46 protein-coding genes and 3 pseudogenes (1 of these 49 running past the window's edge) are annotated in these 57,671 nt (G+C 35.6%); 17 read left to right on the top strand and 32 right to left on the bottom strand.

The features are described from left to right. The 6 genes from BKP57_RS12025 to BKP57_RS11995 all read right to left on the bottom strand — a co-directional run. Positions 1–83, bottom strand: the 5' end (the start) of a protein-coding gene (locus tag BKP57_RS12025) for an AAA family ATPase (protein WP_050349555.1). It extends 793 nt beyond the left edge of the window; the window shows 83 of its 876 coding nt (coding positions 1–83); the start codon lies at positions 81–83; its stop codon lies off the left edge, out of view. 232 nt (positions 84–315) lie between these two features. After that, on the bottom strand, positions 316–1,329 hold the full coding sequence (locus BKP57_RS12020) for an NADP-dependent oxidoreductase (RefSeq protein ID WP_050349556.1): 1,014 nt from the start codon (positions 1,327–1,329) through the stop codon (positions 316–318). A 666-nt stretch (positions 1,330–1,995) separates the two neighbouring features. Next, a complete protein-coding gene (locus BKP57_RS12015) occupies positions 1,996–2,673 on the bottom strand; it encodes an L-fuculose-phosphate aldolase (RefSeq protein WP_198034992.1) in 678 nt (225 codons plus the stop codon). 299 nt (positions 2,674–2,972) lie between these two features. Further along, complete coding sequence (locus BKP57_RS12010) at positions 2,973–4,025, bottom strand: s-methyl-5-thioribose-1-phosphate isomerase (protein WP_050349558.1); 1,053 nt, start codon at positions 4,023–4,025, stop codon at positions 2,973–2,975. A gap of 25 nt (positions 4,026–4,050) precedes the next feature. Beyond that, the gene (gene mtnK / locus BKP57_RS12005) at positions 4,051–5,253 is read right to left on the bottom strand and encodes an S-methyl-5-thioribose kinase (RefSeq protein ID WP_072741577.1); all 1,203 of its coding nucleotides are present in this window, start codon (positions 5,251–5,253) and stop codon (positions 4,051–4,053) included. Positions 5,254–5,603: 350 nt separating this feature from the next. After that, positions 5,604–6,932: a Na+/H+ antiporter NhaC family protein gene (locus tag BKP57_RS11995; protein ID WP_050349561.1), complete on the bottom strand. Its 1,329-nt coding sequence runs from the start codon at positions 6,930–6,932 to the stop codon at positions 5,604–5,606. Between the two features lie 144 nt (positions 6,933–7,076). On the opposite strand from BKP57_RS11995, the gene BKP57_RS11990 reads away from it, so the two are divergent. Continuing rightward, positions 7,077–7,988, top strand: a complete 912-nt coding sequence (locus BKP57_RS11990) for a DeoR/GlpR family DNA-binding transcription regulator (protein ID WP_082240817.1) — start codon at positions 7,077–7,079, stop codon at positions 7,986–7,988. Positions 7,989–8,058: 70 nt separating this feature from the next. Next, complete coding sequence (locus BKP57_RS11985; RefSeq protein ID WP_072741576.1) at positions 8,059–9,228, top strand: iron-containing alcohol dehydrogenase; 1,170 nt, start codon at positions 8,059–8,061, stop codon at positions 9,226–9,228. A gap of 265 nt (positions 9,229–9,493) precedes the next feature. On the opposite strand, the gene BKP57_RS11980 is transcribed toward BKP57_RS11985, so the two are convergent. The 8 genes from BKP57_RS11980 to BKP57_RS11950 all read right to left on the bottom strand — a co-directional run bounded on the left by BKP57_RS11980 (position 9,494) and on the right by BKP57_RS11950 (position 17,615). After that, positions 9,494–9,691, bottom strand: a complete 198-nt coding sequence (locus BKP57_RS11980; RefSeq protein WP_050349563.1) for a hypothetical protein — start codon at positions 9,689–9,691, stop codon at positions 9,494–9,496. Between the two features lie 31 nt (positions 9,692–9,722). Further along, entirely contained in the window at positions 9,723–9,995 is a 273-nt protein-coding gene (locus BKP57_RS11975; RefSeq protein ID WP_128743213.1) for a hypothetical protein, read from the bottom strand. Between the two features lie 220 nt (positions 9,996–10,215). Further along, positions 10,216–10,674: a hypothetical protein gene (locus BKP57_RS11970; protein ID WP_128743216.1), complete on the bottom strand. Its 459-nt coding sequence runs from the start codon at positions 10,672–10,674 to the stop codon at positions 10,216–10,218. A 287-nt stretch (positions 10,675–10,961) separates the two neighbouring features. After that, the gene (locus tag BKP57_RS23135; protein WP_257786682.1) at positions 10,962–11,096 is read right to left on the bottom strand and encodes a hypothetical protein; all 135 of its coding nucleotides are present in this window, start codon (positions 11,094–11,096) and stop codon (positions 10,962–10,964) included. Between the two features lie 1,403 nt (positions 11,097–12,499). Beyond that, the gene (locus BKP57_RS11965; protein WP_072741575.1) at positions 12,500–13,429 is read right to left on the bottom strand and encodes a bile acid:sodium symporter family protein; all 930 of its coding nucleotides are present in this window, start codon (positions 13,427–13,429) and stop codon (positions 12,500–12,502) included. 191 nt (positions 13,430–13,620) lie between these two features. Beyond that, positions 13,621–14,670 carry a DUF2332 domain-containing protein gene (locus BKP57_RS11960; RefSeq protein WP_072741574.1) on the bottom strand — a complete coding sequence of 350 codons (1,050 nt, stop codon included), beginning with the start codon at positions 14,668–14,670 and terminating at the stop codon, positions 13,621–13,623. A gap of 534 nt (positions 14,671–15,204) precedes the next feature. Further along, positions 15,205–15,942 carry a glucosamine-6-phosphate deaminase gene (locus tag BKP57_RS11955; protein ID WP_232231151.1) on the bottom strand — a complete coding sequence of 246 codons (738 nt, stop codon included), beginning with the start codon at positions 15,940–15,942 and terminating at the stop codon, positions 15,205–15,207. A gap of 113 nt (positions 15,943–16,055) precedes the next feature. Next, positions 16,056–17,615, bottom strand: coding sequence for a PTS transporter subunit EIIC (locus tag BKP57_RS11950; RefSeq protein ID WP_072741573.1), 1,560 nt, complete (start codon positions 17,613–17,615; stop codon positions 16,056–16,058). 735 nt (positions 17,616–18,350) lie between these two features. On the opposite strand from BKP57_RS11950, the gene BKP57_RS11945 reads away from it, so the two are divergent. Together BKP57_RS11945 and BKP57_RS11940 are read left to right on the top strand one after the other, a co-directional pair. Continuing rightward, positions 18,351–19,607 (top strand): M20 family metallo-hydrolase, encoded by a 1,257-nt coding sequence (locus BKP57_RS11945; protein WP_050349569.1) that lies wholly within the window; start codon positions 18,351–18,353, stop codon positions 19,605–19,607. A gap of 402 nt (positions 19,608–20,009) precedes the next feature. Next, positions 20,010–20,492 carry a PTS sugar transporter subunit IIA gene (locus BKP57_RS11940; RefSeq protein WP_072741572.1) on the top strand — a complete coding sequence of 161 codons (483 nt, stop codon included), beginning with the start codon at positions 20,010–20,012 and terminating at the stop codon, positions 20,490–20,492. 302 nt (positions 20,493–20,794) lie between these two features. Here BKP57_RS11940 and BKP57_RS11935 read toward each other — a convergent pair whose 3' ends face one another. Next, a complete protein-coding gene (locus BKP57_RS11935; RefSeq protein WP_050349570.1) occupies positions 20,795–21,568 on the bottom strand; it encodes a MurR/RpiR family transcriptional regulator in 774 nt (257 codons plus the stop codon). A 909-nt stretch (positions 21,569–22,477) separates the two neighbouring features. Here BKP57_RS11935 and BKP57_RS11930 point away from each other — a divergent pair. Together BKP57_RS11930 and glpT are read left to right on the top strand one after the other, a co-directional pair. Then, on the top strand, positions 22,478–23,104 hold the full coding sequence (locus BKP57_RS11930; protein WP_072741571.1) for a DUF3885 domain-containing protein: 627 nt from the start codon (positions 22,478–22,480) through the stop codon (positions 23,102–23,104). Between the two features lie 511 nt (positions 23,105–23,615). After that, a complete protein-coding gene (gene glpT, locus BKP57_RS11925; protein WP_050349572.1) occupies positions 23,616–24,980 on the top strand; it encodes a glycerol-3-phosphate transporter in 1,365 nt (454 codons plus the stop codon). Positions 24,981–25,488: 508 nt separating this feature from the next. Here glpT and BKP57_RS11920 read toward each other — a convergent pair. The 7 genes and pseudogenes from BKP57_RS11920 to BKP57_RS11890 all read right to left on the bottom strand — a co-directional run. Then, a pseudogene (locus BKP57_RS11920) lies at positions 25,489–26,195 on the bottom strand (IS4 family transposase); the annotation flags it as partial. A 309-nt stretch (positions 26,196–26,504) separates the two neighbouring features. Beyond that, the gene (locus tag BKP57_RS11915) at positions 26,505–27,902 is read right to left on the bottom strand and encodes an MFS transporter (protein WP_050349573.1); all 1,398 of its coding nucleotides are present in this window, start codon (positions 27,900–27,902) and stop codon (positions 26,505–26,507) included. Positions 27,903–28,491: 589 nt separating this feature from the next. Continuing rightward, positions 28,492–28,914 (bottom strand): L-fucose mutarotase, encoded by a 423-nt coding sequence (fucU, locus tag BKP57_RS11910; RefSeq protein WP_050349574.1) that lies wholly within the window; start codon positions 28,912–28,914, stop codon positions 28,492–28,494. 15 nt (positions 28,915–28,929) lie between these two features. Continuing rightward, positions 28,930–30,408 (bottom strand): rhamnulokinase, encoded by a 1,479-nt coding sequence (locus BKP57_RS11905; protein ID WP_072741570.1) that lies wholly within the window; start codon positions 30,406–30,408, stop codon positions 28,930–28,932. A gap of 631 nt (positions 30,409–31,039) precedes the next feature. Continuing rightward, positions 31,040–31,693: an L-fuculose-phosphate aldolase gene (locus tag BKP57_RS11900; protein ID WP_050349576.1), complete on the bottom strand. Its 654-nt coding sequence runs from the start codon at positions 31,691–31,693 to the stop codon at positions 31,040–31,042. Between the two features lie 162 nt (positions 31,694–31,855). Then, positions 31,856–33,643, bottom strand: coding sequence for an L-fucose isomerase (locus BKP57_RS11895; RefSeq protein WP_072741569.1), 1,788 nt, complete (start codon positions 33,641–33,643; stop codon positions 31,856–31,858). Between the two features lie 504 nt (positions 33,644–34,147). Then, a complete protein-coding gene (locus tag BKP57_RS11890; RefSeq protein ID WP_050349578.1) occupies positions 34,148–34,909 on the bottom strand; it encodes a DeoR/GlpR family DNA-binding transcription regulator in 762 nt (253 codons plus the stop codon). Positions 34,910–35,775: 866 nt separating this feature from the next. Between BKP57_RS11890 and BKP57_RS22865 the strand changes: the two are divergent. Continuing rightward, positions 35,776–35,912, top strand: a pseudogene (locus tag BKP57_RS22865) (transposase); the annotation flags it as partial. A 573-nt stretch (positions 35,913–36,485) separates the two neighbouring features. Here BKP57_RS22865 and BKP57_RS11880 read toward each other — a convergent pair. The 4 genes from BKP57_RS11880 to BKP57_RS11865 form a co-directional block, all read right to left on the bottom strand. Beyond that, positions 36,486–36,839, bottom strand: a complete 354-nt coding sequence (locus tag BKP57_RS11880) for a VOC family protein (protein ID WP_072741568.1) — start codon at positions 36,837–36,839, stop codon at positions 36,486–36,488. Positions 36,840–36,875: 36 nt separating this feature from the next. Further along, positions 36,876–37,976 carry a class II histone deacetylase gene (locus tag BKP57_RS11875; RefSeq protein WP_050349581.1) on the bottom strand — a complete coding sequence of 367 codons (1,101 nt, stop codon included), beginning with the start codon at positions 37,974–37,976 and terminating at the stop codon, positions 36,876–36,878. Between the two features lie 403 nt (positions 37,977–38,379). Continuing rightward, complete coding sequence (locus BKP57_RS11870) at positions 38,380–39,144, bottom strand: 3-oxoacyl-ACP reductase (RefSeq protein ID WP_050349582.1); 765 nt, start codon at positions 39,142–39,144, stop codon at positions 38,380–38,382. Positions 39,145–39,691: 547 nt separating this feature from the next. After that, positions 39,692–40,750 (bottom strand): NAD(P)/FAD-dependent oxidoreductase, encoded by a 1,059-nt coding sequence (locus BKP57_RS11865; RefSeq protein ID WP_050349583.1) that lies wholly within the window; start codon positions 40,748–40,750, stop codon positions 39,692–39,694. 393 nt (positions 40,751–41,143) lie between these two features. Here BKP57_RS11865 and BKP57_RS11860 point away from each other — a divergent pair, with 393 nt between their 5' ends. From BKP57_RS11860 to BKP57_RS11840, 5 genes are all read left to right on the top strand, one after another. Continuing rightward, complete coding sequence (locus BKP57_RS11860; RefSeq protein WP_072741567.1) at positions 41,144–41,974, top strand: ABC transporter ATP-binding protein; 831 nt, start codon at positions 41,144–41,146, stop codon at positions 41,972–41,974. After that, positions 41,946–42,866 carry an iron-hydroxamate ABC transporter substrate-binding protein gene (locus BKP57_RS11855; RefSeq protein WP_050349585.1) on the top strand — a complete coding sequence of 307 codons (921 nt, stop codon included), beginning with the start codon at positions 41,946–41,948 and terminating at the stop codon, positions 42,864–42,866. The genes BKP57_RS11860 and BKP57_RS11855 overlap by 29 nt, the downstream gene beginning before the upstream one ends. 4 nt (positions 42,867–42,870) lie before the next feature. Next, a complete protein-coding gene (locus tag BKP57_RS11850) occupies positions 42,871–43,887 on the top strand; it encodes a FecCD family ABC transporter permease (RefSeq protein ID WP_156875318.1) in 1,017 nt (338 codons plus the stop codon). Continuing rightward, complete coding sequence (locus BKP57_RS11845) at positions 43,884–44,894, top strand: FecCD family ABC transporter permease (RefSeq protein ID WP_050349586.1); 1,011 nt, start codon at positions 43,884–43,886, stop codon at positions 44,892–44,894. Before BKP57_RS11850 ends, BKP57_RS11845 begins: the two co-directional genes overlap by 4 nt. Positions 44,895–45,269: 375 nt before the next feature. Then, a complete protein-coding gene (locus BKP57_RS11840) occupies positions 45,270–45,605 on the top strand; it encodes a hypothetical protein (protein WP_050349587.1) in 336 nt (111 codons plus the stop codon). A gap of 932 nt (positions 45,606–46,537) precedes the next feature. On the opposite strand, the gene BKP57_RS11835 is transcribed toward BKP57_RS11840, so the two are convergent. Then, positions 46,538–46,816: a hypothetical protein gene (locus tag BKP57_RS11835; RefSeq protein ID WP_156875317.1), complete on the bottom strand. Its 279-nt coding sequence runs from the start codon at positions 46,814–46,816 to the stop codon at positions 46,538–46,540. Between the two features lie 793 nt (positions 46,817–47,609). Between BKP57_RS11835 and BKP57_RS11830 the strand changes: the two genes are divergently transcribed. The 5 genes and pseudogenes from BKP57_RS11830 to BKP57_RS11815 form a co-directional block, all read left to right on the top strand. Beyond that, the gene (locus tag BKP57_RS11830; RefSeq protein ID WP_050349590.1) at positions 47,610–47,939 is read left to right on the top strand and encodes a hypothetical protein; all 330 of its coding nucleotides are present in this window, start codon (positions 47,610–47,612) and stop codon (positions 47,937–47,939) included. A 127-nt stretch (positions 47,940–48,066) separates the two neighbouring features. Beyond that, a complete protein-coding gene (gene cutA / locus BKP57_RS11825) occupies positions 48,067–48,387 on the top strand; it encodes a divalent cation tolerance protein CutA (RefSeq protein ID WP_072741565.1) in 321 nt (106 codons plus the stop codon). A 181-nt stretch (positions 48,388–48,568) separates the two neighbouring features. Beyond that, a complete protein-coding gene (locus tag BKP57_RS22085; RefSeq protein WP_156875316.1) occupies positions 48,569–48,721 on the top strand; it encodes a hypothetical protein in 153 nt (50 codons plus the stop codon). Positions 48,722–48,880: 159 nt separating this feature from the next. Then, entirely contained in the window at positions 48,881–49,087 is a 207-nt protein-coding gene (locus tag BKP57_RS22080; protein WP_050349592.1) for a hypothetical protein, read from the top strand. Then, a pseudogene (locus tag BKP57_RS11815) lies at positions 49,081–49,524 on the top strand (cbb3-type cytochrome c oxidase subunit I); the annotation flags it as partial. The gene BKP57_RS22080 and the pseudogene BKP57_RS11815, both read left to right, overlap by 7 nt. 662 nt (positions 49,525–50,186) lie before the next feature. Here the strand turns inward: BKP57_RS11815 and BKP57_RS11810 are convergent. The 5 genes from BKP57_RS11810 to BKP57_RS11790 all read right to left on the bottom strand — a co-directional run bounded on the left by BKP57_RS11810 (position 50,187) and on the right by BKP57_RS11790 (position 57,646). After that, a complete protein-coding gene (locus BKP57_RS11810; RefSeq protein WP_050349594.1) occupies positions 50,187–50,798 on the bottom strand; it encodes an NDxxF motif lipoprotein in 612 nt (203 codons plus the stop codon). Continuing rightward, complete coding sequence (locus tag BKP57_RS11805; RefSeq protein WP_072741564.1) at positions 50,795–51,376, bottom strand: HAAS signaling domain-containing protein; 582 nt, start codon at positions 51,374–51,376, stop codon at positions 50,795–50,797. Before BKP57_RS11805 ends, BKP57_RS11810 begins: the two co-directional genes overlap by 4 nt. 1,870 nt (positions 51,377–53,246) lie before the next feature. After that, positions 53,247–55,145, bottom strand: a complete 1,899-nt coding sequence (locus tag BKP57_RS11800) for a beta-glucoside-specific PTS transporter subunit IIABC (RefSeq protein WP_050349598.1) — start codon at positions 55,143–55,145, stop codon at positions 53,247–53,249. Positions 55,146–55,164: 19 nt separating this feature from the next. Beyond that, positions 55,165–56,616, bottom strand: a complete 1,452-nt coding sequence (locus BKP57_RS11795; protein WP_128743224.1) for a glycoside hydrolase family 1 protein — start codon at positions 56,614–56,616, stop codon at positions 55,165–55,167. Between the two features lie 181 nt (positions 56,617–56,797). Then, complete coding sequence (locus tag BKP57_RS11790; RefSeq protein ID WP_082240821.1) at positions 56,798–57,646, bottom strand: PRD domain-containing protein; 849 nt, start codon at positions 57,644–57,646, stop codon at positions 56,798–56,800. Positions 57,647–57,671 lie beyond the last annotated feature (25 nt).

Genomic DNA, 57,671 nt, shown 5'->3' with positions numbered 1-57,671 from the left:
AATGCTGTATAAGTTGTGGTATTTGTTTGGTAATGTTGTAATTGCTCTTTTATGCTTTCTGGTAGTTCGTCTTTGATTTGCATACGTATAAATGCTCCTTTCAGGGTTATTGTACCCTGTTTGAATGATTTACAAAAGTTAGCTGTTTCATATGGCAAGGCAATTTCTTTAAAATGGATTAGGATAAAAATCGATAACATGGAAGTTTGCACATATTTTTAACAAGCTGAATAATATAAAGGAACAGCCATCACACCAAAACAGAGCACAATCTACTTTATTAAGATTGTGCTCGGATTATATAAATTCTAATTTTTACTCTTGTTCTGCTACTTTCACCAGTTGCTTCCCGATGTTCTCACCTGTAAATAAGCCGATAAACGCATCAGGAATTGATTCAAACCCTTCTCTTATAGTCTCTTCATATTTTAACTCTCCACTGGCTATTGCTTCTCCTAATTCTTCATATGCTTCCTTAAAGTGATCCGCATAATCCCCTACTAAAAAACCTTGCATTTTGGCCCTAGCTTTAATCAAATATGTCTGTACTCGAATGCCGATATCATATTCTCCTGCTTCTAAATTATAAGAAGAAATGGCACCACATACTGGTACACGTGCAAATGTATTTAATAACGGCCATACAGCGTCGGAAATTTCTCCACCAACGTTTTCAAAGTATATATCGATCCCATTTGGACAAGCTTCCTTCAATTGCCGGGGCACATCTCCATGCTTGTATTCAATCGCATGATCATAGCCTAATGTTTTAGTAATATAGTTCGCTTTTTCCTTGGAACCAACAATCCCTATTACGTGAGCGCCTGCTCTCTTAGCCAGCTGCCCTGCCACTTGACCGACTGCCCCCGCTGCGCCTGAAATGACTACTGTTTCCCCTTGTTTTGGTTCGCCAATATGCATCATGCCAAAGTAAGCTGTCAACCCCGGCATTCCTAAAGGTCCAAGAGCAACACTTGGACGTAAGCCAAATGTATTTACCTTCCGTACTTGATTGGCCTCAACCACATGATACTCTTGAAAGTTCAGCATTCCAGTGACAATATCACCTTGTTGGAATTGCTCACTTTTTGAAGTGACAACTTGAGCCACGACACCACCGCTTAGCGGCTCTCCGATTTGGAACGGCTCTATATACGAAGGACCATCTGCCATTCTCCCGCGCATATATGGATCAACGGAAATATATAGTGTTTTTAGCAATAACTGCTCATGACCAGGATTCTCTACGTTAATCTCTTTAAATGCAAACGTATCAGCATTCGGCAATCCATTAGGGCGTTCGTTTAAAACTAGCTGTTGTTGTTTCATTATATTCCTCCTCTGCAATTTTTTAGAAAAACTTGGCTTGTCGCCAAGTCTTATGGCGGAAGCCTGTGTTTTTCTTATACTATAAACCAAAAAAATCTTATACTTTCTTATCTTTTTAGAAAATACATAATTTAGTTTTATGCTGTAACAAATCATTAAAAGATGATTTGCTTTCAAGCATGGACGTGTTTCTTATGCATTACCCGTTTTAAACAATGCTAACACGGCGAATTTATTTGTGCTACTATAAAGTGAATCTTTAATCAGTGACGAGGGTTTTCTTTCATGCCCCGCTGATTGTTAGTACCTCAAGGGTATGACCTAAAGACCTCTAAACAAATCGGGCATTTAGGTGCTGTTATCTCCCTCTTAGTCCTGTTGAAGTACAGATTATCCAACTCCTGGAGTGGGGGTCTTACAGCACATTATGCGGGATATAATTTTCGAGATAATAAAATAAACCCCTTGCTGCGTACACCAACAAGGAGTTTATTTGTTTGCATAATGGATTATTTTTACTAGAAATGCATGTTTAAAAAACACCGAAATCAGCTAAGAGTTTTTGAACATCCTTTGGCCACCAAACTAATCATTTATAAAAGGAAGCACCTTCACCCCGCTTCTCCAACCTATTGTCTGATACTTTACCCAGAGAAATATTTTAACTTAATCTTGACCGTATGTCCTTAATTGCCCGTACGTATCAAATTTTTCAACAACCTCTTCAAGTGCTTCATCTGATAAAAGGACTGGCTTACCTATACTACGTGCACGGTAGTACAGCTTTGCAATAAATTCAATATCTTTCGCAACTGAAAAAGACGCAGGTAAATCTTCGCCAACTGCAATAACACCGTGATTGCCAAGAAGCAAACCTTTATCATTTCCTATCGTTTGAAAAACTTCTTCCGCTAATTCATACGTGCCGAACGTTTTATAATCACAGCAGCGAATTTTATTGCCCACTGATCCAATGATATAATGTAGCGGCAAGATCTCCTCATGTAAACAAGCAAATACGGTCGCATACTCCGAATGGGTGTGCACCACCGAGTTCACATGGGCTGTCCGTTGATAAAAAATGCGGTGCATATCGTACTCACTGGAAGGCTTACGATTGCCTTCCAACACCTCACCTTCAAGATTTAGTAGTACGATATCTTCTTCTTTAATATCAGGATAAGGAATACCGCTTGGTGAAATCAGCATCACTTGATCTTCGCGAATAAATATACTAATATTTCCGCCGGTTCCAGTCGTTAGCTTCTCTTCTAATAGTTTCTTTCCATATTCCACAATCTGTTTCCGTTTTTCAACATATTTCATTGTATTATCCTCACTCATTATAGTTTTCTCACATGATCACATAGTGAATCTTCCATCAGTGGGGGTTTTACTTCCGCAACTGATTAGTATAGTACGCAAGAGTATGACCTAAAGACCTGAACAGAATTTGGCAATCGACTTGCCAGTTAGATCCTCCACTTCTAATGCTTTAGCTTTACGCGTAGAATAAAATCAGATGTCTTACTGCCAGTTATTTGCGGGAAAACTCATCCTGTGATCCTGGTCATCCATCCTTTCCAAAGATGATTATGGCAAAAGATATGACTCATTATTCTTATTCTTATATGGATTGCTTTTTAATAAAAACGGGTCTGCTCCTCAGAAAAATATGTAGCTAAATCATAAGGAGAATAGACACCTTTATCTGTCACAATTCCGCTTATTCGCGATGGGCTAGTAATATCAAAAGACGGATAGATAGCTTGAACTCCTGTTAATGTATTGGGGATTCCCCGATACGCTAACACTTGTTTTGGATCGCGTTCTTCAATCACAATATCTTCCTTCGTCTGCTTATCTGTATCTGGAATCCCTGTAACATAGTAAGGAACTTCATAATGTTGACCGACAATAGCAATTTGATTGGTACCAATTTTATTGGCTATATGACCATCCCTTGCGATCGAATCAGCTGCTGACGTAAACACATCAATATGTTTATATTCCATTACATAGGCTACCATGTTATCAGTAATAACCGTTGTTGGAAAGCCTAAATCAATTGCACAGCTGGAAGTTAAACGTGCACCTTGCAAATAGGGACGTGTTTCTGCACAAAAAATCTCCAAATCTTTATTTTCTGATCTCGCAGCTCGCAGGAAGGTGCCGACTATAGTTTCTCCGAAGCATTGTGTTAAGACCTTTCCGTTATGAGGCATCAACTTGATTAAATGCTTACCCACTTGATCCATAATCGAATACCGGCGATTCAAAGAATCTACCGTTGATAGAAAAATAGCTTCAATCGGGTCCTCACCCTTTGCTAATGCCGCTTTTCCTACCTCGAAGCAGCCCTTTGTGATTTTTCCCATTCGATTGGCAGTGGTTGGTCGAGCACAAGCAAGCGTGTGAGCTGCTTTTTCCAAAAAAGCTACTTGCTCTGCTTCTTTTTTCCCACGCGTTTCGTAAGCTGCTAACGCCATGCCCATACCAGCTGCAGTATATGGTCCGGCGCTTTGCGTCACCATATCTGTAATCGCCTGGGCAACCTCTTGGTGAGTCGTGCATTCGACAAACCGCACTTCTGTTGGATAAATCCGGCGATCTAATATTCTTACTTTGCCATTCTCATACCAAGCTACATTCTCATATGTTAATAAAAATGGCAAATCATAATCAGCACGTTGCATCTTCAACAACCTCCTAAAGTCGTAGTTAAGCCATTATCATATTAAAACGGCGGACTAATTCCGTACCTGTTACTATCTCTTTCCGTTGTGTAATTAATTCTATTCCCATCTTAAGCAGTGCACGTTCCATAGCAATACGCTCCTCTCCAATCGGCGCTTCTGACACTTCTTTTACTTTGGAATCACCGATGACACGACGAATGATTTCTGTTCCTGCATATCCTAAAGAATCAGCCATCACTTCAGCTAGGTAAGACGCCTTAAATGTTGCATTTGTATAGATTGGCAACGTTACTCGCTCATTATAAACAGCTGTAAGTTTATCCTTTACCTGATCATAAACCTCAGCAATGGTAAGTTCTAACCATGCTTGAAACTGCTTATCTCCATTGTAATAATGAGCACGCGCTAATGGAAAGAATAAATTTCCAATGACGTTTCCGATATCGTAGCCCATTGGTCCATAGAAAGCAAACTCCGGATCAATGACTTTTATACCCTCTTGATTAATAAAAATCGAGCCAGAATGTAAATCTCCGTGTACTAAAGCTTGGGCATTGTTCATATACTTGTGTCGCAGTGTTGCCACATGACTGACTAATGCATCATTCTGATAAATATGTTCTTCTACAAACTGCTGGTTAGCTTCAATAATAATATTTTGGTCTTTGTAGTTATAATACGGCTCTGTAAACACAAGGTCTTCACTAATATCGCACATATCTACATTGGTAAAATTCTTAACCAGTTCTTTTTTCTCATGACGATCCCAGCATAAATCAGTTGTTGGCAATAGCGCCTTTGCTAAAAAGGTACTTATTTCTTCTGCGAAATTCGGAAAGATTTGTTCATTCATTAATTCATAACGTAAATTCTTAAACGCAGAGATATCCTCCATCGTTAGTGCGCTCATCGTTTCATGATAATTATAAATTTCCGGGATAAATTCCGGCACTAAGTCGTACTGTATTTTTAAAATATCTGCTTCAATTTTGTTTCGTGAAATATCCAGCGGACGACCAGAAGATCGCAGTAATACGTCCGCTTGTTTCACGACGACACTCTTTCCTGATTTTTCATCGACTACTTGAAACACATAATTAATATTACCATCGCCAATTTCACTTACCGTAAGTTTTGCATGATTAGAAAATAGCTCCAGCTCCTCCGTCACAAATTCTTTTACATCTTTATGGGACATTAAAAAATGCTGTGTAAATTTAGACATCGTACTCTCCTCCTGTTAACTTTTTTGATTGGCATATATATTTTTGAAAGCTTTAACGTACTCGTAAAATGGAATAACATTTCGTTCAAAGCCTCTAAGCTCTTTGACATGTCTTTTTCCCTAACACATGTTACTATTATTATATAAGCCGTTCTTTTATAACTGAATATAAAAGGTTTCATGGAGAAATACTCCTCATACCTTCCATGTGTAAAATATTCAAGGTACGAAAGAATATTCATTTTCGCTTTCGCTAACGAGGAACTTCCCGAAGCTAGGATAAGACGAGTCGGGCAACCGTCTTAGAAGAGAAGTTCCTGCGTATATCGATTGTTAAGCAATTCACATAACTAGTTAACCTTTACATCTTTCCCTTTTGGAAAACCTATTGCAATAGAAATTAACCCAACTACAATCATTAAAATAGAGTACCAATTGTACGGCATAATACTAACAGGTGATACTCCTGCCATTCCACCAATTACTAATAATTGCCCCGCATAAGGTAACAAACCATTAAAAGCAGAAGAGAATACATCTAACAAACTTGCTGTACGTGAACGCGAGATACCGAATTCATCAGATATATCTTTTGCTAATGGTCCTGCAGCTATAATCGAAATCGTGTTATTCGTAGTTGAAATATCCATTAGGCTAACAAGAGCTGCAATAGATAACTCTCCACCACGTGCTGTTTTCGTTTTTCTAGTAAGTGTATGAAGAAGCCAATCAATTCCTCCGAGATATTTCATCAATGCGACGAGTCCACCAACCAAAATAGCAATAATAGCCATATCTTCCATGCCCCTCATGCCATCATGAGCAATCTTCATGAACTCAATAATCGTAAAATCTCCATGGTATAAACCAATGAACATACCTGCAAAAATTCCTGTAACCATCACTGTAATTACTTGAATACCTATTAATGACAAAACAATAACTAGCAGATACGGAATAATGTTTATCAAGTTGTATTCATAAGAACCAGAGATTGAAACAGTATCAATAGGAACAAAAACCAATAATATTAAATTAATTACTACCGCCGGCAAAACCATTAAAACATTTGCTTTGAATTTATCTTTCATAGATATTTCTTGCGTACGGGTTGCAGCAATAGTTGTATCAGAAATAAAAGACAAGTTATCGCCAAACATGGCAGCCCCTACAACAATCCCACATACCAGCGCTATATTACATCCGGTTTTATCAGCTATATCAATCGCTAGTGGTGCCAAAGCCGCTACCGTTCCCATGGACGTTCCCATGGAGAAGCTGAGTACACAACCGATTATAAACAAACCTGGTAAAATTAAATTAGATGGCAAAACACTTAAACCTAAATTTGTAACTGAATCAACAGCATTCATTCCACTTGCTACACCATGAAATGCCCCAGCTAAAATAAAGATAATAACCATTAAGATCAATGTGTGATCGCCGCCACCTTTACAAAACATCGTCACACGCTCTTCAAGCTTTGTTGGGTTGTCTTTATTCGACATCATTAATGCAATGCCTGAGGCAATTAATATTCCAATCATTAATGGCATATTTTCGAAATTACCTGAGACCAAACCAGTTAACATATATAAAGCCAAAAAGATGATTAGCGGAACAAGCCCCATAAATTTCCCTTTATTGGAAGTTTTGTTTTTTTCTTCGTTTTTCTGCATTAGGATTCTCCTCTTATCTAAGATAGTTAGAAAACACGACTCCCCCCAACCTTAAATAAACCTTTACTCCTTTCCGTTATATTTATTTATGAAACTTTATGTATACGCTCCCAACGGAATTAATCATAAGCGAGATAAAACAGATTGTCAATACTTTTCAAAGAAGTTCAAAATAATTTAGTTTGGTTTATTTGGAATTTGTTTGCAAAAAGTTTGAAATTATGCTTTGTTTTATTTACTTTTAACTTATTTTGTGATAAGGTGCAAGTAGTAAATCGTAAAGGAAAGATTCTTTTGATGAAATATGACAGATTACAAGAAATTTTAAAACAACTCAATAATACTGGTAGCGTAAAAGTGACAGATTTGAGCAAACGGTTAAATGTAACAGAAGAAACGATCCGCAAAGATTTAGCAACTTTAGAGAAAGAAAAAAAATTAAAGCGCGTTCGTGGTGGAGCCTACCAACCCAAAACGCTTGATAAAGAAGTACCTGTGTTATTAAGAGAAACGATGTTTAAAGAAGAAAAGCAAATTATGGCTAATAAATGTTTGAAATTTATTGAAGATGGAGATTCCATTGCTTTAGACAGTTCTACAACATCATTATCGATCGCAGCATTATTAAACAGGACCACATTAAAAATTACAGTGATTTCCAATTCATTAGATATTGCAAACGTCTTAAAAGATCATAAGTCCATTAAATTAATTATTATTGGCGGTAACTTTAGAAATGTAACCCATTCTTTTATTGGCGTAAATGCCCAGGCTGTTATATCCAGATACTTAATTGACAAAGCATTCATAAGTAGTTCAGGCATTAGTCTACACATTGGTCCAACGGATTACAGCGAAGAAGAATCACTGATTAGAAAACAGTTTCTACAGCAATCAGAGCAAAACTTTTTAGTTGTGGACCACACAAAATTTGATTTTAGAACCATTCATTTAATTGATGACTTTTCTCATATTTCTACAATTATTACCGATCAAAAGCCATCTAAGGAATGGATTGAATTCTTTCAAAGTAATAATATGCAATTAATTTATTAATCTCATTGATTCCTTTAATGATATACGTCTCCCAACAAATACTTATATGTTAAAGGAGTTTAAATTAATCATGCAAAATTTTAACTACTATAATCCAGCAAATATCTATTTTGGAAAAGGTGAGGAAAGTCGTATTGGAGATCTAATTGATGCAGAGAGTCATTCCAAAAATGTATTAGTGCTCTATAGCGGCGACTATATCTTTGACTTGGGGATTTATGACAAAATCGAAGCAAAGCTGCATGCGAAAAATATAAAGATTTTCAAAAATGGAGATGTCGTTCCCAACCCAGAAATCACTTTAATTCGTCACTTGGTAACAATTGTAAAAGAAAATCAAATTGACTTCATTTTAGCTGTAGGTGGTGGCAGCGTGATCGATACAGCTAAATCCGTAGCCTTTGGTGCATTGCACGACGGGGATGCTTGGGATTTCTTTATTGGCAAAGCAGAAGTAGAAAAAGCATTACCTATTGGTGTAATATCTACTGTGGCATCTTCTGGATCCGAAATGTCAAACGCGACCATTGTTTCTAACGCTGAGCACAAACTAGGTGTAGAAACAAACTTAATTATTCCGGTATTTTCGATTCTGAACCCGGAATTTACAGTAAAACTCCCAAGCTATCACACTGGCGTAGGCGTATCCGATATTTTAACGCATCTTTTAGAGCGCTATTTCACCAGCATCGAAAATGTCAATTTAACTGATTTTCTTCTCGAAGGCGCAATTCAATCACTTTTAATCAGCGGGCAAAAATTGATGACTCAATTAGAAAATTACGATTTAAGAGCTGAAGTAATGTGGACTGCCGTCATGGCACATAACAATAGTTTAGAATTAGGACGTGAACCGGATTGGGCGTCACATCGAATTGAGCATGAAATTAGCGGGCAATATGGAATTGTCCATGGTGAAGGGATGGCAGTTGTATTCCCAGCTTGGATGCAATATGTAAGCCAATTTCATCCAGATATTTTTGTTAAGTATGGAGTCCGTGTATTCCAAATTGATCCTTTTGCTTATTCTAAAGAAGAAATCATTCAACGGAGTATAGAAAAAACGCGTGATTTCTTTAACAGTATGGGCATGAAGTCTCGTTTGAGTGAATTCGGAATGGACGACACACATTTTGTCGAAATGGCAAATCGAGCAACAAAAAATAACACCCAACCTGTTGGACATTTGAAAAAGTTGTATGCTGCAGATATTGTCGAGATTTTAAAATTAGCTTTGTAATAGCTTATCATCCTGTCCTTAGATATTGGTTCATAGAAGCCGATAGACACCTTCGTGGGTTATTAGTACCCGAGTGGCCCTGCCCTAAAGGCCTTTTGAACATAGTTTACAGGACTTGCAGTTAGTTCTCCAAACTTACCCTTATGGATTTATGGATTACCACCCTAGTATGGAAGGAGAGTTTTTGCTGGCTATTATACGTGGAATAAAAAGCATCCCAGGAGTTCGAGTATTAAACGAACTCCTGGGATGCACTTCCATAAAGTTATTCAAGCAAGAACAGCTGTCGTAATAAATCTATATTAATATCCCATTCAAATTTACGTATATAGCTTATCCAATGCGTACCTGTCAATTCTCCACTTATTGCAATTGTCCCTAAAAATGCACCTAAAATGATAAGAATAACCAAATAACACACGAATGCTTCTTTCCATTCTGCTTTTCCTTGTGACTGCTTCAATTTCTATTCTCCTTTCATGCTTTCATAAACGTTATGAAGCATGAACAGAGAGATAATTAGAATGGTACTTCATCGATTCCACCATTCGACTCGTATCCGTAACATAGAGTTCCCTATTGTTAAAATAATCTTTCATCAAATTCGAAAATACGACTTGCTTCATAGGAGGCATTCTTGTTGGCAATGACACATCGTTTGGTGTAGGAATAATAAGTGAAGTAACTTGTATCGCTTCGTCCTGAGAAGCTTGTACAACAGAAGTGATCGTTGTATCTTCTGCTTTCATACTAGGTAGTTGATTCATTTTCTGTACTGCTTGACTCGACAGTAAGCATACAAATAACACCAGTATTATGAACGACCGAAAGAATCTGTGATTCAACTCCTCCACCTCCTTATGTATTACTATACCATGTTTAGAAAAATGGTTTCAGTTTTTATACTAAAACAATCCGTTACGATATTCATATTTAAGTATGATAGATGGACTATTCCCTTTTCGCACTATTAACCTCTCAGGCTACTTAGACTCCAATAAATATCCGTTTCATCATTGAATAAAACCCTTCTAAATGAGAACTTGCTCGCACTGCTTCACTGGTCTCTTTTGTCGAACAGAGCATGGAATAATGGCTATCCCAATACGTCGTTACGAGCAGTTCATTATGATGCATAAAAAAGTTGGTATAATCATCTGATATATTGCTAGAGTTGGCCAACTCAGATATACTTTCTAATTTGCGTTCAGTTCCAAATTCATCACCACACCATATCCAATCATGACCAACTTTTTGAATACCTTTCAAAAGAGGATAGATTAAGATATCCGGTAGTCTACCCTCTCCAGGCTGCCACAAGCCTTGCTCCTTACAAACCTGTTCGATGGTCACAACAGTTGCTTCATCCATTTTAGCCCCAGTTAAAGCGGAAATACTCGTTCGCAGACCTATATCAAGCTGGTTTATATCAGCTATACCAGACAAGCGAACAAAGGCGCAAGCGCCCGTTTAGCAACGTAGCGAATGGAACGAATCAACTAAAGATAAAGGAACCATGCCACTAAAAACAGGGATATGCCGACGTCAGGCGGCAAGCCCGTTTTTAGTCGGCCTTCCTCTTTGCGACGAACCGATGAGGCCTTATCGTAGGGCGCATTTCTAAAGTCGCATCGTTGCTGGCGCTTGCGCTGGACGTGACTATTCGGTTATTTCATTATCCATAAGCACCTAAGTTTATACTTTCTTATTCTTTAAAAAAGTTTGCCAAGTAACTATTTTAAACCGATCATTTTTCGCTTATTTTTATCAGGAAAAGCTTCTCTTCTATCCTGTTTTGGCTTTATAAATGGGTGGAAGAAGATAAACACTTCTTCAAACACCCCTTGATAAAAACTTTTAATCGGCATATCTTCAGGTGCACAAACTGCGATGCGGATTTGGGAGAGCATTTGACATAGAAGCACCTTTTCTAATTGATGTTTAATTTTTATTATGAGAGCAGAAATAGTTGTGATATGTTTTTAGCATTTTAACTTTTCACATGAATTTTCATTATACTTTTCCCTATAAATAGCATATGTTTATTATTACAATGCACGATAATAGATCAAGCTTTGATTATCAGGTCCACACATAATATGGGGTACTTTGTTCGTTACAAATAACTTAAAGAATTTACTATAGTTCCAAGAGTTCAACCGTTTAAACGTAAAGCTTACCTTTTCTTCCGTAATGACAAATGGAATCCCCATACTTCTTTCAAAAAAAGCATATAAGTACTGCAAAGGATTTTCATCGATATAACCGATTGTGAAGCCTTTTTTTAGCTTTCCCTTTATCTCACGTCCTGCTTATATACGCCATGTAACTCGCACCTAAAATCATTATAGCAGTCTGGGATCATGAAATAGATTATTCTGCTGTTCGGAAATATACTGCTTACTATATCGATCAGTTCATTCTCTGAGGCTTCTTCTTTTAGTTCATATATTCTATTTTCTTCCATTAATCATATCTCCTTTGCATCACTTATTCCGCTAGACAAATGATTGCATGTAGTTTCTAAATACGATCTATTCGTACCAAATCATTATTATGTAAAATGATTATATAATGTATCCGAAAAAATCTCTATCAAACTTTCAAAGCTTTATCTGACAAATTCACTTATTTTTCCTTCATTTTAAGGATAAGTTACATTGATTTAGAAAATTGAATATGAGGGGAAATGATTCAAATCATACAAACGAAAGAAAATATGATGGGTTATAAATGTATGAAATGCACCTCTTTTTACAAGTTAACAGCTATGTATGAAGGCTGTTTTCAATGTAAGCAGGTGGGGTAGAACCCTAAAGCATTAAACCGATATAACAAAATACATTCAATGGAAAAATGGCTTACTCTTTGAAAAACACCCTCATCTAGGAGAAGGAAAACACTACTCATCTGTTATGCAAGAGATAAACGAGTCGCTTAACTCTACATAGGATCCCATAAGGAACAAATCCGTTCATATACTATATCCATGGCTTTAGCTAAGAAGTGTAAAGGAGTTGTCAACAGCTGCTGCAATTGCCGCTGTCCCAAAAAGTAGCTAACTCGACTTTAATTGATCATCAGGTTTAGATACAGTAATTACCATTTATTCTAATTTTCTTCCTGTTTGGTGGTATTTAGAAAATCCCCTTTCTCAGAAAAATTATCAATGCATTTCCAAAATTAGTTTGTAAATAATAGGTCTCTTTCCTATCCATTAAAAGAAAGGCATTATTGTAGAAGGCACCTACAAGCTGCAGGTGCCCGTCGATCATTTATTTGGTTTTTGCGCCCAATATGTTGCAAGTATGGGACCTGATATATTATGCCAAAAACTAAAAATAGCACTTGGAACTGCTGCCAATGGACTGAAATGAGCAGCAGCTAGTGCAGCGCCTAGTCCTGAATTTTGCATCCCTACTTCAATAGAAACAGCTTTTTGGTCCATAAATTCTAACTTAAACAATTTTGCAACGAAAAAGCCAATTAAATAGCCTAATCCATTATGTAAAATGACGACAGCAAATATGAGCAAGCCAGATTCAATTATCTTGTTCTTACTTCCTGCGACCACTGCTGCTACAATCAAAACGATAGCGACTACAGAAATTAATGGCATCAAATCAACCGTTTTCTTTGCTTGTTCTTTTAAGAAAAGTTGGACAATTAGACCTAAAACAATTGGTAATAAGACAATTTTCACGACAGACATAAACATGCTCGATACCGAGACTTCTAACCATTCCCTTGCCAGAAAGTAAATGATAGCTGGTGTTAGTAATGGAGCAAGCAAGGTTGATACAGATGTTATAGCAACCGATAGGGCAGTGTTTCCTTTAGCCAAAAATGTCATCACATTGGATGCAGTTCCCCCTGGGCAAGCACCAACTAAAATAACCCCAATGGCAATTTCTGGCGGCAAGTTTAACCCTTTTGCCAAACCATAAGCGATGAGTGGCATTAATACAAATTGTGAACTAACACCTATAGCAACACTTTTCGGTTGGCGAACCACTTCACGAAAATCTTGAACAGATAACGTCATCCCCATGCCAAACATGATAATCCCAAGCATAATGGATATATAACTGCCAATCCATAAAAATTGCTCTGGGAACAGGAATGCAACGACTGCTACTAGAAGTACCCATATTGCGAATGTTCTTCCGACAAAATGACTGAATTTGATGAATGATTGCATTATTCTACCTCCTGTTGTCTTATCTTACCACAAGAAAAGATAAACAAGAAGAAGAAAAATGTCCAATAAAATAAGTAGTGAAAATAGTAGTAAACTATTTCAAATAGTTATTGAAGCTATCATGTGATCGTTGTTAGTTAGCAATTTTAGCTCACCCTGCTTTAGTTTCTCATCCATCATAGCTCTTGGAATTATCCTTTGCCATCGAATAAATTCCAACTGAACCATCTACCATGCCCATCTGTCTCTCCAATTGTATGATGATATTCCTTTCCCCCAACTACGTAGTCCAGGTGAAGGTCACCATCCCATATGTTATTATAAAGATGGAAGATGTCTCTTTTGCTGCCAATCCTTTTAATGTTTTGAAGTAGCTTCAACTTTAACTCTTTTGATATTTGGTTAGCAACATGAGTATGGAAAACACAAATTGTTGCATCTTTAGGAGCTTTCTCAGCAATCTCAGGCAGTAAAGCCACTCCGTCCCCTTCGATTAGTTTGACTGGATTTTCCTGCATCTGTTTGACAGCATTTTTAAACAAAGCCAACCTTTCTTGATGTTCTGGCCATATTAACGCTTCTAACCACTGCACATCTGCTGGATCATTTACATCGCTGACATGTAAATCAATACCTACTTTCCATGTTACCGGTGGGCTGTCTGCATAGAGTAAGGGGCTACCCATACCTTTAATCTCCGAAGATATATGTACAGATGATTGCGAATTACCATAAACCGTGCCATTATTGATATATGAATAACTATAAGTGTCCCATAATAACTGAAGCCCAGCACTGGTGCCAATTTCAATCAAAGCTAGTGGCTTTTTAGTAATGTTATACATATAGCAAAAGCTTGGGTAAAGATAGGCACAGCGTCTTATTTCATTTGTTTGAACTAACTTGCTTTCTAAAAGCGTTTGTATTTCAGCTTTATGATGGAGACAAAAGTCTTGAAAAGGAATAAAGGAAGCTTTAATATCTTTAGGCTCCTGAACAATGCTAGGGTAATACTCGCTTAACCTATGGCTTGTGCCCTTTAATAATAAATAGTGAACCGCACCGAATAACATATTGGGAATCGGCTGTCCTGCTCTTGTATGTGTGCATAATTCTAATAATTCTTTATCCTCCGCAATTTGTTTGGATAAAAATTCATATAATTCGCTGGAATCTTTACATTCATGCTTAGCAAAATTCCTAAATCGTTGTGCTAGCATACCTTTTTCTTTTTCCAACACTTTACCCCTCCCTCATATTTTGCTCTTTCTGTTTACTTTCTCCTTCCTGCTTCTCGTCCCTTTTAAAAATGATGAAAAAATTGTCCTTTGAGGAAGTATATAATATAAAAAGAAATAAGTACATACAGGATAGCACAAATGACTACGTTTCCATTATAAGTTTACTAATCATGCTAATAATTAACAAATTCCAGTTGTGCTTTTGCAACTTGAAAATGGAAATAGCTAGTGAATACCCTGTTTGAATATTTTACAATTTTAGCTACTGTTATTTCTTTAGGAAACAACCAAACAGGTCTTTGTCGATACCATTCAGGCTCCCTGATCTGCACATATTCGCTTACTATACTTAAACAGACAGGCTATTATATTTTACTTTTTAAGTCTAAATAGTTTTTTACTGCAAATACTAATCTATTACAATATCCCTGAACTCAATTATAACAGCAACAAACAGCTTTCCGTTATAACCTATCAATGCAATAAGGGCCTGCCCCTACTGTTTGAACGCAGTGTGAGACAGACCCTTATTAATTATTTTTCCAGTAGAGATGCAGCTTCTTCATCTATGATCACAATTGCATTTTCACAATTTCTTAATGCAGTAGCAGGACAGTCCGGAGTGATTTCGCCTTCTAGTAAAGCTTTTACTGCTTCTGCTTTATGTTTCCCTGATACGAGCAGGATTACTTTTTCTGCTGCTAGGATCTCCGTGAACCCGAGAGTTATCATTTCTGTTGGGGCATCATCTCTTTCTATGCCATATTCTCTCATCGTGCTTTGGATGGTTGATTCGTCATGCTGTGCTAAGAAGATTGTGGAATCAAAAGGAGTTCCCGGCTCATTCGCTCCAATATGACCGTTTGTACCCAAGCCTAACAATTGCACATCCCTAGGATATTGATCAAGGATGGCTTTATATCTGGCAATCTCTTTATCTGTGTCTTGAGCTTCCCCATCAATTAAGAATATATTTTTAGGCTTTGCTTCAACTAAGTTATATAAATTTTCATACATAAATGTTCGTACTGTATACGGAGCATCTTTAGGACCCATATACTCATCTAAATTCATGATGGTCGTTTGGCTAATATCTAAACCATTCTTAATATCTTCTACGAATAATTTAAACAATCCTCTCGGTGAACCGCCTGTGGTCATAGAGATGACCGGTTGTTCTTTCGTTTCAATCACTTCTTTTATTATTTCATAGCCCTTTTTTGACATTTCGTCGTAATCTTTTACAAAAATTTTTTTCATCTGTTTTTTCACTATCGCAGAATCCGCTATAGCGAATCTTCCCTCCTCCAAAAATGTTCTTATATAAATGGTTCATCATGAAGACGAAACATTATATTTATCTCACCACAGTTAAAAATTTTATCCTATTTCCTTACTTCATTTTTTAAAGATCGTGCAGCTTGTTCTACTTTAGAACCATAGACAACTTGAAGGTTTTTGTTATCAATTTTAACCAACCCCATTGATCCCGTTGCTTTTAGCAATGATTCATTTACTAATGAAGTGTCGTTTAGTACTAACCGTAATCTAGATATACAGTTATCAATTTCAACAATATTTTCTTTGCCACCTAATGCTTGTAGAATATTAGCTCCAAAATGGTTATCATCTGATGCTACAATTTCGTCTTCTTCATTTAAATCAGACTCATCACTTCTACCAGGTGTTTTAATATTAAATTTCTCAATCACGAATTTAAACACAAAGTAATAAATTACAGCATAAACGATCCCTACTAATACAATCAAGTACCATCTCGTATACGTACCTTGTAAAATTCCAAAAATGGTTAGATCAATCATTCCGCCTCCAGCATTCCCGACAGCAACATCCATTAAAGTCATGATTAAGAAAGATAAACCTGCCATAAATGCATGGAACAACCAAAGAACTGGTGAAATAAAGATAAAAGCAAATTCTATTGGTTCCGTAATACCTGTTATAAAAGCAGTAAGTGCTGATGCAAGAAGCATTCCTTTAATCTTAGGACGCTGTTTCAAATAAGATGTCTTATACATGGCATAACATGCGGCAGGTAATCCAAATACCATAAATGCATGAGTACCTTGAGTTAGAAAGCGCGGTTGTGATGACGCCATTACGGAGTTAAAAATCGTTAATGACCCTGATACTGTTTCACCGTCAACTACTGCTGTACCGCCGATTGGTGTAAAACGAATCAATTGGTTCAATACGTGATGGAGACCCGTTGGAATAAGCAACCGCTCGGAAAACCCATACATAAAAGTACCCAATGCGCCTGATTTACTTATCAAACTTCCTAGACCATTGATGGCGCTATTAAAGTAAGGCCAGATAAAGAAAGTGATAATAGAAAGGAACGGGATTGTAACAATAATAACGATTGGCACAAAACGATTCCCACTAAAGAAGCTAAAAGCTGTAGGAAGTTGCTTCGTATGGTATCTGTTATGAATAAATGCAGTCCATAATCCTACAAGTATTCCACCAAACACTCCCATACGGTACGTAAATACACCTAACATACTTTCATAGGCATTAGAGATCTCAAATGCTTTGATTTGGTTTAATCCATCTTGCATTAAATATTCAACGGAAGTCGTTTCAAGTGTAATACCTTTTAATTCTAATAAATAGCCGATTACGACATGAAAAATGATAAAAGCAATCACTACAGCAAAGCCTGCAATTTCTTTATCTTCTTTTGCTAAGCCGGTAGCTACTGATATAGCAAACAAAATTGGTAGTAGACCAAACATCATAGAAACAATTGCCCGAACTCCGCCTATAAAATTTTGAACTGCTTCAAAGTTCGCAACGGTTTCCCCGACAAGAGACGGATTTTGTAGGATAGATACAATACCAAGTAACAAACCTGAAGCTACAATAATCGATAATGGTCCCATTAGCGTTTTTCCAAATTTTTGGATAGCAGTTCTCATAATTCCTCACCTTGCTCTCAAATTTATAATTTTTATAAATGATGAAAAAACTAGTAACTGAATATCATGTAACTTGTTATTCCTACTTCTTAGTATTCCTTTTTAATTGAAATAAAAAGCTGGTTGCGATCATTATTGCATGTTCTCCGGAAACATACGCTTAATCTCTAGAGATTGAAAAGATAAAAGGAAGCCCTTTCATCTCATCTTTCTGAACACATAGTATCACTTAAAAAAATAGCCAACAATATATTTTCAGCATTTAAATTCGTTAATCTACTTTTGAATATTCATCCACATCATGAAAATATAATCAGCGGAAAATAAAGCTTATCAAATCTATAGTGAAATATAGTGATATCGCCATTTATCCTCTCTTCTTCCCACTTTATCGTTGCTATGTATCACCCTAAACCATAAATCTCCTCATTTACTTTGGTCCCATTAACCTAATCGCATGTCTACAAAAATTAAAACTTATTTCATTCTAACTTAAGATAATTCATGCGATCACTTCCATATACAAAATTACTCCTTACTACTTCTGCCATGATCGAGTAAATATACTTTTCAAGAATGTATTTCCATACCCCGTACATTTTTTACATAAAAGAAATTTTATTCTAAATAAGATTTAAAAATCTTAATCTCCAACATGTATTGTTCGGCTATTTATCTAGTGCTACGATGATTCCAGAAGCACTATCAATTATATAATTGAAAGGAAAGATAAGTATGGAGGTTAATCTAGCTAGAGTAATTAAAGACATCGAAACGTTAGCAACTTTTACTGCAACCCCAGGCAATGGAGTTACGAGGTCATCATATTCTCATGAAGATAAATTAGCAAAAGAGTATTTGAAAAACGAAATGGAAAGAATAGGCTTAAAAGTATGGGAAGATGGATTCTCAACATTATTCGGACGTAGAGAAGGGAAAAATCCTGATGCGCCAGTAATTATGATTGGCTCGCATTATGATTCTGTAGTAAATGGGGGAGCTTTTGATGGCGTTGCCGGAACGGTCGCGGCGTTAGAAATCTTGCGTGTTTTTCACGAAAATAATATTGAAAACGAATATCCGATAGAAATCATTGCCATGAATGCAGAAGAAGGCGAAACATTTGGATCAGGTACAGGAGTTTCAAATTCACGGGCACTTGTTGGAACGTTAACAGAAAAAGAACTAGATACTGTTAAAAATAGACATGGTTTAACAAAACGAGAGGCAATGAAAGAATATGGCCTAATTCCTGACTTAGAAGCGGCTAAAAGGGAAAAAGGCTCCATTAAAAATTTCATAGAACTGCATATCGAACAAGGACCTGTTCTTGATAATCATAATATTGATATTGGTTTAGTCGAATATCTTCCAGGAATCGGCAGATATAAAGTGAATTTCTATGGAAAATTAGCAGACTCTACAGCTCCCATGGACACTAGACAAGATGCTATGGTTGCAGCTTCAAGATTTGTTTTAGCCGTGAACCAAATTGTTAAATCGTTAGGCCCTGGCATTACCGGAACAGTAGGAGAGTTGGAAGTCTCGCCTAATTCCCATCAATTCGTACCAGAGTATGTGCAAGCCAAAGTAGAAATCAGAACTTTTGATGTAGAAACGCTTAAAAATGTTAATTTACATGACCTATTGATGAAAGAAATAAACTCTATCGAAGCAGAAACAAACGTAGAGATAGAGTTGACCGAAATGGCTCGAGTAGGCTACAGCAACCCAACTCCTCCTAGCGTAATGGTAAAAGAAAACGTAGAGCTCATGGAGAACATTTGTAAAGACTTAGGTTATAAATATACGATCATCAACAATGGAACTGGGCATGATGCAATGATTATGGCAGATTTTGCGCCTACGAATTTTATATATGTACCAAGTAAAGAAGGTATATCCCATGATCCAGATGAATGGACAGACTACGAGGATATAAAAAAGGGCATTCATGTGATGATGCAATTAGTATATAAATTATGTAAATAATCCATAATATACATTAATAAATAGATAAAGTGAACCTTCAATTAGTTAGGTTTTCATTCCTCTCCCACGGCTTGTTAGTACCGTAATGGTATGACCTAAAGGCCTTGGGACATTTAGGTGCTGTTATCTCCCACTAAGACTGGTTGTATAGTATGGATTTTCTAATTCTTGAAGTGGGAATCTTACAGCACCTTATATGCGGGATAAATAGATCTGTTCACAAGCGTACAATATAGAGAACTGTTCAATGGCTACAGGACACCAGACGAGTAAATTATCTTTCAATTTCTCTTAAATACTTGAATTCTTGTGCTTCTATCTTTTATTGATTAAAAGTTTCTCTATCCGAGTAAAATCTGAATTCATTTAAATATCAAACATACGAAGTAGGGAGTTTGTTCAATGTTAAACTTTTTAAAAAAGAAGAATAAACTAATTAAAATAAAATCGCCAATTATGGGAACTGCGCTTCCTCTATCTGAAGTTCCGGATGAAGTATTTGCTTCAAAAATGATGGGTGATGGCGTAGCTTTCGAACCGACAGAAGGCATATTATATGCACCAATTGATGGAGAAGTCATTCAAGTATTCCCGACGATGCATGCGGTAGGAATCACATCCAATCATGGTTTAGAAATATTATTGCATATTGGAATAGACACGGTGAATTTATCAGGGGAAGGGTTTGAAAGTTTTATTAGTGTTGGCGACAAGGTTACAGTCGGGCAAAAATTAATTTCTTTTAATATAGATTTCATAAAAGAAAATGCTAAATCTGCTATCACTCCTCTTATCATTACAAATATGGACAAAGTGGAGAAAATGGAATATAACTATGGGGCTACCACAAAGGATTCCGTTGTATTAACAGTAAGTATCATGTAATTAAATATACCAATAAAGTGAACCTTCAATTCGTGGAGTTTTCATCCATCCCCCACGGCTTGTTAGTACCGTAATGGTATGACCTAAAGGCCTTGGGGGCATTTAGGTGCTGTTATCTCCGCTTAGACTTGTTACAGTACAGATTAGATTCCCCAAATCCTGAAGTGGGAGTCTTACAGAGCACCTTATATCAGGATAAACCAACCGGAGGATTATCATTTATACTCATTATCCCGATAATCCTCCCGTTACATTTAAAAGATTGCCTATAACATGTTCATGATCTAGCGACATAACAACGTTCATTCGACCTCTTTTAGATAATTGATAAACCCCTCGTACAATAAACTTAACACCAGATTTAATGTACAAAATGATGAGTTGTTTAATTGGCTAATTTTATTTAAATTAGACACTTGATAATAAAGATTATAGTCTGCTAAATAAGCTAATTCATTTCTGGAAAAAACAGTAACTGAAACCATCGGTACCTGCTTTACAGCAATATTTCTAACCATCGAATCAATGGATTTCATATTCCCAGATAAAGAGGCAACTATTAATAAATCATTTGGAGTAATACTTTGAGAGATTAATTCAAGTTCAGTTTTACTTGGTATGATATTTAAATAAATATTATTGTTCAATAAGCATCTTGAAAAGTCTTTAAGCATTAAATTTTGCCCATATCCGGTTCCATAAGCAAAAATATGATCGGACTCTAAAAATAATTGATATATTTTTTCTAAACTTTTATCCTGTTCAAAAAGTTTAATCGTTTCCTTCACATCTTTTAGTATAACTGAGCTATTGAAATATTGGTTATTTGGCACCCTCGTTTCTTTCCTGCGGTCCGCTTCTTCTTTTAGAAAATAGCGAAATTCACTATAGCCATGGAAGCCTAGTTTCTTCGTTGTTCTAATGATCGTAGAAGGCGAGACATTGCAATACTTAGCAATCTCTGTAACCGTTTTATCCTTACACAACTCTATATTTTGGCTAACATAACTGATGACATGTAAATCATTATCATTTAATTGATCATAGTATTTATTAATCAGCACCTCTAAATTCATGTCTAGGACGACCTCCCTAAATACTTCTAGTCCTTGTAAGCTTCTGCAAAATCGCTTTGCCTCCCCTACTCCAATGACGTAGACGCAGTTTTTTATGATGACTTTCCCGCAACTAGAATAATGATTGAACTATATTCATCTTATTGATAACACTCCACAACATATAACATGTGCAAAAACACTTTTCCATAACCAGTATTTCATAACCTATACCTGAGGCTAAAAGCAGATTATTTTCCATTATTATAACACACTGCATAGCAGATCTACGGCAATGCTTTGGGACCTTGGTTAGTTTATTTTTATCCTTATTAAAACAAATGATTTCCTATTAGCCTCTTAGCGGAAAATTTCTTTTGGTATGAATTATATTACGTCAGGAATCCAACTAAGAGAACAACTGTTGGCACTGGCCTATGATTCGAGTATAAAACAGACCTAATGCTTATGAATTATCGAACCATCTATATCTAAAGCTATCATGAACAAAACCTATACTTTTTACCTCACTATATATAAAACTGTTCTCCTTTTATACGAATCTCCGCATAACGAATACTCGACACACCATATAATGGAAAATCATTCAGGATACCTCTTCCCCGAGCCTCCGTAAAAAGCTTCTTTGTAGAACCTCTACATTTACTGCTTCTAGCTTCTGATTCCAAAACAGGAAATTTTAAGGAATTTTTCAAGCTAAGACTTGAATTTATTAAGGATTTAAGTGAAACTTCATTTAATAAGTGTTTTTTCTGTTAAAATTGTAGATCAAGGTTAATTTCGCAACATCCGCGAACATCCTTTTTCTTCGTGGAATGTATTACTGCCGACGCCAAACCCTTCTCTTCTTTATCCTGACAAAGGTTCTCTTGTAATAGCCACTACAGCACAACTAAGGAGGTTATCATTATGACATTTCACCAATGGTGGTCATCTATATATCAAAATGGCTTACATGCACCACTTTTTTATACCATGCCTGTTGGATTGCGATTTGAAATTGGACCAGTTGAATATTCAACCAGTGATCCTAACTACTTTAAAATTGCTGAACAAAGGGCGCAAATGATTTGGAACGATTTATTTAAACCGGAAGAGGAAGTGTACGTAGTGTTACAAAAATATCATACCCGAGCAGAAACATATCGCAGGCATCGCTTCTTGAATCGCTATTTTTATGAGCGCCCTCCATTTTGTCAGCTGAGTTATGAGGTCTTGCCAAATCCATATGATGATGAAGATGATGAAACAAAGCTTCACCGCTTTGCCGTTAAAACTACCGTCGCGAACGTAAAGAAAAGAGCGTGGATTCAGAAGTGCATTTGGAAAGATTTTACGGGCAAGGGGATTTTCAATAATTTCGAGTTATATATAGTCCGAATAAAGGATGGCGTTGTTTATTATCTATACGATGATCGCGGTTTAGACGTGGCAGGAAAAGCGAAAGCTCCTTTACAAGCATTATATGATTCTCGTACATCATTTTTATTAGAATACGATAGACAAAGAATGGATAAGCAATTTGCAGTGCGGTAGTGTGGAGGTTTTATCACAGCCTCGGAGTATTAGTTTAGGAGTTAGGTTCTAAAACACTAGCGAGACCATTTGCCCCAAGCTAATTATCTCGCTGCATTTCAATCAATCACCGTATAATTTTGAACTTCGGCGAAAAAGTTGTGAACAAATTATCGTGTCCACTTGACAGACGTCGGTGCAAATTGCTTGTGAACTTCGGCGAATTTTTATCATGAGTATAATTCAAGAAATCTAAAATCTTGTTTGATCTTTATAATCAATGTAAGCGTTGACATATGTCGGATGATCTTGTATTCTTGTTTTACAAGTTAAGAGGTAGCGGTGATTAGGAGACTATACTGAGATATATACTTTCATTTACAGGAAGTATATATATCAGTATGGTTCTTTTTATGTTAAATCTCTGCTCACCCTCTAATTAACTTACTTTTATAAAAAGGGAGGGAGAATATACCTTTTATCCCAAAGGGGGAAATGGATCTCTATATTTTCAAACATGGAGGGGAGATATATGTTAGAATTGTTCAAACCAGCTCCAGCCAAGGAAAGATTACCAGGGGATAAGATAGATTCCGAGTATAAAAAACTTAGGTTTCAGGTCTTTATGGGGATTTTCATTGGCTATGCAGCTTACTATTTAATTCGTAAAAACTTTTCGATCGCGATGCCTTATCTGACTGAAGAAGGATTCTCAAAGGGAGAATTAGGGTTAGCGTTATCAGCTATTTCCATTGCATATGGGATAAGTAAATTCGTTATGGCAACTGTCTCAGATAGGAGTAACGCAAGAGTTTTTCTAGTTACTGGTTTAATTTTATCTGCAACTATAAACTTGTTAATAGGATTTGTTCCTTTCTTTACTTCAACCATTACCATCATGTTTATTATGCTGTTTCTTAATGGCTGGGTTCAGGGAATGGGGTGGCCGCCATCTGGTCGTGTGCTCGTACACTGGTTTAGTGTTAGTGAACGCGGAGGCAAAACCGCTATTTGGAATATAGCTCACAATGTTGGGGGAGGGCTTATGGCTCCATTAGCCATTGGCGGTGTGTCCCTTGCAACCACTTATTTCGGAGCAACTTCTATAGGATATAAAGGAATATTTATTCTTCCGGCTCTAGTCGCTGTTGTGATTGCAATTATTGCTTTTGTATTAATTCGTGATACTCCACAATCCGTCGGCCTACCACCGATTGAAGAACATCGTGATGACTACCCAAGTAAATCTAAAAAAACATTCGAGACCGAACTAACCACTAAAGAAATTTTATTTAAATATGTGTTAAACAATAAATGGGTATGGGCTATTGCTATTGCCAATATTTTTGTTTATTTCGTGCGCTACGGTGTATTGGATTGGGCTCCAACCTATTTAAGTGAAGAAAAAGGGTTTAATATGAGTGAATCAGGAATTGCTTACTTCCTATATGAGTGGGCAGGTATTCCTGGTACATTATTATGTGGTTATATTTCCGATAAAGTATTTAAAGGACGTCGTGGACCAGCGGGTGTAGTGTTTATGATCGGGGTAATGATTGCAGTTCTTATATATTGGTTTAACCCCGCCGGTAATCCTTTGATTGACAACATGGCATTAATCGCTATTGGTTTCTTAATTTATGGTCCGGTTATGCTAATTGGTTTACAGGCTCTTGATTTTGTACCTAAAAAAGCTGCAGGTACTGCTGCTGGATTAACTGGTTTCTTTGGATATATCGGTGGCGCCGTAACAGCGAACGCTATTATGGGATTTGTTGTGCAACACTTCAGCTGGAATGCAGGATTTATGCTGTTAACTGCATCTTGCATACTTTCGGTTGTTTTATTTGCAATCACATGGAATGTACGTGGACAGGAAGTTGTAAAAAAACATTAAAATAAAGCTGAATTAAACTTTTATAGTGGGTATGAATTTCATAATGTCAGGTCAATAACTTTTTAGTTCCTTTATAATATATTTTAGTTAGTCAATTGTTCCACTTTCTTTAAAAGAACAACAGTATAAGGTATTTACCAGTCTTTTAATAAGGGGTACATTATTTAAGTTTGCTATTAAAGTCATTTGAGTATCAATTAGAAAAGCGAGCGCTATATCCTCCTTTATGTACGTTTAAAAATAAATAGGAATAGGACAGAAACGATTCTTACCAGTTCTTGAGCGAATGAAAGGATATCTCCAGCTTTACAAAAATAGAAATTGCAACGCATATTATTGAAAGAAAAGATTGTATGCAAGTGCAAACATGTTACACCAAACACTCCCTTTATAGCTGGAATCACTAGCATTGCATAATTAAAATAAAAATATTCAGTTAAATATTTTTTGTGATTTTGAGCCAAAAAGTCAAAACCTGAAGAAAGGTGGCACTGCCCATTTGGTAAAATTATATAATTATGCAAAGAACAACGGCTGCAGCTGATTTACGGACTGGAACTTTCTTCAAACTTCCTTTCATAGTCCAGACATAGGATGGTTTCCAGTTCGCTCTTTTTAACCAGCGATTGATTCGAAGTAGTGATTTTTTGCTTCTCCTCTCCAGTTGGACAAAAACATGTAAGCAGTAGGTAATAAGAGCTAAAAATGCTTGATTCTATACAGTAGTTTCGCTCTTTCCATAAAAATGCTTTATTTCTACATGCTGCTTTAACCATTTGAAAAAGAGTTCAATTGCCCAGCGAGAACGTAAATGTCACTGATTTCTTCGGCACTTGCATCAAAGCGGTTCGTAATTAAACGAAGCAGACTTCCCTTTGTATCCATGATTTCAAGGAGACGAAAGACGTTTTCCGTGCGTTTTTGTGCCGTTCCTATGTAGACCATTTTGTCGGATAGAACCGTACCATCATTAGGAAGTGAAAAAGAGGAAACTTCACGAATGATGGCATTCTTCTTTAGCCTTGAAACAAAGAAGTAGCCATCATCGGTCACCCGGTCAAAACGTGCATAGTCTACATAACCGCGATCAAACACATACATGGATTCTTTATCATCCACAAGAACCTCCAATTGATTTCTGTCATGTTCTTTCGCGGTCGTAATCACTGCCTTTTCGTGATAAGCAGCACCCTTTTTCATAAATACTAGTCGTAAACAGTAACCCACCTTTATCAGAGGAAAGAGAACCTCCGTTGTTAAATAGTTTAATTTGACAATTGAAACTAGCGTTGTTTGTTGTAAAGCAGCTATTATAAGAATCCTTTCGGTGGTTATTTAGTGGTACTTTTAACTCTAGCAGTAACGGATTCTTTTTTTTATTTATTTGATGAATAAACCTTTGACACAGATTCCTTTTAGACCAATGGGGTTGAATGTATTTGCATTTTTGGTGAATAAATCAGGAATTATTGAGCAAAAACACTTGTATGCCCCATTTTTAATTTCATCCTGTAAAAATTAACCTTAGTTTTTAAATGTTGCCCTTTTTCTAATATCATTTACAATTTTCGAATAAAAAGTATCTAAGTCATAAAAATAAAATAAGATAATTAATAATACTCCTAAAACTGCAGGGGCAAGTATAAAAAGAAATGTAATAGCATCGTACACAGCTGCGGGTTGTGTTGCCCCCATACTACTAATATAACCATTTGCTCCTAAAAACAATCCTACTCCACCAGAAGCAGCTCCTGTTCCTACTGTTGTAGCGAAAGTTCCTCCAGCAAACGTAAGCCCTTCATTTCGTAAACCATTTTTCCATTCACCATAATCAATAACGTCAGCAAGCATAGCATATGCAGTCCCCATAATTGGAGAAAATCCCAAACCTCGTATAACGGAGCTAATCCCGATAAGCACCAGGCTAGTTGAATCAAATAACATTAACAAACTGCTAGCTATAAGCGCAATTAATCCAATGATTATGGTTCTTCTTCTTCCAAATCTTTTAATCACAAATGAAATTGTTAAAAAACCAACAAGTAAACCACCCGTGAAGAAAGTATTAAGAGCTCCAACATATTTAGCATTGTTTAAAATATGCTCTGCATAATAGACGTTCACGTTATTTAACATAAACAATAATGACCATGCAAAAAGGATAATGAAGAATAAGATAATCCAATATTTGTTCGTCAATACCAACTTTAATGATCGACCAAATGAAAGATTCTCTTGCTCCTTGGCATCAGCTGCAGATTGTACTCGTTCCTTAGTATTTCGGAAAGTAAAAAGGAAAACTAAAGACATCGCAATTGCATATAGAATCATTACATATGTCCATGATATTGTTTTTCCACCGAACATTTCGACAAGGGGCATTGTAATTGCACCTAAAATAATAGACATAGCAAAATAAGAAATCATTCGTAAAATATTTAAGTCGCTTCTTACATTCTGATTTCTAGATATTAAACTTCCCAAAGTTCCATACGGTATATTACTTGCTGTATAAGCTATGAAATATACGTTAACGATAACAGCAATATATACTAAAGTTGCCATTTCCCCCCAGCCAGTCGGTATTGAAAATGTTAGTACTAATGTTATCGCGAAAGGAATAATTGTCCATAAAACCCACGGACGAGCTTTTCCGTGTTTTGAAGTAGTTTTATCAACAAAGTGCCCCATTATAACATTTGTAGCAGCATCAAAAAATCGACTAAAAAATAAAATTGCTCCTAATATTGTGGCATTTATACCAATATAATCTGTGAAGTAAAACATTGAAAAAGAAGCAACACTTATAGCGGCAAAAGCAGTGGCTCCGTCTCCAAGGCCATATGCTAATTTTTCTTTAAAAGCTATTTCTTCGCTTTCATATACTGATTTGTTATTTATAAGCTTTTTTCCAGAAGTCATTTCATTTTTTCTCCTTCGAATAAATAGTAGAAAATCAATGTCTCAACCTTCGCTACATTGTTGCATTGAAAACTACATCGGAACAAACTACTGGATATACTTAAACATGTATTAGACAGTAGCTTTGATACCTCTTCTGTACTTATGGGTTCACTTTACTCTACAGCCATTGATTAAAGCGATAACGGAAAAAATCTAAACATGATTGGCGTGGTGAAAAAGCTAATACATCATCACCACATGGATTAAAAACGTGTCAACTTTGATCTGCTGTATGGTTTGGAGGTACCGAGCGATGGCAAAAACATCATTCTTCGTTCTATTAGCGCAACACAGTAATCGGTACTACTGTTGAAATTGTAGTCGGATACAATAAATGCCAAAGGAATTATCCCAAATTTGTCGCATGTATTGGATATCGATATCTTTTTCAATACGAATAAGGCAAATCTCTTTTAAAATGTTCAATAGCTGTTCATGTAATCTCCTTATTAACCATACAACAATTGTCTACACAAGTTATTAAGCGCTTACATAAAAACTACATCTACAAATTAACACACGTTTTTTTCAACCTGCAAAAGTTAAGTTAAATAACCCCTTTTTTTATTATTATATTTCCATATAACGCTGTTTCACCGGTGATTAGAACTGCAAAAGCACCTTCAGACTGTTTATAAAAATCAAATCGTTCCATATATTTAACTTGAGCATCCGGATGTTCTTGCTGAATGATTTCTGAGTACTCATTCCATATTACTGGTTCTACATCATCACCTTTAACAACTTCCATTAATGCATATTGATATTCAGAATACTTATCAAGTGGAAATAACTCTAAAATTGCTTTTAACAACTCAGGAACAGTATGTCCATCCGCTCTAACTACTCTTTGGCCGATCCTTTCTGCCGGAAAGTTAGCATCCGAAATGACTAATTCATCTCCATGTCCCATTTCCATTAATATTTTCACTAAAATTGGACTTAATATAGACGGTATTTTTTTTAACATATTATTTATCCTCTTTCATATTAAGATATTACTAAATTGATTATATTTATCTTCTAAACAGAAGGTTTTGCGTGGTTTATAAGTTTTAATTTTCTCAGAGTTTTTAATTAATGTAACAATATCTTCTCTTCTATTAATTAAACCTAAAGTAATTAGTTGCGAAATTACATTTCCTAAGGAACTTGCCTCTATCGGTCCTGCTATTACTTCTCTACTCGTAAAATCTGCTGTAAGTTGACACAATAATTCGTTTTGAATTCCTCCTCCCACCATTTGTATTTGGTTAATTTGGCGATTAGTAATATCTTCTATCTGTTCAATTGTATTTCGATAAGACATTGCCAAACTTTCTAAAATCACTCTAACCAAATGCCTCTTAGTTTTTGGTATTTCTTGATTAGTTTTCATACAAAATTTTTGTATCTTTTCTTCCATATTTCCTGGTTTGGAAAAAGGTTCAGCATTAGGATTAATATACGATTTATTATCTTCTATTTCTTCAGCAAGATCTGCAAGAGTTTTATGTGATAAACTCTCACCTTTTATAGACCAGTCACGTCTTAATTCATTGTAAATCCACAATCCTGTTGTATTTTTTAAAATTCGGTAATTACCATCAAAAGTGCCTTCATTTGTTAACCCGGCTAGAAAGGCATCATTTGTTACTACAGGATTCGTTGATTCAACACCAACTAAAGACCAAGTTCCACTGCTAATAAAAGCAGTTTCTTGAATGGATTTTATATATGGGACAGCCAATACTGCACTTGCTGTGTCATGACTTCCTCCTGCAACGACCTTGATTTCGTTTACATTCAATTCATTACATAACTCAGTTCTTAAAGTTCCTAAAGTTTTACCTCCTTTTAAAATATTAGAAAACCAATCAATTGGTATACTGATTTTTTCCATTAATTGCTTAGAAAACTGTCTGGAACTTACATCTAATAATCCACTCGTACTCGAAATTGTATATTCATTAATCATTTGACCCGATAATAAGTAGGTGAAAAAATCAGGCATAAATAACACTTTTTCCACTATTTTCCTCAAATATGGTTTGCTAGCCAGATCTGCATGGATTTGATTAATGCTATTAATTAAATTTGGTTGAACTCCAGTCTTTTTAAATAAGTCTTCTTTTGACAACTCTTTATAGAAATCATTTTCATATCTTTTCGTTCTTTGATCACGATAACTGCGTGGATTAAAGATAAGATCACCATCTTTATCAAGATAACAGTAATCCACCCCCCAAGTATCTACAGCTATCGACTCAATAGGTATCCCATCTCTAGAAGATTTTACAATACCTTTTTTGATTTGTTGAAAAAGATTTAATACATCCCAATATAAATTATCTTCAACAGATATAGGATTATTGTTAAATCGATGAACTTCAGATAGTTCAACTTTTTTTCCATCAAATAATCCTTGCATAACTCTTCCTGAGCTTGCTCCTAAATCAACTGCTAATAATTTTTTATAAGTCATTATTTATTCACCTCACTTATTTTTGATGCAAAGTAACCATCATTTGACTAAAAACGCATTATAATAGGTATCGAAAATAATATTGAAAGCAAAGTAAATCTATGATTAAAGTAGGAAATGCAGTTTTTTTTAAAATAGTATTCATTTTCAGTTTGCTTTGGCTCTAGCGACAAATAGTAGTTCGAGGCTACTTATGCCAACTCACAATCCAATTTAAATGTTGTTTGATTGAAAAAGAAGTCTATAGCAATAGATAAACTTCTTTAACTAGAATAACCTCTCTCTTAAGGTGATATTTATTACCTTCTTAAATAAGCCGTTGGCTCACATATCTCTAAGATTATTTGACGACTTTTGAAAATTCCTTTGAAAAATGACACACATTAAATTGGGTTATATCAATTCAAAATATTATAAGTGGGTTAAACACGTTTCTAGGATTAATCGCTCTTGGATCCTTTTTTGACGTACTTTAAAAGCATCAATAGGAATCAAAAAATAAACAAAGCGAGATCAACGGTAGAATCAGCCAAACTTGAATCTTTAATTGAACAAACGCACGAATTGCCTGATAATAGCTTCTAATCTCGCTTTCAATTCATCATCTGATTATCCGAGGTGTTTAACAAACTTACTCTTCTTGTTGTCCATAAGTAACAAATCTAGTAACCATATTATCCATTTCTTCATCTGATAAAATCACGGGATTTCCAACTGCTTTGGATTGCCAATATAAACGGGCACAAAATTCCAATTGCTCAGTGATTGCAAATGCCTCGTCAAGGTTATCGCCTACTACATTTATACCATGATTTGCAAGTAATACGGCTTTCCTTCCTTCCATTGCTTTAAGTGCGTTTTCAGCTAGCTCTTTCGTTCCGTAAGCCGCATATTCTGCACAGCGGACATTTTTTCCACCGGAATGAGCCACAAGATAATCAATAGCTGGTAAGTCCTCTCTCAAACAGGATATTGTGGTAGAATATAACGCATGGGTATGGATCATAGCATTCACTTCAGCGCGATTTTGATAAACAACTAAATGCATTTGATATTCACTGGAAGGTTTTAATGTACCTTCCATAATTTTTCCGTTCAAATCCATGATAATAATATCTTCTTCTTGCAATTTATAGTAATCCATACCACTAGGAGTGATTGCCATATAACCAGATTTTTTGTCAAAAATGCTAATATTACCTCCAGTACCGACTGTTAATCCAGAATCAATTAATTTTTTTCCATACTCAACAAGTTGTATTCGTTCCTCTTCTAGCAGACCCATATATATAACCTCCATTGTAGCTTGAAATTGAATAACATATTTCTAATCACAATCTATTTTTGCTTAATAATCTAATCACTCATAGATTGCTACTTTTGGTAGAAATTCGAGCTTTTCAAAATATATTCTCGGATTGGAATGGCCATTCCAATCAAGGATGTATTATTTATATAGAGGACCATATTCCTGACATGCTTCAAAATCAGTACGTTCATTTTCTTTGGTTCCAAAGCCAGTGAATGAATGTGGTCTAAAAATCCTTTCATCCTCAACGTTATGCAGTACTACCGGAATACGTAACATACTTGCTAAGGTAATGAATTCGTGTCCTACATGTCCGTAAACCGAAGCGCCATGATTTGATCCCCAATTATCCATTACATTATAAACAGTCTCAAACCCTGGCGCCCCTAGTTTGGGTGCAAACCAAGTCGTTGGCCATGTTTTATCAGTACGTTCATCTAAGATATCTGAGAGTCCTTTGTCTAGAACACAACTGTGGCCTTCAGCAATTTGCAGGGTTGGACCTACTCCTTTAACGAGATTTACTCGAACCATTGTCATTGGCATTTCAACATCGGTATAGAATCTCGATGAAAATCCTCCACCACGGAAATATTCATAATTGGCTCTATTCCATTCTACTTTGTCCATGACTTTCTCTATATCAACTTCATTCATATTCCAAAATTCCTTCATTGTAGGATTATCATCTTCATCTGTTAATGCACCGGACCAATCTAAAGCGGAGGCTCCTGAGTTTTTTAAATGAATTACTCCGTTTTTAGCTTTTCCTTCTAATTTATGACCTGTAGCACGTTCAACGGATTCTGGGCTCCAGTAAGTTCTTACATCAGAAAATAGAGGTGCTTTGTTAGTTAATAAAGTTCCAAAGAGCATTGAAACTCCATTCAGCGTGTCATTTTCAGTCGCAAATGCAGTAACTGGCCTTGGCCCATTCCAGTCAAAAGTTGAAGTCATAATAGCTTCAGTAAAATCTCCATTGGGTAACCAGTCTGTCCATTGTCTTTGTCCTTGGAATCCTCCAGAAATAGCATTACGGCCTTTAGCCTCTTCTTCCCATCCTAATTCTGCTAATTTTTCATTACTGTATAAAATATCTCGAGTTATTATCGCATGCTTTGCAATAAACTCCCAATCTTCTTCGGCAGGAATAACTTTTGACTTTTCAATGATTTCCGGGAAATCCTTTCCTTCGTTAATGTCAATACCTTCTTTGCAATACTTTTTAATCCAAGCCAATGCTTTTTCATATTCTTTTTTATCATAAATTTCTAGTTTAATTCTTCTTAAAATCTCTGTCATATCAACATATTCGACAGTCATACCTAAATATTTATTAAAGAAGTCATCATCGGCTTGAGACCCCACAATTCCCATACATGAGGAACCAATATTTACATAAGATTTTCCTTGCATTTGACCTACAGCAAATACACCTTTTGCAAATGATAAAATTTGATCTGCTACTTCTTTAGGAATACTATCATCATCTAAATCCTGAATTTCTTCTCCGTAAATCTTATATGTTGGATATCCTTTTTCTGCATATGCAGCCATCGCGGCGGCAACATAAACCGCTCCAGGTCTTTGTGTACCATTAAAACCCCAAATACCTTTAATCGTGTTCGGATTTAAGTCTAATGTTTCTGTCCCATAATTCCATGACGCTGTTACGGAAAGTGTACCTACGATATTTTCTTCTTTAAACTGATCATCAACAGCTCCAGCGTCTCCTCTTCCACCAATCGTTCGATCTGCTAAAATACATTGAACTGAAGTACCATCTGCATAGCGAAGGTTATTTTCAATTAATTCCTTTGCTGACTGAGCCATTGTCATCGTTTTTTCTTCCAAAGATTCTCTTACACCACCATGACGCCCATCAATAATAGGTCTTATACCAAGTTTAGGATAACTTAAAGACATTAATATTCTCTCCTTTACATTTACTCTCGACTAAATAAAATATATATCTTATAGTAAGCGATTTCAATGATCTGAAGAGGTATTGGCTTTTGTTCAAAAATACTATTTTTTTCGTTCATATTAGTTCAAAAATATGATGAGTCTGATGTTAGTTTTGAGAGATTGGATAAAAAAGAAAAAAGTATAATGATCACAAAAGGAGTAAAGAAGAGAGTACAGGGAGAAAACGGGCTAGAACCTGCGATAAATTAAACGTGGAAAGTAAAATGAAATATAATATAAAGAGAGCAAAGAAAAAGAATGAACAGCCCAAAACGGAGAATGTTACAAAAAGTTGAAAGCGACGGAAAGGGGTCGCTTCAGAAAGGTTCAACTAACAACAAGCTGTTTACGGTTAGAGAATTTAAACGTGGAAGAAGGTTTCACAATCAGTCATTCTACAGCAGCTATGAATCACAAAAAATTAAAATTTTTGTTTTTTCTATGGAGGAATTGTTTAATAAATTAACAATCAGGCCAAATAACTTCGCAATTATCATTTATATTATCGAGAAAATTATTAATTGGTTTTTTATCTGTTATTATGTGATCAATTTCACTAAAATGCGCTAATTTAAAAAAATGCCTAGTATCAAATTTTGAAGAGTCAACTAATAATATAGTCTTTTTGGTGTTACTTATCATTTTTTGTTTAATTAAAGCCTGGTTATAGTCGGCCTCATAACTGCCAATATTATCAATACCCCTACAACTAAAAATAGCAATATCTGTATAAAAGTTATCAAGAAAATTTACTGCAAAGTTTCCAAGAATAGAATTTGTTCCGTGAATAACTTCTCCTCCTGTAATAAATAATGAGATATTAGGCATTTTATTCAAGTTAGGGGCTAGATCAACACTGTTTGTTATAATCCTTAAATTGTCAACTTCTGTTAGAAAGGGAAGAATAAAAGAAGCCGTAGAGGAACTATCTAGAAAGATAGCTTGGTTCGGTCCAATAAAAGTAGAGGCTATCTCCGCTATTGAATATTTAGGTTTTACTTGCTCATCCAACCTGGATTCATAAGAATAGTCAATATTTTTAGGTATTGATAATCTTACTTCACCGTGTTCTCTAATCACCCTTCCTTGATTTTCTAATTCAATCAAGTCACGTCTTATAGTAGAAGTACTACTATACAATAGAGATTCCAATTTACGAGTTGAAATGACTTTTCTTTTTTTTAATATTTCCATAATTTTCGTTTGCCTTTCAATACTTGCCACTTCTATCCCCCCCACTTTACATGGGAAATTTTCAATAATATATTAGCCATTAATTAAATCAAGCATATATACAACTACTATATGCGCAGAACAAAATACTGTCAATTAGTTTGTGTACCCTTTTAGGATAACCTTGATTGAGGTTGCTATTTAGGCATTTTTCTAAGTACTCATGGATACTTTAGAATTCATTGTCCTTGTCTTTGGCATCTGTTTTTAAATATATTCCATCATTGCTAAAGTCGTACTAAGCCCCTTAACTTCTGCTCTTTCATTCTTTGATTATAATCGGTTGTGATAAAGATCGCCGACTTTTTGGTTCAGTAAAAATAGGTATAACGCCCCTTTGGGGGAGCGTAAAATAAAATACATACAACAATCAAGTAGGTCTATGTGATAATCTTCTTAGAAACTAATTTGGGAGGTTATGCGATGACCTTAAAAGACAAGCGAATAGAATGGAAAATACATTGCGGTGCCTGGAAGGAAAGCAGACAAAGTATAGCTGAATGGTGTCGGGGGAAGGAAATTAAAAAACTCATCAGATGTATTGTTGGGTGCAACGATTCTGTGAACACCGCAGTTCTTATATAAAGAGAAGTTGAATTATGGAAACGCCAACTAGTGAAAGATAACATTATATATACAGTTAACGATCCTCTGTTTATTTCAAACACATTTAAAGACTTTTTGTAAGGGTCTTACTATGTTACATGAACGAATATCGCCAAGGACGCCAAATATGAACGCTCACATAGGATCATCTCATAGAATTACGGGGAACGATTGTATGTCCAGATTTGAGTTTGCAACCTGTGGAGAGACTTATGAAGCGATTACAAATTCCATGAACTTTTACAACCTTCGAATCCGTATATATTGCGATTGGAATTACCGAAGATGGTATGAAAGAAGTTTTAGCCTTCATCATTGCACCAACAGAATCCGCGCACGTATGGGAAGATGGATGCAGGAACTACGTCATCGTGGTGTTAAAGACGTGGGTTACTGAGACGTTTAGTATAGAAAAGTATAATAGATAAATATGAAATTAAAAGAGCTGTGGTAATCGGAGACCGTTTATCGGACATTAATGCGATAATGACTTAATATCAATAGGATGCCGATTTGATTTCGCAAAAGAAGAGGAACTCTCTCAGGCAAACTTTTTATTAAATGATCTAAAAGAGTTAAAAAATACTACCTACACTATAATTTTTTGGTATTCGCATTATTGCTGGAAACGTTTATTTTAGACAGTTATATAAAAGATTTATCTTGGTTAACAGATAGATGCTTTAAAAAACGACGCTACAACATAAGCAAATACAATAATAATCAATTTATAATTGTTCGTTTTGTTTGTACTATAAGAAGGCATAAAATTTTTGAGGTAAACAAACTTATTCATTAACGACAAAGAGGGACATTTATAGTGTCCCTGCTTTTTGCGATTTAAAAGCTTTGATTCTAAAACAGCAGAGTATTGTTTTAACTTGTGATACACCTGATCCCAAAAACTGCATCTACATTTATTTATACTGAGTTAAGGCTGTAAATGTCACCTTTATCCTCTTTAACATCTACAGATCATTAAATGGTTCCCATCTGGATCTTTAAAGTTAAACCAATGTCCATGCTCAATCTCTGTCGTTACTTCAACGCCTTTTCCATGGATGTATTGATAAGCATCTTTAATATGATTGGTATTAAAATGAAAAAGAGGCGTGCTGATAATATTTTCCGGTTGATAAATTTTACTATCTAATACAATGTTGATCCCTTCCAGAGATAGGACATACAAATGCCCAAGCTTTATTTCGCCATCAGCCGGTAAACCTAGAAGCTCGCAATACCAATCGCGAGCTTTTTCTACATTACTTACTGGAATAAAAATTGTCCCTATTTCCTTTGATATTGGATTCACTATAGTTGGCTCCTTTCTTTAACAATTACTAAAGCTATATTACAAATCCCAATACTTTCTCTGAACACCGATTACTTTATGAACCGCCTCCATCTGATTCGGATACAAAGGACCTTCATGGTACCCCTGATCAAATGGATCGTCAATTCCACTCTTTTTCCCGGATAACGCTTCCATAACTTTTAAGGTACAAAAAGGAACGTATGCTGTACTGTATCCACCTTCGTGGCAAGCGACTAAACGTCCACTACAATGCTTCTCAGCCAACTGCTTCATTCTTAATGACATGTCGTAGAATCCTTCTGCTGTAACAAGCATTCTTCCTAAAGGATCAAATCGGCTTGGATCTTGACCAGCTGATACGAAAATAAATTCTGGCTGAAATTGGTTTACAATTGGCTCCACTACATGTTCAAATGCATACTGATACCCTTCATTTCCAGTTCCGGCTGGTAATTCAATATTTACGTTAAATCCCTCACCTTCTCCTTCACCTGTATACGTGATTTCCCCACGATTTTTCGGAAAAATGTTCTCTTGGTGAATAGAAATAAAGAGTACGTCTCGATTAGAGTAAAAAGCGCTCTCCGTCCCATTTCCATGATGCACATCCCAATCAAGAATCAGAATCCGCTTCAAACCATATTGCTTATGTAAATACTTTGCACCAATCGCGACATTATTGACTAAGCAAAAACCCATCCCTTCTCCAAATTCAGCATGATGACCAGGCGGACGCGTAAGAGCATAGACATTTTGCACTTCTCCTTGCATAACAGCATCCACAGCAGTTAACACACCTCCAGCCGATAATAGGGCAATTTCATACGAATTGGGGCCGACAATCGCATGCTCTCCCGCATCACCACCACCTGCATCACTTAGCTGCTTTAGCCGATCAATATATGCCGCGTCATGATTCATTTCTATATCCTGTTTTGTCGCTGTTCTCGGTTCAATAAGCTGGAATTCTTTAATAAATTTCGAACGATCTAGTAAATTTTTAACCCGACGCTTCGTTTCTGGATTTTCAGCATGGATATCCTCTTGAATCCAACCACCAGAACTAAGATTTAATGCCCCATTGCCAGTTTGATGCCAAAAATAGCTTTCGTCATAAATAAATCCCGTTTTTTTCATTAAAATCCTCCTTTTTCAGATTTTATGTTAAAAATATAGATACCTCATCGTTTTACAAGGCAGCAAAAATTTCACTAAGATAAGTACTTCTAAATAAATATGAGTTGATTCAAAAAATAATTATATTATTTAAAATTTATCAAATATTATTCGCGTAATCAATTTTTAGATCTATTTGTATACATTTTCAAACAATGGATCTATTTACTTGCTTCGCTCTCTGTATTAGTTTCAAATCCTAGCAGAAACAAGCTCCGATAATTTGGAGCTTGTTTTGCTTGGCTTAAGTATAAATAGCAGTATTCTTAACATATTTCTCTACATTATACCTAATAGATAAATTTAATATTAGTATAAAGACCAATCAATATTGTCTAAATATCTCCAAGGGAATAGATATTTTTCAATTCATAACTAAGCCGCCATCAACCACTAGGTTTTGTCCTGTTACGGCTCGACTCAAGGGAGAGGCAAAAAACAGAACCACATCAGCGACATCTTCGGGTGTAGTCGCTTTTTGCAGCGGCGTTTCTTCTTTAATCAGCTTAAAAACTGCATCCGGAGTTTCAGCACTTGCATCTGTTTTGTTTAACAAACCGCCAGATACCATATTTACAGTAATGCCATTTGGACCTAGCTCTTTAGCCATGGATCGAGTAAAACCAAGTAAAGCAGCTTTACCAGTATTATAATCGTGATAGGGAACGACTGGATTTTGTACAAGATTCGTTCCAATATTTATGATACGACCAAAGTTCTGGTTCACCATATCTGCTCTTCCTGCTTGCAAAGTGTGGAATGCGGCCTTTACACTTCCTTCAAATTGCGTTTGAAACTCATTCCACTTTATAGAATCTAACTTATTACGTAACTCTCCATTAAATGTAAAATCAATTAGTGCATTATTAACAATCGTTGTAATGGGCTTTTTAAAATAATTCCTCGCTTTTACAAACAAAGCATTTACTTCTTCTAGATTACGAACATCTGCTTGAATAGCAAGCGCTCGTTCATTGCCAATTTGCTCAACTACTTCCTCAGCTTTTTCCTTATTCATAAAGTAGTTGACCACTACTTTTGCACCAGTTTCCCCAAAAGCTTTTGCAATTGCGGCTCCAAGCCCTCTACTTGCTCCTGTAACCAATACAACTTGTTCTTTTAAATCCATAATCAAAAACAACTCCTTTATATTAAAATTTTTATAAAGTGAATCTTCAATCTGTGGGGGTTTTCTTTCATCCCCCGCTGATTGCCAGTACCATAATGGTATGACCTAAAGGCATCTTACGAAATTGGGTATTTAGGTGCTGTTATCACTCACTTAGACTTGTCTTAATTTTAACGCTTCAATTTGGGTCGAGATGAATGTTTCAATTGCCGTAAAATCTTCTCCATCACACATTTGTGTTCCCCCCAAAGATCAGATAAGCCTTAAGATCATTGTTTTAGCCTTTTTGATTCTCTATAGTTTGCATCTGTTTATCTCTTTCTGTTAACCATTTATTATTTCAACTCTGCTTTTATTTATTAATGAAGAGAAAAACTACTCAATGTTTTAATGAACAATGAAATGTCTGAAAAAGCAACTGGATAAGCGCATAAAAAACAGCTCCCGTTTTATAATGAGGAAAACAGAAGCTGTTTTTTAATCGGTCCCTATCTATTTAATCTAAATTAGTCGCCACTAGTACCCGATATGCCCTAGATTACCTCATCTATTCATTCAACAAATCCGCTACGATTTTTTCGTTTCGCTTGTAGAGTTTTTCATTATGGGAAGATACCATTGCCGTTTTCGTTGCTTCAGGTTCAAGATAAAGCTTAGCTTGATTCACTGCATTTGCTGCATCTTGAAAAGCACCAGCAATAAGATGCAACTTTCCGTCATGATGTAAAATATCCCCAGCAGCAAATAAACCAGGAATAGAGCTTTCGCTACTGCTCGATCCAGATATGAAATAGTTGTCACTTATTTGAATGTCAAGCGGGCTATTTTCGAGTAGCGATTTGTCTCTATCATAACCATGGTTTACAATGACGTCATCGATTGGTATATATTGCACAACTCCGGACTCCCGATTTGTAATCGCTACTTTCTCAATACAATCGCCAGCATCATTTGCTACTAATTCCGTAATTTGGGTTTGGGTAAAGCAAACAACGGAATTATTTTTTAGATATGTAATTTGAGATTCGTGACACGAAAAATCACTCCGACAGGCAATATATACTTCTTTGGCAATACCTGATAATTCTTTTGCCCAATCCGTTGCAGAATTACCGCCGCCAGAAATCAATACACGCTTATTTTTAAATTGCTTCAAGTTCTTCACAGAATAATGTAGGTTTGTTTCTTCAAAATCAATTGCATTAGGGAGTGGTAAACGTTTCGGATTTAAAATACCACCTCCCACTGCAACAATGATTGTCTTGGAATAATGTATGTTTCCTGAGGCCGCTTTCACAATAAAGAGACCTGTTTCATTTTTGTCAATGCATACAACTTCCTCATTCAGCACTACCTTAGGATCAAAAGTGAGCCCTTGCTCTACCATGTTTTCAACGACTTGTTGTCCTGGAAGTGGAGGCATAGCCCCTATGTCCCAAACAATTTTTTCTGGATAAACGTTGACTTTACCACCTAGAAAAGGGTGGTACTCAATGATTTTTGTTTTCATTTCACGTAGCCCGCTATAAAATGCTGAGAATAATCCTGCCGGGCCTCCCCCAATAATGGTTACATCATACACGTCTGAATCAGAGATATGAATCATTTAAATGCTCCTCACAAATGAAAATGATTATCAGTTGCATTTATCGTACAACAATCGCAAAAATGTTGCAACCTTTTTCTAAACACGAATGTAACAGATAAGCTCCCTTCCGGCAGTCATTACTTTGAGTAAGGATAGAAATTTTTTAGTAGACGAATTCTTAAAGTAATTAACGATAACTAATATTCAACCATGTTTTTTACGCTTTTATTTTACTAGAAGTAATTGACAAGCAAGGGAAAAGCGTATATCATTTGTTAATGATAATCATTATCAATTATCAATAAAATAGCAATCAATGTACCTATTTTAAAATAATGTAACAAACAACATCGGTCATTAGGCGATCAACACTGTTTTCATATCGCCATACTCAGCAAAGGAGGTATACGCATGTATCGTTTAACTACAAATGACTTAAGCGTTGGCTATGGAAAAGAGCCAATTGTACGGAATTTATCTGTTGAAATTCCAGATAGTAAGATTACTTCGATTATTGGCAGTAATGGTTGCGGAAAATCGACTTTATTAAAAGCGATAACGAGAATCATCCCCTACGAAGAAGGCTCCGTGCTTTTAGATGGATCAAAGATTGCCACCATGAAGACAAAGGATGTCGCCAAAAGAATGGCCATTCTCCCACAAACACCGGATAGTGCAAGTGGTTTAACAGTTGGTGAATTAGTATCTTATGGACGATTTCCACACCAAAACGGTCTAGGACGACTAAAGAAAGCAGATATCGATATGATTCATTGGGCAATGGAAGTAACGGCTGTATTAGAGTTTAAACATAGAACAGTCGATGAGTTATCCGGCGGACAGAGACAACGTGTATGGATAGCGATGGCTTTAGCACAAGAGACAGACATCATTCTGCTGGATGAACCAACAACCTATTTGGATATGGCACATCAACTAGATGTTCTACAATTACTGGAACAACTTAATAAAGAAGAAGGTCGGACCATTGTCATGGTCTTGCATGACATCAATCAAGCAGCTAGGTTTAGTGATTATTTACTCGCCATGCGTTCCGGGAAAATTATTCAAGCAGGAAGTCCTCATGAAGTACTTACAAAAGACATGCTACGAAATGTATATGAGATTGATGGAGAAATTGCCACAGATCCTCGCACAGGCAAGCCGATGTGTATCACCTACGATTTAATCAAACAAAAGGAGAAGCAAAGCTATGAAAAAACGATTCATTCTGCTATTTAGTGTCATCATTCTTTTACTAAGTGCTTGTAATACCAATGAAGAAAAGAAACAAGAAAAAGCGGCTTCAGAAAATGAAAAAGATACAATTACTTATGAATCCGAAAATGGTCCTGTAGAAGTACCTGCAGATCCACAACGTGTTGTTGTCCTTAGTCAATTTGCTGGGAACTTGATCAAGCTCGGTGTCAATATTGTTGGCGCTGATTCATGGGCGAAAGATAATCCTCGTTTTGAAGAATTAAAAGATGCTGCAACCGTTTCAGATGACAACTTGGAACAGATTATTGAATTAGAGCCAGATTTAATCATTGGTCTTTCTTCCGCCAAAAACATTGATAAATTAAAAGAAATTGCACCTACCGTTACATTTACTTATGGTAAAGCCGATTATCTACAGCAACATATTGAAGTTGGAAAGCTTGTTAATAAGGAAGAAGAAGCCCGCAAATGGGTAGAGAACTTTGAACAAGAAGCCACAGAAGTAGGTAAACAAATTAAAGATAAAATCGGCGAAGATGCTACGGTATCCGTTGTTGAAAAGTTTGATAAACAATGGTATGTATTTGGTGATAACTGGGGACGAGGTACAGAAATCCTCTATCAGGCCATGGGATTAAAAATGCCAGAAACAGTTAAAAAGCATGCTTTAAAAGATGGTTATTATGCCCTATCAGAAGAAGTGATTCCAGACTTTGCAGGTGATTATTTAATTGTTAGTGACCAATCTGGTGCAAAAGATACCTCTTACCTAGAGTCCGATATTTTCCAAAGCATTCCGGCTGTTCAAAATGACAACGTATTTGTCATCGATGGAAAGAAATTTTACTTCAATGATGCATCAACACTTGAATATCAGTTGGAGTTTTTCAAGGGAAAATTTTTAGGAGAGTAACCAGGTGGAGAAAGTGGAGAAAGAAATCAATCATTCAGCTTTCACAATCAAATTAGTTATCGCCATTATTCTATGCCTCTTGACGTTTCTTATGGCTACAAAAATGGGAGCAAAAGAGACCAGTTTTAGCGATGTTTTTCATGCGTTTTTCCAACAGGATCATTCAGAAAGTTATTCTACTATTCGAGATATTCGCCTGCCAAGAGAAGTTGCAGTTATGTTTGTCGGTGCTGCACTTGCCGTCTCAGGCGCAATTATGCAAGGAATGACACGTAATCCTTTAGCTGATCCTGGATTACTTGGCTTAACGTCTGGTGCAAATGCTGCGTTAGCATTTGCACTAGCGCTTGTGCCAAAAGTGGATACGTTCGGCATTATGATTGCATGTTTTATTGGAGCTGCTTTTGGAGCTGGTCTTGTCTTTGGTATCGGTTCTATTCAAAAAGGTGGGTTTACCCCTGTCAAATTAGTATTAGCAGGTGCTGCAATCTCTATCTTTCTGCAAGCAGTGGCAGATGGTGTTGGCTTATATTTTAAACTTTCAAAAAATATTTCCCTTTGGACTGCCGGCGGTGCAATTGGTACGACATGGCAGCAACTAGCGATTGTGGTTCCGTTTATTTTAGTAGGCTTACTAATTGCATTAACTCTATCTCGCCAAGTAACCATTCTCAGCTTAAATGAAGAAGTAGCTATTGGTTTGGGACAAGAAACGAAGCGCATACGCTGGCTATTATTTTTCGTTGTGGTTATATTAGCTGGTGCTGCTGTTGCTTTAGTTGGTAATATGGCATTTATCGGCTTAATGATTCCACATATGGTACGAGCAATAGTCGGTGTGGATTATCGCCAAGTCATTCCTATATCTATTTTTGCTGGAGCCGTCTTTATGCTGCTAGCAGATTTAGTTGGACGAACGATTAATGCGCCAATGGAGACACCTGTGGTTTCGATTGTTGCTGTTCTCGGACTCCCTTTCTTTCTATTTGTCGTGCGAAAAGGAGGAAGAGCGTTACAATGATCCCATCCTATTTAATACGAAAACAACGTATCATTATTCTTATTTTAGGAATGCTCATTTTCATCACTTCCATTATAGCAATTAGTGTCGGACCAGCTTCCGTGTCCATTGATCGCTTAATCCCAACTATCCTAGGGGATGGAACCTTTAAAGAAGATTTCGTGTTTTTCTCGATTCGCTTGCCACGACTTATTATTATTGTATTAGCAGGAATGGCGCTAGCACTTTCAGGAGCCATTTTACAAGCTTTAACACGAAATGAGCTGGCAGATCCGGGAATCATTGGAATTAACTCGGGGGCTGGTGTGGCAATTGCCGTCTTCTTTTTATTCATGCCGATAGAAGTTGGGAAATTTGTGTATATGTTACCGGTTGTCGCTTTTATCGGTGCTATGGCTACTGCCATATTGATCTATTTATTTTCCTATCAAAGAAAAACCGGTGCAAAGCCTGTACATCTCGTTCTTGTTGGGGTCGGGTTTTCCATGGCGTTATCTGGTTTAATGGTAGTACTAACTTCCGGCGCAAAAAGCGAAAAGGTCGATTTCATTGCAAACTGGCTAGCGGGAAATATATGGGGGACGGATTGGCCATTTATCTTAGCGCTGTTTCCCTGGATTTTGATTTTATTTCCATATACATACATGAAATCACACCAGTTAAACATTTTTGGGATGAGTGAACCGGTTGGAATTGGACTTGGCATGCGGGTGGAAAAAGAAAGAGTTGTTTTATTGATGGTAGCCGTTGCATTAGCAGCCGCTACAGTCTCTGTCACGGGTGGCATTACATTTATCGGATTAATGGCACCACATATCGCAAAAAGGCTCGTCGGTCCACGACATCAGTTATTCCTGCCAATCACTATCCTGATTGGTGCTTGGTTGTTATTAATAGCCGATACAATTGGCAGAAATGCACTACAGCCAGAAAGCATCCCAACGGGTATCGTTGTTGCCATTATCGGAGCACCATATTTTATTTATTTATTACTACGAAGCAAATAATAAGGCGGGTGGGCAGAAACTCACTCGTTTTTTATACTATAGAAAGCCTCGTAGCACTCGCGCGGAACTGGCCACCGACTATTATAAAAAGTGTTTATAGACAAGTCTTTTCATGCCGAAAACGATTGCTTTCACTATTAACACAAGGTAACAAACCAAGTCTTTCTATTGTAGCTGGAACTATTAACAAGGCGTATTATAGATAAATAAAAATAGATTTATAATTTTCAAATTTATTTGCAAATAGATATTTGAAATTATATAATGACATTAGATGAAAAAGAAATGATTTGTAGAGTAATTGATTAAAATGGAAAGAGGTTGTCAACAAGGGTCAGGCATCCTACTATTTAAAGAATTAAAAGGAGGAAGACAATGTTTTCATGGACCGCATTAACCCCCATTGGTCTTATATTGGTGCCCCTGTTTTTGGTTTATGTATATGCGTATATAAAATTCTCCCGAAGTGGTGAGTCTAAAACGGAACATGGGGAAAAAATCATGCAACAAGCTTATAAGTATTCCATTCCTGTTTTCCCTATCGGATGGTTATTGATCGAGGCTTATCACCGTTTGATCTCAAATGTCAGTTTAGATATTTACCGAGATTGTATCGCTATTTTAGTTCTGCTATTTTTTAGCATTCAAGGATTAACGATCATTTTCTTGAAAAATAATAGCTCCTTGCAACCAAATAGCGAGAGACATTAAGGGCCTTTATTTATCAATAACATAGCCTTAAAAATTTTTCATGGAACATCTACAAAGAAACCTGTCCCATTCTTAGATTTTTTTATTTGCTATTTTCTTTTTAATCGTTTCTATTTGGTCGAGTAGGAGGGAACCTTTCCTTTGGGATTGTGTTCCGCCCCCTCACAGATCCGTGCGGGCGCAATTAACGCACACGGATCCTCACCAACATCTTTCACAAATTCTGCTATCCTTACAAGTTTTGTTTCCACTATTGCTCTACCTCCGTGTGTAGTAAGTGTGTCCCTAGTAAGGGTGATGTTGGTGTGACACGCCTTCCCTCTTATCGGCATTACCCGACGTCTTTGGTACTATGCGGTCATCCGACTTCCTGTTGTCATCTGGCTTCCTCTCTTTGTATCGATTGTTCCGCCATACTCTCCCCTTTTTTCCTAGAAGAAAGAACAAACAGGATATCCCGAGTTATCGTGTAATCATTGTGTAACATGCCTGGCTCTTCGACTGCGAGAGGGCTCTATATACCTTACCAAAGCGGTATATATCGTGTGGTTTTCCAGCCTTTCGACACTGTCAACCTCTCCGTTTTAACATATTACGCAGCTCAATCACTTTCAGGCCTATTACCTAACTGTCTACGCTTAACTCCAATAATTACTTGTTGAAGTCCAAGACTCGCTATTGATGGCTTGGTTAAAGCCTTATCAAACAGGAGTTCCACCTGTTAAATTACACGACCTATGCTCGGTCGCTCCAAAAGCTCTTGTTTATAGCTTTTAAGTTTTAAATCATTGAACAACATCTCAAAGAAACATTGTGAGCTGTGAATGAGAGCTTTTAATAATTCCTCTTCCATTACGACCAAGGAATCCTCGTCAATTGTTATTTTAGATTTAAGGCCGACTTCCTTTGTCATTACTCATTCAATCGGTTGACTAGGAAAAAAAAGCCGAGAATCCATTGTCTATATATTCTTCTAATGCATTCAAATAATAAGCATATAAAGAAGCTAAGTCGTCATAAATTGGTATGCCACCAAACTCTTTACCGTATGCAGTAAATACTACTCCTCCTTCAAGCATCAATATACCATTTTCAACATACGCCGCTTTATTTTTCCTTACTAATTCAATCAAAGACTGGTTATTAAAACCACCAATATAAGCGTTTCTACTTCTAGTAAAATCATTTAAATGATATACTTTCTCTCTCAAAAAGAAGCAGTTTATTTCCATTTAACCACCTCGCATCCCAATAACATAGATATTCATAAGCTAATATTAATTGTGCTCCTAATGTGTTCACAAACATATTCTTCATACAACGAAATGAAAAAGAAACGGATTAGATGAGGATTATTATCCAATGGCTTAAAAAATTATTAGTTTGCGTGAGAAGCAATTCCTAACCAAGCTCCCATGCTTCAAAAAAACTAATCACTTGAACTGCTATCGTTAATTTAAGCTAACAAAGCTTTACATTATCATATGTTATCACCTATTAGTAGATTTATTTCTCTATCGGTAATGGTTAGATCTTGTATTTCGTTATTTATCTTCTAACCCGTGATTCACTAATAATATTATGCACTATCAACATTTATGCCGCTTAGTTCTCTTTTTTCCTCAGACTTCCCTTTCTGCTTATCTTCCCCATTTTCATTTCCTTATTATTACGACTCTACTTCATGCTCGATCTTTGCCTCTTTGTCTGTTCCACCAGAAAATGTAACCAAAATAACTATTAAAAAACTAATCCAAATGATAATCATACTTTTTTCAAATCCAATAATATTACGCTGTATCCTGGCTATTTTTTAATTATAAAATAAACCAACTAAATTGGCTAAAGTACAGTAATTATTTAATCCAAATTATGGAATATTTACTATTTAAAGTGTCACAGATTTGGGTTACAATGAAAAGGAATTAATCCCGCTACAAATTGCGTAATCGCATAATTTTATTTAGAGTAAATAGAGCTCTTGGTTGGGAGGTAAAAATAAATTTGGCTAGAAGACAAAAACAAAAACTAATGTTTCATTTTCTCATCTTTGTTTGTTTTTTTATTGGTATTCTATTAGGCTTATACGGTCAAGATTTAGCATATTTTTTAAATGAAAAAGTGTACACTGCTATTTACCCTATATATTATTTAACAGCTTCCACTATAACCAGTATTAGTATGTTTTTAATCTCATTGCTATTTGTTTACATTGCAGCTAAAAAGAAAATACTAAGTAAAACTATTTCTTCTAGATATGCATGGTCTATTTTTATAACTGGTTTTTTTATCTCTTGTTGGTCCATGTTTGTATTAGCTATGTGGTGGGGATAACTAGCGGAACTTTCCCTTGATAGTAAAAAGAGTTATATGTTCATTAGTAAGACATGCATGTATGATATCTTAGAAACTAGATAAGTAGGGTTATTGGTAGATTTTCTACAAAAGGGAAGATCAAAAAATGAAATTTGAGTATGTAAAATTTGAGGTGCTTTTACCGGAAGATTACATCGTTCCTTTACGTAACGAATGGAACAAGTACGGATATATAACAGTTGGGGACTACGATCATGTTGTTTCGTACAGTGAGACGAAAGGATATTGGAGACCTTTAGAAGCATCTAACCCATTTGAAGGTAAAACAGGAAATATAGCAAACGGTTCAGAATGTAAAATGGAATTTAAAACTCCATTTGAAAATATAGAGGAAGTAAAAACGATTATTAAAAGTATTCACCCTTACGAGGAACCAATAATTAACGTTGTGCCTTTACTTAGTTAAATCCTAATGCGTTTCAACTTAAAATAGAGAATGAAGTTGTAACTCTATGTCTACGATTATAGGTACTGTACTATAACGAACCTATTTTTAGAGATTCAAGGAGAAGACAATGTACTTTTAATGTTTACATAACGTACCTTTTCAATATGATACGTTATAATTAAAGAAAAGGAATGATTCAATGAAGAAACGAAGAAAGGTTTTTTATTATAACGTTGTTATACTATTGCTCGTTCTATTGCTCATGGGATGTGCAAGTGATGATAAGGAAAAATCAGAAACGGATTCCTCAGATAATGACACTAGTTTAGCATCTGAGAAAGAAACGAAATAGACAGAAAAGAACGATCTAGACAACGAAGCAGAAGATGAAGCGGAATCAACTGGAACAGCAGGAAGCACAACTACTAACCAGTCTAATAATGGCACTGACTCAACAGATGAGCCTGAAAGTAGAGAAGAGAATGCATTATCCAATTATTCTACTGAGGAAATGGAATACGCTCGAGTTTGGCTTCAGCTTGGAGAAATAAAGGATGTAGATGAATTGAATGTTCGACATATTCCAGCTGGTACACCACTTAACCCTGACGATGAAACAAGCGTCAACTATCCAGAAGATGTGATCCAACTTGCAGGTAGTCGCTTAGTAGATGGCTCCGTAACCTACAGCAGTAATGGGGATGGAACCGAGCAGTAAACTACTTTGAACATGGTCAGCAGTTAACACCTGCACATGGTCATGCAGCAATGATGGGTGTTTATGGAATGTTTGCAATAGCTGTACTTATCTACTCACTGCGAAATGTGGTTAAACCTGAGAAATGGAATGATACGTGGTTGAAATGGTCATTCTGGCTATTAAATATCGGATTATTTGGGATGGTATTTGTTTCCTTAACACCAATTAGATTTATCCAATTGAAGGAAGCCTTCGATAATGGGTATTGGGCATCACGAACAAGTGAGTTTCTACAACAAGATATTATTCAAGATCTATTATTATGGCGTGCCGTACCAGATACAATCTTTCTCATAGGTGTGATCATCTTGGTTGTATTTACGATAAAAATTATGTTCCATCTGAAAAAACCTAAATATAAAGGTGGAGATAGCATACCTGAAGCGGAAGAATAAGCAGATGAATAGATGAATTGAAAACGAGGTAACTAGAAAAATAGTTACCTCGTTGTTTTTACTTTACCAGACAGTCAATAAGTTTTGGAATCGCTATATCTAAAAAGGCTACCTTGGAACACCATAAGTAACATGATAATCTAACAGTCCGATTTCCACGCTCGAATCAAAACTGGTTATTGCAACGAGTATGTTTGAAAACAATCGTGTGCACAGTTTTAATACGAATTATTTACGTCAAAGAAAATAATAAAGCATCGTTATTACTTTTAGGCGTGAATTAAACTCAGCCCTTTTTTCTAAAAAGTAAGCAGGGCTATAAATATTTATGTTAAACGCTTGTGTGCGACAAAATTTTTCACATGTTTAAGTTTAAAAATGATTGGAGTAAGAACATATTTAGGTTTATTCAAAGAGGATTCGTACATGGAACTAACGAGCGTAAATGGATATCATTCCAATAAGGAGGTGTTCAATTTTATTGGAAAGATTTTTTACGCTCTCTCATAACCTTTTTTCGTTATTTTTGACTAGTTATGTTCCAGTCCCCAAAAAAGAAAAATAGTGGGTAAAAATAATTCGGCGATGACTTTACCCACAAATCTTAGTATGTAATGAATGTCTATTTTACACAGTTCAATCGTTTAACCTTTTCTTTATTTTTAATCTCCCCGGCCAAATGCTTTTGTGTCAATATTCTCCTTATCAAGAAATTCTTCTATTTTTCCCTGCTCTCTTCCATTCACCACACGAGTTTTATCTTTTATCGATTTCATGTCTATATCAGGGAAACTCCCGTCACTTGCTTCATCTACTATATTATCGATTGTTTCATTTAATTCGTGTATAAACTCATTTGAAGCTGTAATATAACGACTAATTCTTTCAGACTCTTCTTGATAACCTTCAGGCAAGGTATTATTTGAGATATAATTAGAGAAATTCTCATCATTTTCTTTTACAAGCTTGTTAATTCTGTTCAATTTATCCAATTCACTTTTATGTAATTCCTGATCTTCATCCCATAGGAACTCTTCAAATGGATAACTGGCATTATCTAATTCTTCACTGCTGTCTAAATATACTTTTATGCTTTGTTTCATTTCTTCTTCGTCAATAACACGATTATTTTTTTCAGAGGTGAAAATAGTATTAGGAATTTTCACGTCCTTTATAAGAGGAGTGCCATCTTCTTCTGAAACGTCTATGTCTTCTTCGGGGGAACATGCACTCAATAACAAAACAATTAAAAAGCTATAAAAGATTCTTTTCATATTAGTTTCTCCCCCTTAAAAATAGATATGTTCCATTTCCAGTGTTTAATAAATAATCTAACAACAGATTCCCTAACCGATTTTCCAATATAATAGCCCAGTATTGCTAATAATGAACCTAAAATAAAACCTTTTACAACCTGAAATACATCGTCCACTCCAATTGTATGAAATCCATTAACAAATCCTATTACAATTAAGATAACTGGAGATAGAATCATAATTGGTACACCAATTATATAAGCTAATATAAATGGCATACATAATAACAAAATAAATAAACTCACTATAGTAATGATGCAATTCGCTACACTCAATCCTATCATTGACAACAGTGCTGTAAACATACTTTTTATATTTTTTTTCTCTTCTACTTTATTTATAGCATAAACAGTGCTTAATTCTTTAGCAATCTTTTCGGGTTTTCCTAACTCTCTACTTATTTCCTCCTCACTTTTATTCTCATTACCTCCATCAACAAAACGCATACTATATTCATCTACAATATGTTTTTTTTCTTTTACAGACATATATTTCAGTTTATTTTTAAGCAATTTCAAAAAATTATGTTTGTTCAAGTGTATCCTTCTCCCCGTCATATTAATAAGACTATTAATTCTAGTACACTCTTTTATCAAATTGAACGTTCATAATTTATAATGTCAGTATAGCTTCGTCGTTTTTCGTGAATTATAATAACTTTTCTAAATTATTATCTGCATTTCCATCCACAATAATAATATTTAGATCGTACAAAAGCGTTCCTTTATAGTGAAGTTAAATAACAATATCGCATAAATAAAAGACGAACGGCCCATAAGAATGAAACCAATCCAAATTTTAAACTTTTTAACAAGTTATTCGTCGTACTATGATTCTGGCACACTTTTCATTGGCTTTCACCGTGAATCAATTTATGAATTACCTTAAACCGCTTGCATCAATGAAAATTAAGAATTCAATGACACACAGAAACTTTGACGTGATAACTTACTGGATAGCAGCCAGTCATAATTCGTGTGTTCTTAACTACTTAAATCTTTAAATAATTGCTGCAAAGTTAGACGATGTTAAACAAGAGGAAAAAGACGTACAAAAGACATTACTAGATCAGAACCAATCATTTGCAGATTATGTGATAGAAATTTAAAATATGTAATCTAATTTGGATGTCGCCTCTTTGAAGATGGATTACAACTGGCGAAAGTTTTTCCATCAGGAATTGGAAATCCCGAATACCATTTGATTTGGCATACCTCCCCATCAAAAACAAGAGCTCCTTATTAAACAAGCAATGATTTGTTCAGTTGGTCTAAAGCCCATTCTGCAGTGAAGAGCTGTAGCAGTTTTGGACATATTCACCACCTCTTCTAAAAGAACCACTGCTTACAACAAAAAAAAGCAGCGTTATACCTGTATAAAGCTCACTGTTAACTTCTCAAAATTCCACTGATTTAGAACGAAGCAAAGCTGGTGAGAGTAATATCTAAAACATAGGAAATCTCGTAGAAGTGTACGGCAACGAAAAAGATATGGATCTGATTATGTATGGCGATGTAAAGAAATACTTACAGTTTGACTTAATTTGGAAGCCACCCACTTGCCGGAAGCCTCTATTGGTATGGAGTAAATTAAAGTTGACCCGATAACTTAAAAAAACAAGTAACGTAATGAAGGACATATACCCATTTTCTCTTTGTACGATGAATAGGCTCAGAACTCAATCAGGAATTAGCGAGTTTCTTCCATATTATTTGGAAGTCCATAAACCGCTTTAAAGCAACTTTTTCCCGGTTTGTATTTCATGGGATTTTAACGGATTTTTCGTAAAGGGTATTCAAAAAGGTATCTAAAAAATACGCTGGCAGACTATATACAGGGAACCTATTTGGCTTGTTTTTTAGATTTTCTGCTCAATTCATTATAAGAATTGGAATATCCTATTTGCTTGTGTTTCTAACCTTTGTTGCTGCTTTTTAAAACGACTTCTCAAAGAAAACATTTACTGCTACACAGATATCCCCATATTACTAAAGAGCGATGCGGTATAGCTTCCTAGTTTTATTCTTATCCTCCAGTAACATGCTTATCCACCGGTGATGACCATAATAACGGTTGAATGATGGGCGATCGTATTTCAGCTACGCATCAATAAATGCTTCGAGAGTTGTAATGATGCAATCTTATACATATAATCACCTGCTTTTGATTTTAAACGAAAAACAAATGAGCATACGATGCAAACTATTTAATAAGCTATCAAACCATCACACCAGTATTTATCAAACTTTAATTTAAAAAACTGATTTACCATCACTTGTGATACGATTCACCGTCACGTTCCTAAATGAGCTTTTTTACAAAAAAGAATTGCCGATATGCTTAATTAAGCATATCGGCAATAGATATTTATCTTTTCTTCAGCCCTATTATACACATCCCCAAAAATTATTCTACTCCCTTTATTATGATAATTGGATCACCTATTTGGATAGTCTCACTGACTTTTATTACTTCAAATTCAGGAAATTCCTTATAATTTGTAACGATAATTGGCGTTACTGTTGATAAACCTTTGGCTTTTATTGCTGCAACATCAAATTTGACTAGTGGTTGACCTTTTTCTATTTTGTCTCCCACTTTTACAAGGGCTTCGAAGTGCTCACCCTCAAGTTGCACAGTATCAATTCCAATATGAATTAAAAGTTCCACTCCGTTATTTGAAGTTATTCCAATAGCATGTTTTGTTCGAAATAAGACTGCAATTTCTCCATCCACTGGCGCCTTTAAGATTCCTTCATTCGGTTCGATTGCAATCCCTCTACCAATGACTTCTGCTGAAAATGTTTTGTCAGGCACTTGATTCATAGGGATTACTTTTCCGGCTAAGGGACTAAAAACTTTTTCTCCCTCATTCAAATCAATTTTTGACTTTTTGCTGTTTTTCTGTTCCTTATTAGTAGTTTGGTTGTTCGTTAAATTTAATTCAAATTTAGAAAACATTGTAAAGGTAAAGCTTAAGATGAAACTTAAAATTATACCAATAAGAATTGCTGATAGTGCTGACATATTACCATTAGGAGCAACATAAGTTGGTAATGCAAAAACACTTGGTGCTACAAATGAATATGTTTTTACATGAAGTAGCACTGCAACACAACCAGCAATAGCACTTCCTGCCATAGCTGCATATAATGGTTTTTTTAGTTTTAACGTTACCCCATACATACCCGGCTCAGTAATTCCGAAGATCGCTGACAAGCCAGTTGAGAATGTAATCGAACGTTGCTCAGAGGACTTTGATTTTACAAACACAGCTAAAATTGCTCCGGCTTGGGCCATGTTACTTATTAATGCAAATGGTAACCAAAAGTTATCAAAGCCATTCGTAGCAATACTTTGAATTGCTGCTGGCATAAACGCATAGTGCATTCCTGTCATCACTATAAATGGATTAAATCCTGCAAGTAGCAAACCAGCCAAAGGACCTACTGTTGAAAATAACCAAATTAAACCTTTTGATAAATACTCTCCAATGTAAAAGCCTAGTGGGGCAATTACAATTAACACAATAGGCACTGTAATGGCTAAAACTAAAACGGATGATAGAATGGCTTTTAGCATTGAAGGCATCACTTTGTTAACTGCTTTATTAATATAGCTCATTAACCAAACCCCTAAAATAATAGGAATGACGGACGAACTATAGCTTAAATAAGGTACATCAAAAACCAAAAATTTCATTGGCTCCAAGCCTTTAGCAGCTCCATTAATCAAAGTTGGATACAGTAAGACTCCAGCCAAACACAATGCAATAAACTCATTGACATTGAATTTTCTTGCTGAAGACACAGCCAATAGGAATGGTAAAAAGTAAAAAGCTGCATCTGATATCATTGTGAATACTTGGAAAATGCCACTTGTTTCCGATATCAGTTTAGTAAGGGGAATTAATGCCAAGACAACTTTCATCATACCAGCGCCAATAATAGCTGGTAAAATTGGTGAAAAGATCGCTGAAATGACTTCAAAAACCCCATTAATTTTATTTTTAATGCCTTTTTTTGGTGTTGATTTTTCAGGTGTTGCTTGTTTTTTAACTTGACCAATTAAACGATTAATTTCATCGGCTACACTATCGACATTATTTCCGATGATAATTTGAAATTGTGATGGTGTAACTTGAATATCCATAATACCATCTAATTTCTTTAGTTCGTCTATTTGGGGTAAAGTGTTATCTACTAAATTAAAACGTAATCTTGTCATACAGTTCCACACTAAGTTGATATTATCTTTCCCGCCAACTAATGAAATAATGTTCTTTCCTAAACGTTTATAGTCCATCTTCTTCCTTCTCCCGTATCTATAAATTTTCTCCATTGGTTGCAATGACTTCCTTATACCAATTGAAGGATTTTTTCCTATAACGTTTTCCAGTTCCATTTCCTAAATTATCTATATCTACATAAACAAAACCATAACGTTTTTCCATTTCTTGCGTGGAAGCACTCACTAAATCTATTGGTCCCCAAGCACAGTAACCTATAATCTCAATACCATCTTCAATACACTCTTTTAACTGGATTAAATGATCTTTAATATACTCAATTCTATAGTCATCATCTACGGTTTCATTTTCTAATTTGTCATACATTCCTAACCCATTTTCGGCAATTAAGATTGGTTTTTGATAACGATCCCAATATTGAGAGAGGCAGTTATAGAATCCTTTGGAATCAATTGCCCATCCCCATGGACTGACTTGAACAAACGGATTTTTTTTGGCCGAACTGTACGTGTATGAAACATGCTGCTCTTTGCTTAACTCGCTGGATACCATTTGTGAAAAATAATAAGAAACAGCTAAGAAATCAAGTGTATTCTCTTTCAACAATGCTTCTTCTTCTTTAGTTATCTTTATATCAATTTCACTTTCATTAAAGAATCTTCTGATATAACCAGGATATGCGCCTCTAAACTGAACATCGGTATAGAAATAATTTAAACGATTGTGTTTCATAGCCAATAACACATTATCAGGGTGGGCATTTTCCGGATAAGCAGTTAAGTCAGCCAGCATTGTGCCAAATTTTATATCATACCCTTTTTCTTTGGCAAATTTTTTCAATAAGGCACTACCTACTATTTGGTTATGAACCCCTTGGTATTTTGCTTCTTCAAAGTTTTCAACGGTATCAATGCATGTCCCTATTGAAAGAAATGGTTCAATATGGAGTAAGTTAATTTGGTTGATTGGAATCCAATATTTTACTTTATCGTGATACCTTTCTATCAATGTTTGACCATATTTTTCAAAAAAATCAATGACACCTTTATCTTTCCAACCATGATATTTTTCTGTAATATACAAAGGAATTTCGTAATGTAAAATGGTTACAATTGGTTCCATACCATTTTTGATAACCTCATCAATAAAGTTATCGTAGAATTCTAGTCCTTTTTCATTGGGCGTATAGTCTTCTATACTAGGAAATATCCGAGCCCAGTTGATTGAAAAACGTAAAGTTTTAAATCCCATTTCTTTTAAATATTTTAAATCCTCTTTATACGTATGATAGAAGTCAATTCCATGTCTTTTAGGATAGTATCCATCTTTGTCATTGACTGCAAATTCTACATCTGCTTGAGTCATATTTGCCGTATGGAGCTTAGAATTATCCTTATCTGGGTTATAAATAAACAAATCTGATAAGCCAATACTTTTACCATCTTCATTCCAAGCCCCCTCTATTTGATTGGCCGCAATGGCTCCTCCCCATAAAAAATTCTCTGGAAATCCTTTAATGTTGTTCATCTTTTTTTCTCCTTTCATAAAGAAAACTTGGTTTTTATAATAATGGAAGTCCTCGTTTTGAAAAAAGGACTTGTCCCTTTGCCCATAGAAAATTTGATATAAAAAAATACCTAAAATAGCATAGAAGAAATCTCTATGTTATCCTAGGTATCGCCTGCACTACCAGTAACAATCCATGTAGTTATTCTTTAGTTGTTAATTTATAAATATAAACGAATAAATAAAACTTTTCATCTTCATTTATGGTTACTTCTTGTGTTTTTTGCATATACTCAGAAATTTTTTCAACACAATCATAGATTTTGGGTGTATTCATCCTTAATGACTGTAGCATCACATTCGTTTGTGAATTGTGTTCTTCTTCATTTGAATCAATGCTTCGTTTAATAAAGTATTTTAAGTGAGTAATAAAGCGATCATAAGAAATTGATGACGTATCCAATTGAATGGAAAAATGAAATTCTATTATCCGCAATATTTCTTTGATCATTTTGGGAATCTTCATTGTTTCATTAATTGTAATCTGTCCTTGTTGGGCATTTACAAAATGCAAGGCAATAAACCCTGCCTCATCTTTTGCTAGCTTTGTTCCAGTTGATTCAAATATCAATTGTAAAGCAAGCATAGCTGCCTCGTATTCTTTCGGATAGATTTTTTGAATCTCATTTAATAAAGGGTTACTGATATCTGTACCGGATTTATGTCGCTTAAAAGCGTAATATAAATGATCTGACAGTGACAAATACAAATAATCATTTAATTGAACCTTTAACAAATTCTCTGTAAGTTCTATAATATCCTTGGTTAATTCGAGTTGTTCTTTAGGGATATCTGACAAGAAATCGTAGACTGTTTCTCGATTATAGTCATTATCTATTACGAAAGTTTTCTCGATCTTGTCCTTATTAATTGTATCTCCTGGACTTACTCCAAAACCAAGACCATTCCCAATTAAAATGACTTCTTGACTTTTATCATTAAGTGACATAATAACATTATTATTAAATTTTTTTATAATTTTCACTGTCATCACCACCTAAATACAAAAAATGCAC

The organism is Virgibacillus sp. 6R (assembly GCF_001895305.1).
In the GTDB taxonomy this organism is placed as follows: domain Bacteria; phylum Bacillota; class Bacilli; order Bacillales; family Amphibacillaceae; genus Virgibacillus; species Virgibacillus pantothenticus.
Note: the sequence above shows the minus strand (reverse complement) of the source record. Positions and strands in the feature narration are given on the sequence as shown.

Coding starts and splice junctions, on each gene's coding strand:
- BKP57_RS12020 (WP_050349556.1), bottom strand. CDS start 1,329: ATGAAACAACAACAGCTAGTTTTAAACGAACGCCCTAATGGATTGCCG.
- BKP57_RS12015 (WP_198034992.1), bottom strand. CDS start 2,673: ATGAGTGAGGATAATACAATGAAATATGTTGAAAAACGGAAACAGATT.
- BKP57_RS12010 (WP_050349558.1), bottom strand. CDS start 4,025: ATGCAACGTGCTGATTATGATTTGCCATTTTTATTAACATATGAGAAT.
- mtnK (WP_072741577.1), bottom strand. CDS start 5,253: ATGTCTAAATTTACACAGCATTTTTTAATGTCCCATAAAGATGTAAAA.
- BKP57_RS11995 (WP_050349561.1), bottom strand. CDS start 6,932: ATGCAGAAAAACGAAGAAAAAAACAAAACTTCCAATAAAGGGAAATTT.
- BKP57_RS11985 (WP_072741576.1), top strand. CDS start 8,059: ATGCAAAATTTTAACTACTATAATCCAGCAAATATCTATTTTGGAAAA.
- BKP57_RS11975 (WP_128743213.1), bottom strand. CDS start 9,995: ATGAATCAACTACCTAGTATGAAAGCAGAAGATACAACGATCACTTCT.
- BKP57_RS23135 (WP_257786682.1), bottom strand. CDS start 11,096: ATGCCGATTAAAAGTTTTTATCAAGGGGTGTTTGAAGAAGTGTTTATC.
- BKP57_RS11965 (WP_072741575.1), bottom strand. CDS start 13,429: ATGCAATCATTCATCAAATTCAGTCATTTTGTCGGAAGAACATTCGCA.
- BKP57_RS11950 (WP_072741573.1), bottom strand. CDS start 17,615: ATGAGAACTGCTATCCAAAAATTTGGAAAAACGCTAATGGGACCATTA.
- BKP57_RS11945 (WP_050349569.1), top strand. CDS start 18,351: ATGGAGGTTAATCTAGCTAGAGTAATTAAAGACATCGAAACGTTAGCA.
- BKP57_RS11940 (WP_072741572.1), top strand. CDS start 20,010: ATGTTAAACTTTTTAAAAAAGAAGAATAAACTAATTAAAATAAAATCG.
- BKP57_RS11935 (WP_050349570.1), bottom strand. CDS start 21,568: ATGAATTTAGAGGTGCTGATTAATAAATACTATGATCAATTAAATGAT.
- BKP57_RS11930 (WP_072741571.1), top strand. CDS start 22,478: ATGACATTTCACCAATGGTGGTCATCTATATATCAAAATGGCTTACAT.
- glpT (WP_050349572.1), top strand. CDS start 23,616: ATGTTAGAATTGTTCAAACCAGCTCCAGCCAAGGAAAGATTACCAGGG.
- BKP57_RS11915 (WP_050349573.1), bottom strand. CDS start 27,902: ATGACTTCTGGAAAAAAGCTTATAAATAACAAATCAGTATATGAAAGC.
- fucU (WP_050349574.1), bottom strand. CDS start 28,914: ATGTTAAAAAAAATACCGTCTATATTAAGTCCAATTTTAGTGAAAATA.
- BKP57_RS11905 (WP_072741570.1), bottom strand. CDS start 30,408: ATGACTTATAAAAAATTATTAGCAGTTGATTTAGGAGCAAGCTCAGGA.
- BKP57_RS11900 (WP_050349576.1), bottom strand. CDS start 31,693: ATGGGTCTGCTAGAAGAGGAACGAATACAACTTGTTGAGTATGGAAAA.
- BKP57_RS11895 (WP_072741569.1), bottom strand. CDS start 33,643: ATGTCTTTAAGTTATCCTAAACTTGGTATAAGACCTATTATTGATGGG.
- BKP57_RS11875 (WP_050349581.1), bottom strand. CDS start 37,976: ATGAAAAAAACGGGATTTATTTATGACGAAAGCTATTTTTGGCATCAA.
- BKP57_RS11870 (WP_050349582.1), bottom strand. CDS start 39,144: ATGGATTTAAAAGAACAAGTTGTATTGGTTACAGGAGCAAGTAGAGGG.
- BKP57_RS11865 (WP_050349583.1), bottom strand. CDS start 40,750: ATGATTCATATCTCTGATTCAGACGTGTATGATGTAACCATTATTGGG.
- BKP57_RS11860 (WP_072741567.1), top strand. CDS start 41,144: ATGTATCGTTTAACTACAAATGACTTAAGCGTTGGCTATGGAAAAGAG.
- BKP57_RS11855 (WP_050349585.1), top strand. CDS start 41,946: ATGAAAAAACGATTCATTCTGCTATTTAGTGTCATCATTCTTTTACTA.
- BKP57_RS11845 (WP_050349586.1), top strand. CDS start 43,884: ATGATCCCATCCTATTTAATACGAAAACAACGTATCATTATTCTTATT.
- BKP57_RS11840 (WP_050349587.1), top strand. CDS start 45,270: ATGTTTTCATGGACCGCATTAACCCCCATTGGTCTTATATTGGTGCCC.
- cutA (WP_072741565.1), top strand. CDS start 48,067: ATGAAATTTGAGTATGTAAAATTTGAGGTGCTTTTACCGGAAGATTAC.
- BKP57_RS22085 (WP_156875316.1), top strand. CDS start 48,569: ATGAAGAAACGAAGAAAGGTTTTTTATTATAACGTTGTTATACTATTG.
- BKP57_RS22080 (WP_050349592.1), top strand. CDS start 48,881: ATGGAATACGCTCGAGTTTGGCTTCAGCTTGGAGAAATAAAGGATGTA.
- BKP57_RS11810 (WP_050349594.1), bottom strand. CDS start 50,798: ATGAAAAGAATCTTTTATAGCTTTTTAATTGTTTTGTTATTGAGTGCA.
- BKP57_RS11800 (WP_050349598.1), bottom strand. CDS start 55,145: ATGGACTATAAACGTTTAGGAAAGAACATTATTTCATTAGTTGGCGGG.
- BKP57_RS11795 (WP_128743224.1), bottom strand. CDS start 56,616: ATGAACAACATTAAAGGATTTCCAGAGAATTTTTTATGGGGAGGAGCC.
- BKP57_RS11790 (WP_082240821.1), bottom strand. CDS start 57,646: ATGACAGTGAAAATTATAAAAAAATTTAATAATAATGTTATTATGTCA.